Raw genomic sequence first — 57,671 nt, forward strand, 5'->3', positions numbered from 1 at the left:
CGCTGGCCCAGCTGGCCGAGACCGAGGCGCGCGAGCGCGACGAGGCCGAGCGCGGCAAGGCAGGCAACGACCCGGAGGCCGGCACCGAGCCGTCCTGATCTCCCCGCGCAACCGGGTCGGCGAAAAATCTTGTGATCCCGGTGGCGCGACACGGCTTCGCGCACTGAGCGCGTTGCGGCTCGCGGCGCCGACCAGCTGTAACACCGGTTGTTCACAGTCGCCGATTCCGGTTTCGACACGCCGGAAGCCTGTGGATAACCGGGCTTTCGGCGACCGGTCGGCGATCGGTGGCTGCCGATACTTGCGTCATGACCACCACGACGCCACTGCGCGGGCCGATGCTGCATCCCCGCGTCACCACGCTGGTTCGACCGTCGGGCACTGTGCAATTGGGCTGGGATCCCGAACGCGCGCTGTTGCTCGAGAGCAGTGAACTCGACACCGGGACGGTGCTCGCCTTCCTGCGACTACTCGACGGCATGCAGTCCCGGCCGCAGATCATCTGGCGGGCCGGGGAGTTCGGGATCACCCCCGCTCGCACGATCAGCATGCTCGCCGCCATCGACCGCGCCGGCCTGCTGCTCCAGCCCGAACGCAAACAGGCCAAGATCCGCGGTATCACCGTGCACGGTCTCGGGCCGCTCTCGGACGCGGTGTCGATCGGGTTGCGGCGCATGGGTTTCCGGCCGACCCGCTCGCGCGCCTATCGCTCGGACACGCCGGTCGGGGCGAGCGGCTGCGATCTTGTGGTGCTGACCGACGCGTTGATGGTCGACCCGCGATTGTCGGTGGATCTGGTGCTGCGCCGGGTCCCGCACCTGCAGGTGCGGGTGCGCGACGGCGTCGGCGTGGTCGGCCCGCTGGTGCTGCCCGGCGAGACCAGCTGCCTGCGCTGCGCGGATCTGACCCGCACCGGATTCGATGCCGACTGGCCGCATCTGGCCGCCCAGCTGCTGGGCCGGACCGGACACGCCTCGCCGGCGGGGATCGCCGCGACCACCGCGCTGACCATGGGTGAGCTCGAAGCGATCGTCGCGTGCTCACCGCAGCGCCGCCCCGGCACGCTCGACGCCACCCTGGAACTGGATCTGGACAGTCACCAGGTGCATCGGCGCCCGTGGCTGCCACATCCGGAGTGCGGCTGCCGGGCGCTGGCCACCGGGGAATCGGGGGCGTGAGCATGCGGTGTGAGCATTCCCATGGCACACAGGGCCCCGCTTCGGCCATGATGGGTAACGTGTCCGAGATCGTGCGCCGCAGTTCCAGCCGCAATGCCAAGTTGGCCAAGATTCCCCTCGGCATCGCCGGACGAGCCGCCGTCGGTTTCGGCAAGAAGCTCGTCGGTGGTGACAAGCAGGAGATCAACACGACGCTGAACCAGAAGGCCGCCGAGCAGTTGTTCACCGTGCTCGGTGAGCTCAAGGGCGGTGCGATGAAGTTCGGGCAGGCGCTGAGTGTGATGGAGGCCGCGGTCCCGGAGGAGTTCGGTGAGCACTACCGCGAGGCGCTGACCAAGCTGCAGGCCGCCGCGCCGCCGATGCCCGCCGCGACCGTGCATCGCGTGCTCGACCAGCAGCTGGGCACCAAATGGCGCGAGCGGTTCCAGTCCTTCGACGACACCCCCGCGGCCTCGGCCAGCATCGGCCAGGTGCACAAGGCGGTCTGGTCCGACGGCCGCCCGGTGGCGGTGAAGGTCCAGTACCCCGGCGCCGACGAGGCGCTGCGCGCCGATCTGAAGACGCTGTCGCGGATGACCGGGCTGCTGTCCTCGGTGATCCCGGGCGCCGATGTGAAGCCGCTGCTGGCCGAGATCACCGAGCGCACCGAGGAGGAGCTCGACTACCGCACCGAGGCCGCCAACCAGCGCCGCTTCGCCGCCGCCTTCGACGGGCATCCGCACATCGTGGTGCCCAAGGTGGTGGCAGGCTCGCCGAAGGTGATCGTCACCGAATGGCTCGACGGCACCCCGGTCTCGGCACTGATCAAGGCGGGCGCCGAGGATCCGGAGGGCACCAGGGCCCAGCGCAACCGGATCGCCGAGCTGATGGGCACCTTCCACTTCTCCTCCCCCGAGCTGGCCGGATTACTGCACAGCGATCCACACCCCGGCAACTTCCTCATCCTGGGCGACGGCCGGCTGGCGGTGCTCGATTTCGGCGCCTGCGCGCCGATGCCGGACGGGTTCCCGGAGATCCTCGGGCGCATGCTGGCGCTGGCCGTCGACGAGCAGCACGAGGCGCTCACCGAGCTGCTCTACGAGCACGGCTGGGTGATTCCGGGCCGGAGGGTCACCTACGAGGAGATCGAGGCGTATCTGCGCCCGTTCAGCGATCCGATCCGCACCGACACCTTCCATTTCACCCGCCGCTGGATGCAGCGGGTGGCGGGCAAGGCCTCGGAGTTCTCCAGCGCGGAGATGAAAACCGCACGGGCCCTGCAACTTCCGGCGCAGTACGTGATGATCTTCCGGGTACTGGGCGGCTCGGTCGGCATCCTCGCCCAGCTCGACGCCGAGCTCGGCTTCATGAACCTGGTCCGCACCTGGGTCCCGGGGTACCGGACCGAACGCGCCTCCTAGCCGCCGCATCGCCGAACGCGCCTCGCGCACAAAGCAAACGAACCGCCCACCAGAACTCGGTGAGCGGTTCGCTTGCGGTACAACCCTTTCCCCGGAATCATGCCGGGATCGCGACCTTGCGCGGGCGGCCACGCGGGCGCTTGCGGGCGATCACGACACCCTGGTCGAAGATCTCACCGCCCCACACGCCCCACGGCTCGGCACGGTCGATGGCCGCGGTCAGGCAGCCCTTGCGGATCGGGCAAGCAGCGCACAGCTGCTTGGCCTGCTCGAGATCGGTGGGGCTCTCGGCGAACCACAGATCGGGGTTTCCGGCGCGGCAGGGCAGGGACGCCACGTTTCGGCATGTCACGTCAGTAGTGGCGCTCGGCCAGTCCTGGGCGGTGAACACGTCGTTCTCCTTCAGCTCGTTTGCAGTCGTGGTGTTCGGTGTGCGAACCCGGAGCCTGCGGCTGAGGAGCCGAAAGAAAAAGGCCACGGGATTCGCTTCTCGCGATCCGTGGCCAGGAGGTCTGGGAGGAGTTTCCCTACCTAGTTCGGCATTTCTGCCGAGACCTGAGCACGGTCGCTGGGTGGACACGGAGGCGGATTGCGCCGGCGAACTCGGGTGCGTACCCGAATTCATCGGCCGGTGCTGCCGGCGCCGAAGCGGCGGTCGGCTGCCAACCCACGCTGGGCTTGTCCTGGAGACGAATCGGAGTGTGCTGATGCACCAGAGTCATCGGCACAGCTTTGGTATCGACGCCGGACAGACCGGTCCCCTGCAGAGCGAGGACCCCCCGGGAGGCGGACACCATGAATGCGTTGACCAGGACGCGATTGCCCATCGCGTACAACGTGGTGTTGCTGTTCATCTGACTGCCTCCCTCCTGAACTCGTGTGCTGATAATTACCGCGCACCGAGATCGCTCTCGGTGCGTGTTCTCCACCATAGGCAATGATCGAGAACCGAACAACCTATTTTCTACCTGCGGTTTTGTGTTGTTGCCCGCAGCCGGGACGCGACGATGGCCAACACGTCGGCGCCGTACTGCTCGATCTTCTTCGGTCCGATGCCCGCGATCGAGGCCAGCGCGGCGTCGTCGGCGGGCAGCTGTTCGGCGATCGCGGTGAGGGTGGTGTCGGTGAACACCACGAAGTCGCGCACCCGCAGGACCTCGGCCTTCTCGGCCCGCCATTCCTGGAGCGCGGCCAGCAGCTCGGCGTCGAGCTCGGCCGGGCAGCGGCGGCAGCGGCCCAGCATGGTGGCGTAGGTGCCGATCAGCGGTTTCGCGCAGACCCGGCACAGCGGGCGTTTGCCGTCGTCCTTGGCGCCGGTCGCGGTGGCCGCGATCCGGGAGGCGGGTGACTCGTCGGGGACCAGGCCGGTGAGGAAGCGTGAGCGCCTGCGCACCCGTCTGCCGCCCTCGGTGCGGGCCAGCGCCCAGGAGATCGTCAGATGCACCCGTGCCCGGGTGACGCCGACATAGAGCAGGCGGCGTTCCTCCTCGAGTGCCGACTGGTCCGAGGCCTTGCCGTCGTCACCGAGGACATGCTGGATGGGCAGTGTGCCGTCGCTGACGCCGACCAGGAACACCGCGTCCCACTCCAGGCCCTTGGCGGCGTGCAGCGAGGCCAGGGTGACGCCGTCGACGGTCGGTGGATGCTTTGCCTCGGCGCGGGTGGCCAGTTCGCGCAGCAGGCCGGTGAGGTCGATCTCGTCGTCGTGGCCGACCAGTTCCTCGGTGAGCTGCACCAGGGCCAGCAGCGAGGACCAGCGTTCCTTGGCCTGCGCGCCGGCGGGCTCCTCGGCGGTGAGCCCGACCGGGGCCAGCGCGGCACGGACCAGGGTGATCAGCTCGGCGCCGCTGCGGGCTTGGTCGGGCAGGTCGTCGCGCGCGTCGGCTTTGCGCAGCTCCAGCACTGCCTGCCGGATCTCCGGGCGCTGGAAGAACCCCTCGCCGCCGCGGACCTGGAAGGGGATGTCGCGCGCGCGCAGTGCCTGCTCGAACGGTTCGGACTGGGCGTTGATCCGGTAGAGCACCGCGATCTCGGCGGCCGGGGTGCCCGCGGCGATCAGCTTCTTGATCCTGGCCGCGATGTCGGCGGCCTCGGCGGGCACGTCCGGATACTCGGCGAACTCCGGTTCCGGGCCGTCGGCGCGCTGACCGATCAGCGCGAGCCGGGTCCCGGCGATCCGCCCGCGGGCCGCGCCGATCACCCGGTTGGCCAGCGACACCACCTGCGGGGTGGACCGGTAGTCGCGTTCGAGGCGGATCACCGTGGCGTCGGGGAAGCGGCGGGAGAAGTCGAGCAGGTGATTCGGGGTGGCGCCGGTGAAGGAGTAGATGGTCTGGTTGGCGTCGCCGACGACGGTGAGGTCGTCGCGTTCGCCCAGCCAGGCGTCGAGCACCCGCTGCTGCAGCGGGGTGACGTCCTGGTATTCGTCGACGACGAAGCTGCGATAGCGGCCACGGAACTCGTCGGCCACGGCCGGATAGTCCTCGAGCGCGGCGGCGGTGTGCAGCAGCAGGTCGTCGAAGTCGAGCAGCAGGCCCTCGGCGGAGGTCTTGGCCGATTCGTAGCCGGCGTAGACCTGGGCGACCCGGGTGACCTCGGCCGGGGCGTCGCGGTGATGGCGGGCCGCGGCGGCCGGATAGTCCTCGGGGGCGATCAGCGAGGCCTTGGCCCATTCGATCTCGCTGAGCAGGTCGCGGATCATGTCCGTCGCCGTGCCGAGTCCCGCCCGGTGCGCGGCCTGCGCGACCACCGGGAACTTGCTGTCGAGCAGTTGCCATGGCACGTCACCGACCACCTGCGGCCAGAAGTACCGCAGCTGCCGCAGCGCCGCGGCGTGGAAGGTCCTGGCCTGCACCTGCCCGGCCTCCCCGCCCAGGCCCATCGCCCGCAGCCGCCCGCGCATCTCCCCCGCGGCGCGCGCGGTGAACGTGACCGCCAGCACCTGATCGGGTTTCACGTGCCCGCCCGCGATCAGGTGCGCGATGCGATGGGTGATGGTCCTGGTCTTGCCGGTGCCCGCACCGGCGAGCACACACACCGGACCTCGTGGCGCCCGCACCGCGGCGGCCTGTTCCGGGTCGAGGGCGCTGAGATCGAGTGCTGGCACGCCCACCATCATGACAGCGCCCGCCGACAACCCGCCCCGTCACCCGGACGCGGCGCCCGGAACAGGACGGGCGCGTCGCGCGTTGCACATCCCGTGACTGAAGCAACCCCTGACCTGACGATGTACTCGACCACCTGGTGCGGCTACTGCCGGCGCCTGAAGACCCAGCTCGACGAGGCGGGCATCACCTACCAGGTGATCGACATCGAGGACGACCCCGCCTCAGCCGATTTCGTCGGCAGCGTCAACAACGGCAACCACGTGGTCCCCACCATCAAGTACCGCGACGGCTCCACCGCCACCAACCCGTCCTTGGCCGCCGTCAAACAGGCCCTAGCCGCCCAAGCCTGACCCCCCACTCTGCCGCCCGCAGGTGCCCCGGCAGCCCAGCCGCAGCGTGCCCGACCGGTGGACCCAGGCGGCCACAAAATACGCGACGCCAGCCGCCTGACCCGACCACGCACGACCCGACCTCGAGGAAGGTCCCGTTCGCGGTCTGCCGGTCAGATGCCGCGGCGTAGGCGACAAAGGAGCAAGCCGAGCGTGCCCGACAGGCGGCCCAAGCGCCCGCAAAATACGCGACGCCAGCCGCCTGACCCGACCACGCACGACCCGACCTCGAGGAGGGTCCCGTTCGCGGCCCGTCTCGTCGTTGCGGTGCCGCTGCGTAGGCGACGAAGGAGCAAGCAGCGGTGCCGCAACGACGAGACCGGCGGGGGCCGCGAACACGCGGCGCCCGCGCCGCCAGCTACCCAGCCCAGGATTCGATGATCGTTCGCGCGATCGAGATGGAGCCGGGGACCAGGAGGCGGGCTTCGGTGTCGCGGGCTGACCAGTCGCCCAGGCGCAGGGCGGCGCGGACTTCGTCGCGGGTGAACCAGTGGGCTTCGGCGATCTCGCCGTCGGAGAACACCAGTTCCTGTGCCGGGTCGCCGACGGCGGCGAATCCGAGCATGAGCGAGCGTGGGAACGGCCACGGCTGACTGCCGAGGTATTCGATGTCGTGCAGGTCGACGCCGACCTCCTCGCGGACCTCGCGTTCGACGCAGCGTTCGAGCGATTCGCCCACTTCGACGAAGCCGGCCAGCAGCGAGAACATCGTCGCGGGCCAGGTGTGCTGACGGGCCAGCAGGACGCGGTCGGCGCCGTCGTGGACCAGGCAGATCACGGCGGGGTCGATGCGCGGGAATTCCTCTTCGCCGGCTGCGGTGAGCCGGGACCAGCCGCCGCGCGAGGAACTCGTCGTGGTGCCGTCGCCGCCGTGGTAGACGGACCGGTCGTGCCAGTTCAGCAGCGCGTACGCGGTGGACAGCAGGTCGGCGGTGAAGTCGTCGACGTTGCCCAGCGCGCGCAGGTCTTTCAGGGTGCCGTCGAGTTCGGGTTCGCGCACCGCCCACAGGTGCGACTCCTCGGCGACACCCAGGAAGACGGCGCCCGCGCCCGGCGCCTCGGCGACCGTGAGGGCCGCGTCGAGCACCACCGAGCCCCCGTCGACCCGCACCTTGCCGCGCGCGTCGACACGCAGCACTTTCGCCTTACTCCAGCCTTCGCGCAGGGCATCGGGATCGAGCCGCACGTACTCGGCGCGATCGATGGTGGAACGTGACAGCAGCGGAACGTCTTTCAGCCGGAACGACACACTGCCGAGCCTAGCCGGTCCCCGCGGGCCGACTATTTGCCGGTGTGCCGGATGTAGAGCAGTTTGTCGCCGGACTCGAGCGCGTCGACCTCGGCGTCACCGACCCGGATCAGGTTCCCGCCGCGTACCACACCGAGCACGATGTCGCTCAGATGCCGGGGTGATCCGCCGACCTCAGCGGGTTCGACCTCGCGTTCGGCGACGGCGAAGCCCTGTTCGGGGGTGAGCAGGTCCTCCATCATCTCCACGACGGTCGGGGTGGTGGTGGAGATGCCGAGCAGCCGGCCCGCGGTCTCGGAGGAGACGACCACCGAGTCGGCGCCGGACTGGCGGACCAGGTGGGTGTTCTCGGCCTCGCGGACGGCGACGGAGATCTTGGCGGTCTTGTTCAGTTCGCGCGCGGTCAGGGTGACCAGGACGGCGGTGTCGTCGCGGTTGGTGGCCACGATCACCGCCGACGCGCGTTGCACGCCGGTCAGCCGCAGCACATCGGATTTGGTCGCCGACCCGTGCACAGTCACCAGGCCCGCCCCGGCCGCGGCTTCCAGCGCGACGGAATCGGTGTCGACGACCACGATGTCGGCGATCTGCACACCGTCGGCGACCATCGCGTCGATCGCGGTGCGTCCCTTGGTGCCGTAGCCGACGACGACGGTGTGATTGCGCACGGTGTGCCTCCATCGCTGAATCTTGAACGCCTGCCTGGACCGTTCGGTGAGCACGCTGAGCGTGGTGCCGACCAGCACGATCAGGAACAGGATGCGCAGGGGGGTGATGACGATCGTGTTCACCAGGCGCGCGGACGGGGTGACCGGGGCGATGTCGCCGTACCCGGTGGTCGACAGCGACACGGTGGCGTAGTACATGGCGTCGAGGAACGACAGTTCGTCGCCGCTGTTGTCGTGGTAGCCGGCGCGGCCGATGTAGACCACCGTCGCGGCCGTGAACAGCAGCGCGATGGCGAATACGACGCGGCGGGTCAGCGAGATCCAGGGGCTGGTCTGGGTCGCCGGGATCCGCAGCAGACCGACCAGCGCGTAGTCGGGACTACTACTCAGCCCGGCTTGGCTGCGCGTGTCACCGAACATCCAGCGCTCCTGTGTTTATCGGCGGCTGGCGCCGCGGGGTTCTCGGCCCCTTGGGCCTCGATTCTTCCCTCCTCCGCTCAGTCGCTTCGCTCCTTCGCTCCGTCAGTCCAGAATCGAGGCGGCCGAGAACCCGGAAAAGACCCGGGGGTGTTGGACCTCCGGCGTCGTCAGAGTAGCGGCTCAGGGCTCGGGGGGCCGATCGGCGTCGGAGTTTTCCGGCGCGGCGTCGTGGATGAGGCGGGCGAGTTCGTCGGGTCCGGGCAGGTCGGCGGGGGCGATGGTGCGGCCGGAGCGGACGTAATGGAATGCGGCGCCGACACGTTGGAGCAGCTGTTGTTCGGTGGCGCCGGTGCGGGCGGCCATCAGGCGGGCCCAGGCCAGGCGGTAGACGGCGAGCTGCACGGCGACGGCGGCTTCGTCGGTGGGGCCGGGTTCGGCGCCGGTCTTCCAGTCGACCACGATCCAGCGGCCACCGGGTTCGGCGAAGACAGCGTCCATCCGGCCGCGGATCACCGTGCCGGCGATGCTGGTCTCGAAGGGCACCTCGACATCGATCGGATTGCGGTGCGCCCACGGCGAGCGGCGGAACGACGCCTGCATGGCGGCCAGTTCCTGGTCGGCGCGGCCGGGTTCGGCGGCGCTGTCGGCGGCGCCGGGCAGTTCGTCGAGGCCCAGCAGCTGATCGGAGCCGAACCAGGACTGCACCCAGGCGTGAAAGGCGGTGCCGCGCCGGGCCATCGGGTTCGGCGGGTACGGCAGCGGCCTGCGCAGGCGGGCGGCCAGCCGGGTCGGGTCGGCGCGCAGTTCGACCAGGGCGGTGGCGGGGAGCTGGCCGGGCAGTTCGACGCGCTGGTCGGCGAGTTCGGCGGCGGTGAACTCGGCGAGCAGGGCGTCGACGTCGGTGGCCCAGCCGTCCGGGTCGTCGGCGTCGTCGTCGGGTGTGGGTGGGCGGCTGCGCAGCTGGTCGAGGGCGTCGCGGACCAGGGCGGCGCCCTGCTCGATGGGGTCGCGGCGGGCGCCGAGTGGGTCACGTGGCCACTGGGCGGTCGGCGGGTTGTCGGCGAAGGGGTTGACCGCGTCGGGGGCGGGCGGGTCGTCCCAGCGGGCCACGGTGGCGACGCCGTGGGCCTCGCTGTCCGGGTCGTCGACGGCCTGTTTGAGTTCGAGCAGGAATTCCGATGGGCCGCGGGTGGAGGTGCCGGTCTCGGGCCAGTGGTAGGCCGAAACCAGCAGTACCCGTTCGGTTCTGGTGAGCGCGACATAGAACAGGCGGCGTTCCTCGTCGTGCCTGCGGTGCTTGAGCGCGTTCTTGTGTGCGCCGAGGGCGCGTTCGAGCTCTGCGCGGTCGGCGACCTCACTGAGATCGAGGACCGGGACGCCTTCGGCCGCGTCGGGTTGCGCGCGGTCGCCGCGCAGCGTGGTCGGCAGTTCGGTGAGCGCGCCGAGCCAGGTGCTCAGGGCGGTGGTCGATGGGAAGACGGTCGCGCTCACGTGCGGTACCGCGACGACTTCCCATTCCAGTCCCTTGGCCGCGTGCACGGTGAGGATCTGCACGCGGTCGCGCGCGACCTCCACTTCCCCTGGCTCCAAACCGTTCTCGACCGACTCGGCCGCGGTGAAGAAGGCGAGCAGGCCGCTCAGCGAGGCCCGCGTGTCGGCCGCGTAGCCTGCCACCACATCGGCGAACGCGTCGAGATGTTCGCGCCCGGCGCCGCCACCGGCGATGGCGCGCCTGGCCTGGGTCTCGACACCGACGCCGATCGTGCGTTCGACATCGGCGACGAGTTCGACCAGGGGCTGTCCGCTGCGTTCGCGCAGCGCGGCGAGTTCTTCGCCCAGGGCGACGATCCGGGTGTAGCCGGCGTCCGAATAGTGTTCCGGCGCACCGGGATCGGCGATCGCGTCGGCGAGTCCGGCCTGCTCGGTGGGTTCGGGGGCGACTTCACGCAGGGCGGTGGCCAGTCCGGCGGCGTCGGTGATCGCCGCCGACGCGTCACCGGACAGGCTGCCGATCGAGAGCATCCGCGCCCGGCGCGCCAGCGCGGCCAGATCCGCGACCCCGATCCGCCAGCGTGCCCCGGTCAGGATCCGGACCGCCGCGCTGCCGGTCCCCGGTTCGGCGATGAGCCGCAGGGTCGCGACGATATCGGCGACTTCCGGCGTCGCCAGCAAGCCGCCGAGCCCGACGATCTCCACGGGTAATCCCTGCTCACGCAAGGCTTCCGCCAACGGGGCGGCGTCGGCGTTGCGCCGGATCAGCACCGCCGAGGTAGGCGGCTCGACCTCGGCTTCGCGGGCGTTCGCCCACTCCCGCGCGATCCGTTCCGCGATCCAGTCCCGTTCCTGCGCAATGGTTTCGGTGACGGCGAACTCCACCGTCCCCGCCTGCGCGTTCGGCTTCGCCCGCAACGCGTCCACCGTCGCGCCCCCGGCGGCCCTGGCCCGCACCCGCAGCGGATCGGCCACCAGATTCGCCAGCGCCAGCGCCTCGGGCGGATTCCGCCAGCTGGTCAGCAAGGGCAGTACCGGCGCGGGAACCCCTGGCGCAGTGGGGAAGTCGGTGGCGAACCGCGGCAGATTCGCCGCCGATGCGCCCCGCCAGCCGTAGATCGACTGCATCGGGTCCCCCACCGCGGTCACCGCGAGCGCCCGGGGCCCGCCTCCCGGACCCGCCCCGTCACCGCCCACCTCCGCACCGCGATCGTCGGATCGGTCTGCATTCGCGTCGTGCGCGCTGGCGTCACGGCCGCCGACACCGTGCTCATCCGCAGCACGCCCACCGGTGCCACGCCCGCCGGTCCCATCTTCATTCGCGTCGTACCGGCCTGGGCCATGCCCGCCGACACCGTGCTCGTCCGCGGCGCGCCGGCCGGTGCCACGCCCGCCAGGGCCATCTCCATTCGCGTCGTACCGACCTTCGTCGCGCCCGTCGACGCCCCCTTCCGCGCTGGACCGGCCTGCGTCACGCCCGTCGACGCCATGTGTATGCCCAGCAGGCGTTACCGTGTGGCCCTCTGCTGCACCAGAATTCGCTGGGCCTGTGCCGAACAGGTCAGTGCCGGGCTCGTCGTCCAGTGCCCACAGTGTGTCCGTGGTCGGGGCAGGCGTGGACTGTTGCTCGCGGCGGCGGGTCGGGGTCGTGGAGTGCTGGCGGACGGCGTCGGCGTTGCCGAACAGGGCCGCGAGCAGGACGCGCTGGGCGTGGCCGGTGTCCTGGTATTCGTCGAGCAGAACCAGTTTGAAGCGGGCGCGTTCGGCGGCGGCCACTTCGGGGTGGTCGACGGCGAGGCGGGCAGCGAGGGACATCTGGGAGCCGAAATCCAGTGCGCCGCGGCGGTTCAGGGCGTCGTCGAGTTGCTGGACCAGGGGCAGCAGGGCGACACGGTCGCGCTGTGCGGTGACCACAGCCTGGAGTTGTTTGCTCGGTCCGCCGCGTTGGCGTGGGCCGCCGGGCAGGGTGAAGACCAGTTTCTCCAGTTCCGCGTGCGCCTCGGCCAGTTCCTGTGGTTCCACCAGGTGTTCGGCGAGCTGACCGGCCAGGGCGAGCACCGCCTCGGTCACCGAGACCGGTGTGCGGTCGGTGTCGAGGTCGCCGTCCCAGGAGCGCACCACCTCGTGCGCGAGCTGCCAGAGCTGGGTCTGGGTGAGCAGGGCCGCCGACGGCTCCACCGGGAGCAGCAGGCCGTGCGCGGTGAGCAGGCGGCCCGCGTAAGAGTGATAGGTGCTGATCTCGGGTTCGGCGCCGGCGATCACCGTGCGCAGGACGCCGCTCGGGTCGATCTCGCGCAGCAGCGGCGCACCGGCCAACCGGGCCAGCCGGGTGCGGATGCGCGAGGTCAGCTGCTGGGCGGCCTTGCGGGTGAAGGTGAGACCGAGCACCTCGTCGGGGGCGACGAGCTGATTGGCCACCATCCACACCACCCGCGCGGCCATCGTCTCGGTCTTGCCCGCGCCCGCACCGGCCACCACCAGGGTCGGGCCGGGCGGTGCCGCGATGACGGCCGCCTGTTCGTCGGTGGGCGGTGGCAGGCCGAGCGCGTCGGCCAACCGTTGCGGGGTGACGCGCACGCCGCTCACTCGTCGGTCACCTGCCGCCCGGTGTCCTGCACCGGGCAGCTGCCCGCGACGGGACAGTGCCTGCACCCGTCGTTGCGCACCGCCAGATAGCCGGGCCCGCGGGTCGCGTCGGCCGCATCGTGAATCGTGGTGCGCCACTTGTCCAATCCCTCGCCGTCGAGGGCGTCCTGGGCGCGTTCGGTGGCGCCGGACTTGTTGTGCGGCTTGGCGACATACACCAAGCGTGCGCCACCGGGCTCGGCCGTGACGGTCTCGGTGTCCTCGTCGAGGGCGCCGTGCGCCGCGGCGACCTGGTAGGTGGCCAGCTGGGCATGTTCGGCGACGTCCTTCGCGCTGACCGGGGTCTTGCCGGTCTTCACGTCGACGATCACGAAGCGCCCCTGCGCATCTCGTTCGAGCCGGTCGATCCGGCCGCGAATGCGCACCGCGCGTCCCCCTTCGGCGCGCGCGGGCAGCACACAGTCCACCGGCACCTCGACCCCGGCCTGGGTGAGTTCACCGCGGGTGGTGCGCACCCAGTCGAGGAAGGTTTGCAGCATGGCTTCGGTGCGGCGCAGTTCCTGGCGCGAATGCCAGCCGGTGGCCGGATCGATCGCGGCCCAGGCCTGGTCGAGGGCGGCGCGCACCTGTGTTTCGGGGACGTCGCCGGCCAGCGCCTGGACCAGGGTGTGTACGAGGTTGCCCTTGAGCGCGTGCGGGTTGTCACCGTCGGTGCCGCCGTGGCGTTCCAGTGCCCAGCGCAGCGGGCAGGTGCGCAGCAGTTCCACTGTCGACGGGGACAGCCCGATCGGGGAGTCGTCGTCCCAGAGTTCGCGTTGGGAGCTGAGTTCGGCGGTGCCGTACCAGTCGCCGGGGTCGGTGCCGGGCACGCCGGCGTCGGCGAGGCGGGCCAGCTGATGGGCGGCGCGGTCGCGGCGGGCGGGGTCGGCGCCGGGATCGCAGACCACGCCGCGCAGTTCGGCGACCAGGGCGTGCATGACCAGAGCGCGTCCGGGATCGGCGACCGGCAGGGCGCCGGGTTCGCCGGTGTCGTCGTCGCCGAGCAGTTCGGTGAGGAAGCGGGATGGCACCAGATCCTGGTCTCCCGCAGCGGATTCCACGGCGGTCACCAGCAGGGAGTGCCTGGCCCGGCTGCACGCGACCAGCAGCAGCCTGCGTTCCTCGGCGAGAATCGGCGCGGCGCGGCTGGTAGTCACGCCCGGGTCGAGTCCGGCGATCAGGTCGACGAGGTCCTCGGTGTGCAGCAGGGTGCCGCGGGCGCGCGGGTTGGGCCAGATGCCTTCTTGCACAGCGGCCACCGCGACCACATCCCACTCCCGGCCCGCCGCGGCGTGCGCGCTGAGCAGCGACACGGCTTCGCCCTCGGCGACCGGCGACCTGCCCGATTGCGGAAGCTGCTGGTGCAGCAGGTATTCGACGAAACCCTCGATGCTCGCGCGCGGCAAGCGGTCGACGTAACCCGCTGCCACATCGAATAATTCGACGGCGGCGTCGAGCTCGCGATCGGCCTGCATGCCCGCCGCGCCGCCGCGCCGGGACTGCCGGAACCAGCGGCGCTCGAGCCGCGAGCTGGTCCACAGCGTCCACAGCACGTCTTCGAGACCCTGTCCCCTCGACCGGGTTTCGGCGGCCTTGCGCACCGCGCGCAGCACCCGCTGTAGTGGCGCGGCCTCCACCTCGGTGAGCCGGTCGAGCAGGCGTTCCTCGCCGATGCCGACGATCAGGTCGCGCAGCACCTCCGCCGAGGACTGGTCGATCAGCGGCACCGCGGCAGGTTCCGGCTCGGGGCGGGGCGGCCCGGCGACCAGTGGTGTGGCGGCGGGTGGAGTTTCGGTGTCGAGGACGTCGATGTCGTCGGGCAGGCGTTCGGCGATGTCCCAGTCCGGTTCGGGTTCCGGGCGCAGTGGGTCGTCGAGCTCGGGGGGTACCCAGTCGTCGTCGAGGGGGTCCGGGTCGGGCAGTTCCGGTGGCGGTGGCGGCTCCTCGCCCCACAGCAGGAATTGGTCGGACCCGTCCGCGGACGGATCGGTGGCCGCCCCGCTGCGTTCCAGGTCGAGGACCCCGCGCCGCACCCCGCGGCGCAACCGGCGCAGCGCGATCTGATCCGCCCCGCCGAGCGGCCCAGCCAGCAGATCCATCGCGTCGTCGGGCGAGAACATCGCCTCGATCGCCCGCTGCGACCCCGGCCGCGCCGGATCACCGGCCAGCAACACCCGCAACGCCAGCACCATCCACGCCGCACCCCGCCTGCGCGGCAACGGTTCGGCCACCGCGGGCCTGCGCACCGGCACCCCGGCCGCCAGCAGTGCCCGCCGCAACGGCGCCAGCGACAACGGCACCGACCGCACGATCACCGCCATCTCCGACCACGGCACCCCATCGGTCAGATGCGCCCGCCGCAGATGATCCGCGATCAGCGCCGCCTCCTTGGCCGCGGTCGACAACACCCGCACCCGCACACTCGCCTCGACCAGCTCCCCACCGTCCACCCTCGACTCCGGCCCAGCCACCTCGTCCGCGTCCGCACCGACAATGAGCGCGGGAGTGTCGTCCGAGTCGGCAGTCGCGAACAGACCCGGATTCGTCTCGGTGACACCAGGTTCGGTGGTTTCTGCCCCGCCAGGGAGTACCCGATGACGTGCACTGCCCGGCAGGCGCGCGGCGATGCGCGCGGTGGCGAGGCGGATGGGGGCGCCGCTGCGGTGGTTGTGGCGCAGGGTGATTCGTCGTTGCGGGGTGGTGTGGAGGTCGGTGAGGAAGGCTGAGTCCGCGCCGCGGAAGGTGAAGACACTCTGGTCGGGGTCGCCGGTGACGACGGTGCTCGCGGTGCCGCTGCCGATGGCGCGCACCAGCATCGCGGCCTGCGGGTCCAGGTGCTGGGCGTCGTCGACGAGCAGCCAGCGCAGGCGGTCGCGTTCGGCGGCGAGCAGGTTGCGGTCACCGGCCAGCGCGTCGAGGGCGGCGCCGACCAGTTCGGCGGCGTCGAGGGCGGGGGCGGTGGCTTCGGGCGCGGCGACGCCGACCGACCAGCGCAGCATGGAGGCCTGTTCGTAGCGCTGGAAGAACCGGCCTGCCGCCACCCAGGCGTCGTTGTCGTGGTCGCGGCCCAGTGCCATCAGGTCCTCGGGTCCGAGTCCGCGCTCGGTGGTGCGCAGCATGAGGTCGCGCAGTTGTTCGGCGAAACCGCCCAGGGCGAGGGCGGGTTGCAGGCGTGGCGGCCAGAGCCCGTGCGCGCCCGCCTCGATGTCGGTCTGGTCGCCGCGCAGCATCTCGCGCAGGACCGCGTCCTGTTCGGCGCCGGTGAGCAGCCGTGGCGGCGGATTGCCGTGCAGGTCGGCGTGCCTGCGCAGCACCGAGAAGGCGTAGGAGTGCAGTGTGCGTACCATCGGCTCCCGGCTGGCGCCGGTGATCTCCCCGGCCCGCGGACCGAGCTGGGTGGTGATCGCGTCGCGCAGCGCGGTGGCCGCGTGCTTGGTGTGGGTGAGGACCAGGACCGATTCCGGGTCGGCGCCGTCGCGGATCCGCGCGGTCACCAGGTCGACGAGCAGCGAGGTCTTGCCGGTACCCGGACCGCCGAGCACCTGCCAGGGCAGCCAGCCCGGACGCGGCGGCGCCGGCTGGGCCTGTTCGTCGAACAGCGCGCGCACAGCGGCGCCCCAGGCCCGCGGCCGGGGCGCCCGCGTCGTTCGGCGCACAAGTCGCACCGAGCTATCCGATCGCACCACATCGGCTATTGCAACAGACCGGTCCGACACGCCGCCCTCCCCCCGCACGGGGGACACGCTGCGCCGCCGCGCGCGACCGGCCAGAATGGCAGTCGTGTCGTCGCTTCATGTGCACCGTTTCGGCCCCGCCGACGGTCCCGTCGTCCTCGCCCTGCACGGTCTGACCGGCCACGGCAACCGCTGGGAAACCCTCGCCACCGAGCATCTCCCGCAGGCTCGCGTGATCGCCCCCGACCTGCGCGGACACGGCCGTTCCAGCTCGCTGCCGCCCTGGGACTTCGAGACGATCGTCGACGACCTCGCCGACCTCGTGCGCGCCGAGACCGACGGCCCGGTGGTGGTGGCCGGCCATTCCTTCGGCGGCGCGGCGGGCATCCGGCTGGCGCGGGCGCACCCGGATCTCGTGCGCGCGCTGGTCCTGCTCGATCCGGCACAGGGCATCGACGCGAAGCTGATCGAGCAGATCGCCCAGGCCAACCTCGCCTCCCCCGACTACACCGATCTCGCCGAGGCCAGGTCCGACAAACAGGTCAGCGCGTGGGGTCCCGACGAGGTGGACCCGGCGCTGCTGGAACGCGAACTCGCCGAGCACCTGGTGCCCACCCGCGGCGGCCGGGTCGGCTGGCGCATGTTCCAGCCCGCGATCACCTCCTATTGGGGCCAGCTCGCCCGCCCGGCCGTCCTGCCGCCCGCCGGCCTACGCACGGTGCTCGTGCGCGCCGCGAAGGTCACCCCGCCGTATGTGAGCGCGGAGTTCCGGACCGCGCTCGCCGCGCAGCTGGGCGAGCACCTCACGGCCTACGACTGGGACTGCGACCACATGGTCGCCCAGGCCCGCCCGGCCGAGACCGCCGCGCTCATCGCCGCGGTGCTCTGACCTGTGGCGGCGACGACGGAACAGCAAGTTGAGCAGGTGCGCGCGTTCGTCGCCGCCATCCCGCCCGGCCGGGTCGCCACCTACGGCGACATCGCCGCGGCGGCGGGCCTGTCCTCGGCCCGCACGGTCGGCTGGATCATGCGCACCGATTCCGCCGATCTCCCCTGGCACCGCGTGATCGGCGCCTCCGGCCGCCCCGCCGCCCATTTGGCCGCTCGCCAACTACGCCTCCTCGCCGAAGAGGGCGTCCCCATCACCGACGGCCGCGTCGACCTCCGCACCGCACGCCTGTGACCTCACCCGACATCGCCGAGGACACGGTACTGGCGGTGGTCGGCTTCCCGGGCACTGATGACACATTCCTGGACACGCGATCACTAGGCTTCTACGTAGATCGCTACTCGGCCGATGTCTCCCTGAAGGCCTGGTGATCAATCGTCCAGGTCGAGTCGAGTGGGCGGGGGTCCGGGGATTGGTGGGGTGCGGCACTAGCATGGGATTCGTGGTGAAACTTCGATGCGGAATCCGCGCGTGAGCAGCGCCGATGCGATCGTGCTCGCCGGGGGGCGGGCCAGCCGGATGGGCGGTGTGGACAAGCCGGCGATCGTGGTCGGCGGGCGGTCGATGCTCGAGGTCGCCCTCGACGCGGTGCACGGGTGCGGGGAAATCGTCGTGGTCGGGCCGCATCGGCCGGAACTGGACGCGCGGATCGGGCAGGTCAGGGAGGTGCCGCCGGGGTCGGGGCCGGTCGCCGCGATCGGCAGCGGGCTGACGGCGCTCACCCATGGGAACGCGCCGTGGGTGGTCGTGCTCGCGGCCGACATGCCCTTCCTCACCGCCGTGACGGTCGACGAACTACTGCGCCGCGCGGCCGGGTCCACCGCCGACGCGGTCTTCGCCATCGACGAGTCCGGTCGTCCCCAATACCTCGTCGGCGCCTGGCGGCGCACCGCGCTGACCCTCGCGCTGGCCCGCCTGGAGTCGGCGGTGAATCAGCCGATGAAGGCGATCGTGCCCGCCGACCCGGTGCTGGTCGACCTGCCCGGCACCGGCGACTGTGACACCGCCGACGAGGTGGCCAGGGCCAGGGCGCGAATCGCCGCCGAGCACGCGCCGACCCGCCTCGATCTCACGCAGGCCAGAGCCGTGCTGGCCACCGCCGCCACCCCGCTGGTCGCCTACGAGGCCGCACTCGCCGAGGTCCCCGGCGCCGCGCTGGCCGCACCGCTGGTGGCCGTGGGTGCGCTGCCACGCTTCGACGTGTCGGCGATGGACGGGTACGCGGTGGCCGGCGACGGTCCGTGGGTGCTGCGCCGCGATATCGGCTTCGCCGGTGGCGCCCGACCGGCCGGTCTGCTGCCCGGCGAGGCGGTGCGTATCGCCACGGGTGCGCACGTCCCCGACGGCACCACCTCCGTACTGCGCGACGAGTTCGCGATGATCACCGGCGACCGGCTCGCACGCAGGCCCGACGCCCCGGTGCGCGGTGACGTCCGCCGGCGCGGCGAGGACCAACTGCCGGGCGACCTCGTCGCCCATGCCGGTACCCGGGTGTCGGCGGCGCTGCGGTCGGCGGCGGCCTCGGTCGAGGTCACCAGCGCGCTGGTCCGTGGTCCGGTGCGGGCACGCGTGGTGATGACCGGTGACGAGATCCGTGCCACCGGACCATTGCAGACCGGACAGACCCGGGACTCGATCGGCCCGGTCCTGCCCGATCTGCTCGGCGGTCTCGGCGTCCAGGTGGTCGACCGGGTGCATCTGCGCGACACCGCGCACAGTTTCGACGAGATGCTCACCGTCACTGAAGGTTTCGATCTGCTCGTGGTCGTAGGGGCGACGGGTGGCGGCGCGGCGGATCAGTTGCGCACCGCGCTCGCCCGGGTGGATGCCCGCGTTCTGGTCCCCAGACTCGCGCTGCGCCCTGGTGGTTCGACGATTGTCGCCGAACTGCCCACCGGCCCAACAGTTCTCGGACTGCCGGGGAATCCGTTCGCCGCCGTGGCGGTGTTGTTGTCGCTGACGCCCGCCGTCGTCGCCGGCCGCATCGGGGCGCCGCTACCGCGCACCATCGTCGGGCCGCTGCACAATGCCGCGGCGATCGCGGGCCCTGTTCAGCGGATCACCCCCGCGCGTTATGCGCCCGAAGGCGGCTGGCTGGGCGAGGCCAAGGTCCGCACCGCGCATCTGGCCGGGCTGATCGACTACGACGGACTGGTCCTCGTCCCGCCGGACGCCGCCGACGGCGCGCAGGTCGAATTCCTGCCGCTCCCCTGCTGATTCCGGACCTCCCGGACCGTGGACACGCCGCATTCGCGCAGGTCGGAATGCTATTTTCCGGCCAACTGTTCCGCTGCACCATATCGATGCCTATCGTGGATCGGGTCAGGCGTAGACCGCCCTGCACCACGAAGACGGAATGCGTCGGACGTGCATTAGGCGAAATACTCATCCCTCGGAAAGGACCGTGTGGAGAATGGCTGACAAGTCGAAGAAAACGCCTAAGAAGATGCCCAAGCAGATGCCGCGCCAGCAGCAGCAACAGCGGCAGGAGCAGGGCGAGGACTCGCAGGGTATGACGCGAGCAGGTCAGGACGATCGGCGTGCACAGCGCCGCCCCGGCCATCTCTGATCCACGTGTGTCGACGAGCCGCCGGCGCTGCGTCCGGCGGCTCGTCCACGTCAGGCCCCTGGCTCGTTCACCGCGGATCCGGCCGCCCCACGCCGAGCCCTCGCCGGACCGGGGACGGGCACCGCATCGAGCCGGCGGCGGATGCACCCCCGAGCCGGTGCGGCGAACCCGGCGCACACCCCGCCGATCCCGCCCCGCCGCAGCACCACAACCAGGCCGACGACCCGATGGTCAACCGCCGGATCGCGGCTGACGAACAGCTCTCGCCGCGACTGCCATGCCGGCGGATCCCCGTGCAACAGCATGGTTCCCGAGGCCGCCGCGACCAGTCCCAGCGCCGTGCGTATCGCCCTGTCGCTGCACGAGGCGGCCAGACGCACCCCACCTGAGCTTCGGAGATGCCGGCAGCTTGGCCGTCAACCCGTGAGTCCGCGTCGGCAGTCAAACCGACGTACGCGCCGACCCGGCTCCGCCGTCGCCGAGGGAGGGCTCGCTTATCCGGCCCCGATCCGGCTGCTGCCCGGCACTCGCCGCTGGCGCGCTACCACTCCCGGCGCCTCATCGCCTTCCACGATTCCACCGACCCGACCGGCCGACGCACCGCACTGCCCCGTTCGAGTCCCCACCCACCACCATCGAACGCGACGTCGCACACGTCGCCGAACAGACCCAGCCGAGCTGGACAAGCGATCACCAGGCTTTGGTGGCGGCATCGGCCGAGTGGCGATCTACGCCATGGCCTGGTGATCACCTGTCCAGGTTATGGGCCCGGCTGGAGGGTGGGGTGGGTCGGATACCGTTTACCAGGCATGACGATGGGATCGAGGTTAGGACGGGGATGGACGACAGTTCGCTCACCTGGGACGACGGGGCATTGCTGACCATCGACCAACGTGGGTTGCCGCACGAGGTGCGCGAGCTGCGGATGGAGACCGTCGACCAGGTCATCGAGGCGATCAGCACACTCGCGATCAGAGGTGCCCCGGCCATCGGTATCGCCGGCGCGTTCGGCGTGGTCATCGCTACCAGAGCACACACCACCACCCCGGGCGATGCGACGGCAGTTTCCGGTGGCTCGGCGGAGGTGACCGCAGCCCCCGCCGAGATGGGCGCGGTAGGCACCCCCTCCAGCGGGACAACCGACAGCGACCCAAGCACCCCCTCCCGCGGCACAGGCGACAGCGACCCAAGCACCCCCTCCCGCGGCACAACCGACAGCGACCCGAGCACCCCCTCCCGCGGCACAGGCGACAGCGAGTCAAGCGTCCCCTCCGGCGGCGCAACCGGCGGCGGAGGGGACGCCTGCTGCGGTGGTGTGGTCGATGTGGCGGCGGTGCGGGCCGAGGCTGATCGGATTGTCGCGGCCCGGCCGACCGCGGTGAATCTGGCCTGGGCGGTTGAGCGGGTGTGTGCTCGGGTTGCCGAGGGTGCTGATGCGGTGCTGGCCGAGACCCTCGAGTTGCTCGCCGAGGACGGGCGGGTCAATCTGGCCGCCGCCACCCACGCCGCCGATCTGGTGCAGCGGTTGTGTGGTGACCGGCCGCTGCGGCTGCTCACGCATTGCAATACCGGCCGCTTGGCCACCAGCGCGGTCGGTACCGCCATCGGCGCGCTGCGGGTGCTGCACGAGCGCGGCGCGGTCGCCGATGTGCTCGTCGACGAGACCCGGCCGCTGTTGCAGGGCGCCCGGCTGACCGCGTGGGAGCTGGCCGAGGCGGGTATCCCGCACCGGCTGACCATCGATTCCGCCGCCGCCTGGGCCATGGCGACCGGCCAGGTCGACGCGGTGCTGGTCGGCGCCGACCGGATCACCGCCAACGGCGATGTCGCCAACAAGATCGGCACCTTCACCCTGGCGCTGGCCGCCCGTCACCACGGCATCCCGTTCATCGTGGTCGCCCCCGAGTCGACCCGCGACACCGCGATGGCCACGGGTGCGCAGATCGTGGTCGAGCAGCGCGCGCCCAGCGAGGTCACCGGATTCGGCGGCGTCGAAACCGCCCCCACCGGAACAGCGGTCTTCAACCCCGCCTTCGACGTGACCCCCACCGACCTGGTGACCGCCGTCGTCACGGAAAACGGTGTGGTCTACCGGAATTCGCACCGATTCGTTGACAACGAGCGATCAGACCACACCACCGCATCGCCCCTTGCATCGAACTCGAACACCCCACAGGCAGCGGTAACCGCCACCGCCCCCACAACCGGCGCAGCCCCGCACACCGAACAGGCTCGGGCGATCGCCGGCATCGCGCGACAGCTGTACGAGCGTGGATGGATGCCGGGGACCGCGGGCAATATCTCGGTCCGGATCGGGGGTGACGCACTGGTCACTGCCAGCGGATTGTCCAAAGGTGAACTGACCGAACGCGATGCAGTTCTGGTCGCGATCGCCGATACGACCGCGCGGCCGGGACAGGACCGGAGACCTTCCGCGGAGACCAGCATTCACACCGCCGTCTACCGCACCACGGCGGCGGGCGCTGTCGTGCACGTGCACTCCCCGTTCGCGACGGCCTTCGCGACCACGGCCGTGCCGTCGATCGATGCGGTGCGTACCGTGCCGGTCAGCGGTTTCGAACTGCTCAAGGGTTTCGGCGTGGCCGACCCGTCGGCCATCGATATCCCGGTGTTCCCGAATTGGCCCGATGTCGCGCGCATCGGCGCCGAGATCGAGGTCTACCTGCGCGAGAACCCGACCGCCCCACCGATTCTGGGTATCACCGGGCACGGGATCACCGCCTGGGGTGAGACTCTTTCCCAGGCGCGTGATCGCGCCGAATGCCTGGAAGCCCTGTGCGAGTTGATCGCCCGTACTGGACGCTCCACCGCCGCCGTGCCGCTCGAGATCGGATAGGACAGATGACCCTGCTGCAAGTGATGGCCGCCGACAATGCCGCCGAGGTGCGTGTGCGCACCACCGACGCTGCCGAGATCGCCACCGAACTGGCGAAACACGGTATCGCGTACTCCCATTGGGACGTCCTCGACAACGCCGCCGCCACCGACTCCGACACGCTGCTGGCCCACTACGCCCCGCGGATCGCCGAGCTCAACGCCTCGGGCCGCTACCGGCACATCGATATCGCCCGCATCCACCCCGACGCCGACAACCCGGACTGGCCGGCGACGGCCGCTGGCGCGCGCGCGAAGTTCCTCGACGAGCACCGCCACGCCGAGGACGAGGTGCGCTTCTTCGCCGCCGGTCGCGGCTGCTTCTACCTGCATCTCGGCGACGCCGTGCTGGCGACGGTCTGCGAGGCCGGTGACCTGCTCTCGGTGCCCGCGGGCACCCTGCACTGGTTCGACATGGGCGCCACCCCCGATTTCATCGCGATCCGTTTCTTCGAGGAGGCGGACGGCTGGGTCGGCGATTTCACCGGCGACAAGATCAGTGCCGGTTTCCCGACGCTCGACGCCCTGCTCGCCGCCTCGTGATCCGCGCGATCGTCCTCGATATCGAGGGCACCACCAGCCCGACCGACTCGGTCCGCACCGACCTGTACGGCTACACCGCCGCCCGGCTGCCCGCCTGGCTGGCCGAGAACACCGGCGGCGCAGCTGATTCCGTGCTCGCGGCGACCAGGAAGCTGGCCGGGGAACCGGATGCCGGGACCGAGCGGGTCGCCGAAATCCTGTGTGGCTGGCTGGAATCCGATGTCAAGGCCGAACCGCTCAAGGCGGCCCAGGGCGCGATCTGCGCGCAGGGTTTCCGGGCAGGCGCGCTGCACGGGCGCTTCTTCGCCGACGTGGCGCCGGCGCTGAGGACCTGGTACGACGCGGGGATCGCGTTGTATGTGTACTCCTCGGGTTCGGCACGCAATCAACGAGATTGGTTCACCTTCGCCGAAGCCGGTGACCTGTCCGGGCTGATCTCCGGGCACTACGACCTGGTGAGCGCGGGCCCCAAGCGCGAGGCGTCGTCCTACGACCTCATCGCCGAGGCCATCGTCGTGCCCGCCGCGCAGATCCTGTTCCTGTCCGATCATGCCGACGAGCTCGACGCGGCGGTCACCGCGGGCTGGCAGGTCGTCGGCGTGCACCGGCCCGGTGAGCCGAATCCCGCACGGCCACCCCATCATTGGGTGAGCTCGTTCGCCGAGGTCGACATGGCCGGACGCCGCCGATGACCCAGCCAGATCCGCACCTGTGGGATGCGCCATCGCACTATCCGGCGCCCGTGCAGGCGGCCGACGATCCGTTCCTGTGCCCCGCACCCGCCCTGCCGCTGCCGCCGCGGCCGGACGCCGTCTTCACCGCTTCGCCCGGCACCGCCGCGCGACTCGCGCACCGCGGTGCGCTGCGGGTGGTGCTGCGGCCCGCCTCGGTGATCACCTCGGCCGCCGCGCTGCTGCTGATGCTGCCGCTGACCGCGCTGCTCGGCCTGTGGCTACCGGCGGTGGTCCTGCTCGTCGTCGGTATCGGTGGCCCGGTCTCGAGCTACCTCGCCACCCGGCGACGGCTGCGCCGGACCTTCGATCTGATCTGCGCGCCGGGAGCGGCCATGGCGGTGCAGCTCGGTCCCGACGCGCTCGACATCGCCGACACCCACTCGTACGTGCGGATCGCCTACGAGCGCATCACCGCGATCCGGACCTCGGGCGCGATGGTGGTGCTCCATGTCGACGGCCTGCGGCTGAACTTCCCGCGCGAACTGTTCCCCGCGCCGATGGCCGAGCACCTGCGCCATCTGATCTGGAACCGTGCCCAGCCGCTACCCGGCAGTCCAGCGCCGCTGCCCGCGCTGCCGACCCTGCTGCAACCGCAGGCCACGCTGGTCGCCGACGACGCGACCGCCCCCGCGCTGTACGCCGCGGAGATCCGGGAACCGCTGCTGCGCCGCTCGGTCCAGATCCGGTTCGTGGTGACCGCTGTCGTGGCGACCGGTCTGCTCGGCTGGCTGCTCGGGCCGGGCTGGATGCTGCTGCCGATCCTGATGTGCGCGATCATGACGTACGCGACCGTGCGCGCCGTGCGCAAGCCGGGGCCCGATGCGGTGCGCCGGGTCCGTCACGCGGTTCCCGGGGCCGTTCTGGCCACGCAGTTCGGATCCGATGCCGTCGTCTACCAGACGGTGGTCCATCTGCTGCGCACTCCCTACAGCGACATCACGAAGATCGTCCTGCGCCCCGATGTCGCAGTGGTGCACGGCGGCTACGGACTCACCGTGATTCCCCGTGCGTTGTTCCCGGAACAGGTCGTGTCCGAGCTCCGGCGGCGCGGTGTGACGATCAGCACCGGGTGACGACGCGGCGGCCGAATGTCGAACTGCGCGAACCACATCGACCGCGCGCGGATTCCGCGAGCTCACGCACCGCGATACTCGAACCCGTAGCACGGCTACCGACCCGATAATCTGCGTCCATGAACGACCAGGGGCAAAGCCTCGAATCCGCCCCGCACCAGACTGTCCCGCCGCACCAGCGACCCGTCCCGGCGATGCCCGCAGAGCTCGCGCAGGAGGACACCGACCCGTCCACCCGGCTCGCCCCCGAGATCCCTGGCCTGGACAACCCGGATGTCACCGTCACGCTGACACCCGGCACAGCGGCACAGCTCGCCCGGCACAATGCGCTGCGGGCGGCGCCCCGACACATCGGGATCGTCCTCGCGGTCGCAGTGCCGTCGATCACGATCGCGCTACTCTGGCTGGGACTCCCCTGGGAATGGATGGTCATGTTCCAGGGTGCGTTCGCCGCGTATGCGGCGGTCGTCGTGTACATCTCGCTCCTACGCCAATACCGGAGCTTGACTCGGTCCGATATCACAGCAGGCAGTTGCGCCATCGCGCTCGGCTCCGACGCGCTCGACCTGGCCGAGGGTACGGCGCGCACCCGGATCGGCTACGACCGTATTCGCTCCGTCACAGCCACCCGGGGACTCGTCACCCTGAGTTTCGACAATCGGCATCTCGCACTACCCTCTGCGCTGTTTCCCGACGTGCTGCTGGCCGAGTTGCGCCGGCTCATCGATGGGGAGCCCTCGACCCGCGCGCCGCTGCCACCGCTACCCCGGCTCCCACACCCCCAGGCGCACACGGTGATCGCGGCGGATACCGCACGCCGGCTCACCCTCGCGCGACGCTTCGAGCCGTTCCGGCGGGCCTCCGGTCGGCTCACCCTCGCATTCCTGCTGGCCGAGGCCTGCGCGCTCGGCGGACTCACACGCGGAGCCGGCGGCGCGCTGGTGGCGCTGGTCGCCTCCACGCTGGCAGCCCTGGCGGTCCGGTTCTGGATGCGCCGACCGTCGGAGAACGCGTTGCGTCAGTACCAGGGCATGCTGCCCGCCGCGAGCGGCCTCGCCGTGCAGTTCGGCACCGACGCGCTCATACTGGCCGGCTCCACTTTCCTGCTGCGCGCACCGTTTTCGATCGCCACCCGCCTCACCGTCCGCACGGACTGCGCGGTGCTGAAGTACGGCGCCGCAGCGCTGGTCCTCCCGCAAGCACTGTTTCCCCAGGAGGTACTCCCGCGGCTGCGGGAACTCGGCGTCACCGTCGTCGAACGCTGATTCCCGGCTCAGCAGACCCGCGCGCGGACCGCGCCCAGCTTCCCTCGCTGTGCCTGGCCGAACACCCGGCGGGCGTGGACCGCGACCGGACTCGTCGACCACGGGGCGAGCGTGGTGGTGAACATGAGCTCGCACCAGGACAGGGCCGGGATCTCGCCGGCGGCGAGGGTGGCGATGAGCGAGAGCTCGGTGTCGTGCCCGAGCCAGGCCGCCACCAGCCAGGAGGCGTCGAGGCGGCCGAGGAATTCCTCGGCGTCCTCGGGCGGACCGTGCGGGGTGTCGACCGCGAGGTGGACGACGGCGGCCACGGCGTGACGCAGCTTCGCGTCCATGCCGATCGCGTCGTGCAGCAGCAGGCTCTCCAGCGCCGAGCGTAGTTCCATCGAGGGATCGTGAGCGGGTTCGGGCATGAGCGGCCTTTCCTGTGGTTCGGTCTGCTGGTCCAGTCCACCGGTGATCGACCGGAGTTCCGGGGTGGCCGATGGTTCGACGGGGTCCACCAGGTCGGTCAACGGACCTGCGGTCCAGTCGAGCCGGCCGAAGGCATGGCACCAGTCCAGGGCCGGGTTGTCTTCGGTGACAACGATTTCCAGCGCCAGCCCGGCCATCGAGGCGGTGCAGGCCAGGGTGATCACATCCAGTTCCGGCTCGCTCACCACCAGGTGCAGCGTGGCGCCGGTCAGCGCGAGATCTTCGCGGGCCCGCCCGGCCAGCCAGATGGCCCGGCCCGCGGCGCCCATGGTCGCGGTGAGCTGGTCGCCGCGCGGATGGTCGGTGTCGGCCTCGACGTACGGGCCGTACCAGAGTGCTGTCCCCTCGGCGTCGCAGACCGCGAAGGTGTCCGAAACACCGTCGCCGGCCGCCGCCAGACTTATGTGAGCGTCCTGCCCCTGCTCGGTCACCCTCATCACTTTCCCCGTTTTCGATCGAGCCGAATATCGGTGCGCTTCTTATCCAAACGACGGTGAACATCGCTGTCCACCCAGGACTCGTGAATCGTTATCTCCCGGTGAGGTACCACCACTGGCCGGTGAAAACACCCCGGCGGCGTACCGGAACCTAGGCGTCCGGGCCGCGGACACCCAGGTAGTACTGGATGCGGCCGGGATAGGACACCGAGTCGAGGCGGAAGAGCTGGACGTCGACGGTGTAGTACTCGCCGGTGTGCAGATCACACAGCCGCATCGCGGCGTGCTCGCGGCCGTACACGGTGTCGCCGTCGTCCCAGATGCGGCGGAAATCGCGGTACTCGGCCAGCTCGTCGAGCAGCTCGGTGGCCCATTCGCCGCCGCCCTGCTGACCGATCAGCCCGCGCAGCCAGTGCACGGTGAGGGAGGATTCCTGCTCCCATTCCACCATCACCTTACGCGAGAGCGGATTTCCGAAGAACCAGCGCAGAATGTTCACGTCTTCGAGCAGCCCGGGGAAGGCGCGATCGTAGGATTCGTTGGCCGCCAGCATGTTCCACCGGGTGTCGACGTAGGCCGCCAGATCGGGTTCCTGCAACGCCAGCGTGCGGCGCATCTCGGCGGTGATCTCGGCGCGTAGCTCGTCGACGCTGGGATTGTCCACCGGGGTCAGCCCGGCCAGGTCGAACAGGTGCCTGCGCTCGATATCGCTGACCGGAGTGATCCGGTCGAGATAGCGCACCAGCGCGTCGACCACCGCCCGGGTCGGCCGGTCGCGGTCACCGCTTTCCAGATGCGTGATGTAACTCGAACTCACCCCTGCCGCGAAGGCTAATTTCTCTCGCGACAGCCGCCGGTCGTCGCGGAGTCGCCGCAGCAACCCCCCGAGTGTCGGCGGCCTCGGTGGACCCGCCGGGCCGTCGGATGTCGACTTCGGTAGCACCCCAACCCTCCCTGTCTGCACGGGCCAATCCTGGATGACGGTTCAACCATGATCCATCCGCCGTACGGAAAAGATGCCGTTTCTTTATATTGACACGACGTCATTTGGATAGTTAACGTCGGGCAACCATGTGAAAGATCGCGAAATGCGGTGTGCGGAACCGAATTAAAAGGATTCGAATTCGTTCCGTTCAGTAGTGCTATAGACTTCGCGCCCGTTACCGGTCGAGTGGTTTCCTGTTACCCGCGGACGCACCCATTCGACCGGCCGCGCGCCCCTCGCGCCGATGTGCGGCCCGTCACATCCGGCCTGTTCAGCGGGCATGCCAGGCGTGTAAACAAATGTAAACCGCCGGAGAAGCAAGCGTTTCCGAAGCATCACCGCACCGCCGCCGACATGCTTCGCGACGCTCACGACCGACCTGCCCGATGACCATTCCCCCAGGTAGGCCCCTGATCGCCGGCGCGGGGCCAGGAACGGCCCGTGACCACCAGATTGCGCCGCCCTCACACCTCACAACCCCTCGAACGAGGATGTGAAAAGTTGGTTTTGCGGGATCGTCCAGCCTCCTTAGAGTTGCCGACAACAGCCCGATTTGCACAGCTCGAAGGGGGCGTCGTGGTTAATTCGCGCACTCATGGTCCGTCGCCCGCCGATATCGGCGACACATTGCTGAACCTCGGAAAGTACTTCCAGCGGGGCGAGGTCTCCGCCGATCAGCGCTCGGTCCACAAGGTCGGTGGACGCGACGCCGACGCGTTCTACCGCGACCGCTGGTCGCACGACAAGGTGGTGCGCTCCACCCACGGCGTGAACTGCACCGGCTCGTGCTCCTGGAAGATCTACGTCAAGGACGGCGTGATCACCTGGGAGTCCCAGCAGACCGACTACCCCTCGGTGGGCTCGGACAAGCCCGAGTACGAACCGCGCGGCTGCCCCCGTGGCGCCTCGTTCTCCTGGTACACCTACTCACCCACCCGGGTGCGCTACCCGTACGTGCGCGGCACGCTGCTCGACCTGTACCGCAAGGCCAAGGCCGAGCTCAAGGACCCGGTACTGGCCTGGGAGTCCATCGTCGAGGACCCGGTCAAGGCCAAGGCCTACAAGGCCGCGCGCGGCAAGGGCGGCTTCGTGCGCGCCGAGTGGTGGGAGGCCGCCGAGATCGCCGCGGCCGCGCACGTCTACACGATCAAGCAGTACGGTCCCGACCGCGTGGCCGGCTTCTCGCCGATCCCGGCGATGTCGATGGTCAGCCATGCCACCGGCGCGCGCTTCGTGTCGCTGCTCGGCGGCTACATGCTCTCGTTCTACGACTGGTACGCCGACCTGCCGGTGGCTTCGCCGCAGGTCTTCGGCGATCAGACCGACGTGCCGGAGTCGGCCGACTGGTTCGACGCGGGCTATCTGATCATGTGGGGCTCCAACGTCCCGGTGACCCGCACCCCCGACGCGCACTACATGACCGAGGCGCGCTATCGCGGCCAGAAGGTCGTCGTGGTCTCCCCCGACTACGCCGACAACACCAAGTTCGCCGACGAGTGGGTGGCCGCGCGGCCCGGCACCGACGCCGCGCTGGCGATGGCCATGGGCCACGTGGTGCTCAAGGAGTTCTTCCTCGACAAGCAGACTCCGATGTTCACCGACTACATCAAGACCTACACCGACCTGCCGTACCTTATCTGCCTCGACGACACCGCCGAGCAGAGCGGTTCGCTGCCGGGCAAGTTCCTCACCGCCGCCGATCTGGGCCACACCGGCGAGGGCGTCGAACACAAGCCGGTGCTGCTGGACCAGGCCGGAAACCCGGTGGTGCCCAACGGTTCTCTCGGTCACCGCTTCGGCGCGAGTGACGCGGGCAAGTGGAATCTCGACCTCGAGGGTGTCGACCCGCTGCTGACCCTGTTCGGCCATTCCGACGACGCGCCCGCCACCATCGCCCTGCCGCGCTTCGACACCGACACCGCCGAGACGATCCTGCGTGGCGTGCCCACCAAAATCGTTGCGGGCAAACGGGTCACGACGGTCTTCGACCTGCTGCTCGCGCAGTACGGCCTCGGCCGCGACGGCCTGCCCGGCGAATGGGCCAAGGGCTACGACGACGCCGATTCGCCCTACACCCCGGCCTGGCAGGAACGCATCACCGGCGTGCCCGCCGTGCAGGCCGCGCGCATCGGCCGCGAATTCGCCGACAACGCCGAACGTTCCGGCGGTCGCTCGATGATCCTGATGGGCGCGGGCACCAACCATTGGTTCCACTCCGATCAGATCTACCGCGCCTTCTTCACCCTCACGCTGCTCACCGGCAGCCAGGGCAAGAACGGCGGCGGCTGGGCCCACTACGTCGGCCAGGAGAAGTGCCGTCCGGTCACCGGTTGGGCGACACTGGCTTCCGCGGCGGACTGGCAGCGCCCGCCGCGCCAGATGCAGGGCACCGTGTTCTGGTACCTGACCAACGACCAGTGGCGCTACGACCCGTTCACCTCCGACTCCTTCGCCTCGCCGCTGGGCAAGGGCAAGTTCGCCGGCCGCACCGCCGCCGACAATATCGCCCTGGCCAGCCGGCTCGGCTGGATGCCGAGCTACCCGACGTTCAACCGCAACCCCCTGGATCTGGCCGACGAGGCCGCCGCTGCGGGGAAGACGCCCGGCGAGCATGTCGTCGACGGGCTGAAGTCCGGTGACCTGCGCTTCGCCTGCGAGGACCCCGACGCACCGGAGAACTTCCCGCGCGTGCTGACCGTCTGGCGGGCCAACCTGCTCGGCTCCTCCGGCAAGGGCAACGAGTACTTCCAGAAGCATCTGCTCGGCTGCGGCTCCAACCTGCAGACCACCGATGCCACCGGCGTGCGCCCGCAGGAACTGGAATGGCGCGAGGAAGGTGCCGAAGGCAAGCTGGATCTGCTGCTGGCCCTGGACTTCCGCATGACCAGCACCACCCTGTTCGCCGACATCGTGCTGCCCGCCGCCACCTGGTATGAGAAGCATGACCTGTCCTCCACCGACATGCACCCCTTCGTGCACGCCTTCTCCCCGGCCATCTCCCCACCGTGGGAGGCCAAGACCGACTTCGAGGCGTTCCACCGGATCGCGCGTGGGTTCTCCTGGCTGGCCGAGAAGCATCTCGGCACCCGCAAGGACATCGTCGCGGTGCCGTTGCAGCACGACTCCCCGGACGCGCTGGCCCAGGCCGGTGGCACCGTGCTCGACTGGAAAGCCGGTGAGTGCGAACCGATTCCGGGCAAGACCATGCCCAAGATCGTCGAGATCGAACGCGATTACACCAAGATCGCCGAGAAGCTCGCCGCGCTGGGCCCACTGGTCGACACCCTCGGCGTGACCACCAAGGGCATCACCACCTACCCGGACAAAGAGGTGGCCTACCTCGCGGGCAAGAACGGCACCGTGGTCTCCGGTGTCGCGGCCGGGCGGCCCTCACTGGCCAAGGACACCTTCGCCGCCGAGACCATCCTGGCGCTGTCGGGCACCACCAACGGCCGCCTCGCGGTCGAGGGCTTCCACGAGCTCGAGCGGCGCACCGGCACCGAACTGGCCGACCTCGCGAAAGAGGCCGAGGGCAAACAGATCACCTTCGCCGACACCCAGGCCCGTCCGGTGCCGGTGATCACGTCGCCGGAATGGTCGGGTTCGGAATCGGGCGGTCGCCGGTACTCGCCGTTCACCATCAATGTCGAGCGGCTCAAGCCCTGGCACACCCTCACCGGCCGCCAGCACTTCTACCTCGACCACGACTGGATGATCGAACTCGGCGAGCAGCTGCCGATCTTCCGGCCACCACTGGACATGACGGCGCTGTTCAGCGAGCCCTCGATCGGCAATGTCGCCGGCGGCGGTGTCACCGTGCGGTACCTGACGCCGCACTCCAAGTGGTCGATCCACTCCGCCTACCAGGACAACCTGCACATGCTGACGCTCTCGCGCGGCGGTCAGACGATCTGGATGTCGGATCGCGACGCCGCCAAAATCGGTGTGGCCGACAATGATTGGATCGAAGCCACCAACCGCAACGGCATCGTGGTCGCCCGCGCGATCGTCTCGCACCGGATGCCGGAGGGCACGGTCTTCATGTACCACGCCCAGGACCGCGCCGTGGACGTGCCGCGCATCGAGGGCACCGAGACGACCACCAAGGAAGCCAAGGGCAAGCGCGGCGGTATCCACAACGCGCTCACCCGGGTGCTGATCAAGCCATCGCACCTGATCGGCGGCTACGCCCAGCAGTCCTTCGCCCTGAACTACCACGGGCCCACCGGAAACCAGCGTGACGAAGTGACCACGATCCGTCGCCGTAACCAGAACGTGGAGTACTGACATGCGCGTAATGGCTCAGCTAGCCATGGTGATGAACCTGGACAAGTGCATCGGCTGCCACACCTGCTCGGTGACCTGCAAGCAGGCCTGGACCAATCGTGGTGGCACCGAGTACGTCTGGTTCAACAATGTGGAAACCCGTCCCGGCCAGGGTTATCCGCGCCAGTACCAGGATCAGGAGAAGTGGAAGGGTGGCTGGACGCTCAACAAGCGCGGCAAGCTCACCCTGAAATCGGGCTCGCGTTTCAAGCGCCTGATGAACATCTTCGCCAACCCGGACCTGCCCACGGTCGAGGACTACTACGAGCCGTGGAGCTACGACTACGACAACCTGCTGGCCTCCCCGCCCACCGACACCACGCCGGTGGCGCGACCCAAATCGCTGATCACCGGCCAGGACACCCAGGTCACCTGGGGTGCCAACTGGGACGACGACCTGGGTTCGGGTCCCGAAGCGGTCGGCAAGGACCCCTTGCTCGGCAAGCTCGAGGACAAGGTGAAACTGGAGTTCGAAGAGACCTTCATGTTCTACCTGCCGCGCATCTGCGAGCACTGCCTCAACCCCTCGTGCGCCGCCTCGTGCCCCTCGGGCGCGATCTACAAGCGCGAGGAAGACGGCATCGTGCTCGTCGACCAGGACAAGTGCCGTGGCTGGCGCCAGTGCATCACCGGCTGCCCGTACAAGAAGATCTACTTCAACCACAAGACGGGCAAGGCGGAGAAGTGCACCTTCTGCTACCCGCGCGTGGAGGTCGGCATCCCGACCGTGTGCTCGGAGACCTGTGTCGGGCGGCTGCGCTACATCGGCGTGATGCTCTACGACGCCGACGCAGTACTCGAGGCGGCCCAGGTGACCGACCCGAAGGACCTGTACCCCTCCCAGCTCGGGGTGTTCCTCAACCCGCACGACCCGCGCGTGATCGCCGAGGCCGAGAAGGCCGGTATCTCGCCGGAATGGATTGCCGCCGCGCAGGATTCGCCGGTCTACAAGCTGATCGTCGACTACCAGCTCGCGTTGCCGCTGCATCCGGAATACCGCACCATGCCGATGGTCTGGTACGTGCCGCCGCTGTCGCCGGTGGTGGACGTGCTCAGCGAGACCGGGCACGACGGTGAGGACGCGGGCAACCTGTTCGGCGCCATCGACGCGCTGCGCATCCCGATCGAATACCTGGCCGAACTGTTCACCGCCGGGGAGATCGGGCCGGTGCGGGCCTCGTTGCAGCGGCTGGCCGGGATGCGGGCGTTCATGCGGTCGGTGAACCTCGGCGAGGAGCCCGAGGAGGGCATCGCGCCCTCGATCGGGCTAGAGCCCGAAGAGATCGAGGCCATGTACCGGCTGCTGGCCATCGCCAAATACGAGCACCGCTACGTGATCCCGACCGGCGCGACCTCGCGTGCGCACGAACTGGATTCGCTCGCGACCGGGTGCAGTCTCGACACCGACGGCGGGCCGGGCATGACCGCGTTCGACCAGGTGGTGGAGAAGTTCTCCCTGGCAGACACCAATCAGGCCGCGCCCGAGGACAAGTCGGGGCGGATCAACCTGCTCAACTGGGACGGGCGATCCACCAGCGGACTCCTCCCCACGGCCAACGGCAACGGCAACGGCAACGGCAACGGCAACGGGCATAGCGGCAACGGCGCCGGGTCCGGTGGTGGCGGCAACGGCGCCGCGGCCACCGATGCCGCGGTGAGTGGAGCGGCGAAATGAGCCGGGGCACACGCGCGGGTGAGGGACGCCGATGAGCCTTCTCTCGATTCGCCGGCGACCCCAGCCGGTCACCGTCATGGCCGAACGCGACCGCCGGGTCGTGTGGCGCCTCGCCGCGCTGCTGCTCGACTACCCCGGCGAGAAGACCCTCGACCTGCTCGACCAGATTGCCTCCGCCGCAGCCGAATTGCCCGCCGAGGTGAGCGCGCACTTCGAGGCGGTACTGACCTACCTGCGCGACACACCCTCGATCGAGGTGGCGCAGAGCTATGTCGAGACCTTCGACCTGCGCCGCCGGGCCAGCCTGCACCTGACCTTCTACGCCTACGGCGACACCCGCAAACGCGGGATGGCGCTGCTGCGGTTCAAGCACGCCTATCGTCAGGCGGGCGTGGAACTCGGCGACGAGGAACTGCCCGACCACCTGCCGGTGCTGCTCGAATTCGCCGCCACGGTGGATCCGATCGGTGGTGAGCGCCTGCTCGGCGAACACGTACCGGTCATCGAGCTGCTGCGATTGTCGCTGGGCGACAACAACTCTCCCTACAGCGGGGTACTGGCCGCGGTGCTCGCCACGCTGCCCCCGGTGACCACCGCCGACCGGCGCCGGATCACCGAACTCGCCGCGCAGGGTCCGCCCGAGGAAGAGGTCGGGCTCGAACCCTTCGCCATGGACCCCTCGTTGTTCGACGCCACGGAAGGCCGCCGATGAACGCCACCATCCCCGTCCCCGAAGGCCTGTGGCTGATCCTGCCCTATATCGCCGCGACTTCCTTTGTGCTGGGCCATGTCTGGCGCTACCGCTTCGACCAGTTCGGCTGGACCACCCGGTCCTCGCAGATCTACGAGTCGCGACTGCTGCAACTGGGCAGCCCGCTGTTCCACTTCGGCATGCTCGGGGTGTTCGGCGGACACGTGATGGGTCTGCTGATCCCCGAGTCCTGGACGCACGCGCTCGGCATCTCCGAGCACGCCTATCACATCCTCGCGGTGGGCGCGGGTTCCGTCGCGGGCCTGATGGTGGTGGCCGGGGTCGCCATTCTCTGCTACCGCCGCATGGTCATCCCGTCCGTGCGCACCAACACCAGCCGCAACGACATCATCATGTACACGCTGCTCACCCTCGCGCTGGTCACCGGCCTGCTCAACACCTGGGGCTCCAACCTGCTGTGGGGCACCTACAACTACCGCTCCACGGTCTCCCCCTGGTTCCGCAGCCTGTTCTCGATCACCCCCGAACCCGGCCTGATGGTCGGCGTCCCCTGGACCTTCCAGCTCCACGGCCTGGTAGTCCTGGCCCTGGTCTTCGCCTGGCCCTACACCCGCCTGGTCCACATGTTCAGCGCCCCCATCGGCTACCTGACCCGCCCCTACATCGTCTACCGCCGCAAGGAAGTAGACACCAAGGACAAAACTCGCTTCGCCAAGGCCTGGGACGCCCCGGTCACGCCGGACCGCTGGTAGCCGACCGCGACCACCACGCCCGCGGCCGCAGCGCGGCGTCGACCGCCTCCCGCAGTCCGGTCAACGCCGCGGCGGTCCGCGCGAACGGCCCGTCCGGGCTCACCGCACTCGCCGCGAGGTAGTCGATCTCGGTCCGCTGGATGTTCTCGGCGGTACACAATCTGACCTCGGTGATCTCGAGGCGGCGGTTCAGCTCGAAGGCCATGTTCTGCACGTCCAGCGCGCGCTGAAGGATGTCCTGATCGCGATGCTTGTGCAAGGCGTTCATGAAGACCGCCGCGTCGAGGGCCGCCAACCGCAGTCGCGGATAGATCTGGCCCGGCTTCGGCCGAGCGGCGAGGTCCCGAGCCTCCCCCAGCAGAATGCTGCTGCGGGCGAGGTCGTGGGCCATCGCCCGCAGTGCCTGTCGGCGTCCCTCCGCCGCGGCGGTGACCCGATCGGCCGGGATCCCGCAGATCGCCGCGGCGATGAGCAACAGCGCGTTGATCGGTTGCATGACCGGACGTTGCGCGTCGAAGCACCACACCACGCTGTGCACCAGCACCGCCACCAGCAGACCCGCGGTCAGCGAGCGCAGGACGAGCAGCCTCATCGCGGATCACCGGCACCGAAACGCGGTGAGATGTTCCCGTTGTCCGCCCAGAGCCGTTGCAGCGGGCTGCGCACGGCGTTGTCGATCTCGTTGTACCGCAGCAATATCAGCAGGTTGGAGAAACCGCGACGGTCCACGGCGATCCGCTGATCGATGGGGTGCAACCCGGCTTCCTCGCCGGCATCACCCAGATGCGCTTCGTCGAGCAGCCGGGCCAGGCGCTGCACGGTGTACCGGCGCCCGACCAGCACCTCGATCCGCTCGCCCACCCGGAACGGCACGAACTCGCGGTTGGGCAGCATGAGCTGGATGTCGCGGTTTCCCCGGTTGACATAGACACCCTCGACCCGAATCGCGTCGTGCACGACGGTCGCGGAGAAATCGAGCCAGTTGGTGTCGATGGTGAGATTCGTGTACACGGCCAGCGCCGCGGTGACAAATTCGTTGTAGCTGCGATTCCCGCCGCGTTCGCGCTCGACGGTGCGCACCGCGACCTCGTCGAGGCGGGCCGTGGTGGCGACCTCGAGCACCAGCCGGTCCTGGGGGCGCAGGATCGCGGCGAGGTTGCGCAGGAAGAGCGCGTCGTCGTCGACATTGCCGAGGCTGCCGCCCAGCAGGCTGTACAGGATCGGCTCGTCGCCGGCGAACTCCGCGACGAAGGCGCGCAGGGCCTCCAGGTTGTCCTCGTCCTCGAAGTCCATCTCCATCAGCAACACCCGGCCGGGCATCCGCTCCCGGGTCTCCTGGGTGCCGAGGTTGAGCATCGAGGTGCTGATGTCGACGGCCATGTAGTACGTGGTGCCGCCACTGCCTGCGTGCAGCCGATCGAGGATATGGCGGTCCTTGTCGCCGGTTCCCACCCCCAGGCTGACGTAGTGGTAGGGCTGTTCGCTCAGGACCGGATGCAGTTCGTCCCAGTTGCGGCCGAAGGTCGCGATGCTCTCGTAGGTCAGGGGATGCGAGGGGTCCTTGGAGGTCTGCATCCAGGCGATGGTCGGCACGAGGCCGATATAGCGATGCTTGTTCTGGACCCGTTTGCCCGTGTGATCGCGGGCCGGATCGCCCCGGAGCGACCGGACCATCTCCTGGAGGAACGACCGGGGATCCTCGCGATCGATCGTGTGCATCCAACGATCCCAGCGGCCGCCCAGGGCTCGTTCCATCCGTCGATACAGTCCGTCGTCCATGCGGCCCCCTGCTCAGAGCCCGGCCGCTCGGACTTCGATCGGCGGCCGAGAGACTCCATGATGCCGAGCGTTCGTCGACCTGTCACGAAATCGCTGTGGGGGTCTGAGCAGTGGTCATCCGCTGAGCGGGATTGGGGCGATCAGGAGGCGGTGCCGGGGCTGTGCGGGCTCAGGCGGGGCCGAGCGCCTTGCGGACGGTGTCGAACCAGGCCTGGGTCTCGACCAGGCCCTTCTCGTTGTCCTTGCGGCCGCCGGCGAAGCCGAACAGGTCGGCGGCGAAGCGGCTCAGGACTGTGGCGTCGTTCTCCTCGAGGTCGGTGAGGATCTCGGTGTCGCCGAGCAGGTAGGCGACCACGGCGGTCTGGCCGGTGGGCCAGGTCGTGCGATGGGGTGCCCAGCCGTCGGCGCGTACCGCGCGGGCCTTGGTCAGCAGGTCGTCGCGCAGGGCGGCGCGATCGGCGTCGGTGGGGCGGCGGGGCTTGCCCCAGGTGATCCGTTTCGCGTCCGACATCTCGAATCCTTTCGCTGACGTGCGGGCATCCTGACACTCAGGTGAGGGTCGCAGATGGTGGCCGGACGGTCCGCATCGCCCCGCCGTCAGCGGTGTCGCAGGTCAGCCCGCGCGCAGGAATCGGCCGGTCTGCTCGGTGCCGAGGACCGGGTCCTTGGCACCGTCGCCGAAGACGTAGCGGCCGCCGACGAATACCGCGGTGACGGTGTCGTCGTTGCGGTTGACCATGCGCGAGAGATTGTCGTACTCCGGGACCGGGTGTTCGGCGTAGGCGTCGAGGCTCTCGTCGAGGTGGGCCGGGTCGATGACGACCACGTCGGCGCGGTCTCCCACGCGCAGGTGGCCTGCGTCGATGCCGTACCAGTCGGCGAGTTCGCCGGTGAGCCGGTGCACCGCGTGCTCGATGGTCATGAACGGGGTGCCCGCGCGTTCGGCGTCGGCGACCCGGCGCAGCAGGCGCAGGCCGAAGTTGTAGAAGGCCATATTGCGCAGGTGCGCACCGGCATCGGAGAAGCCGAGCTGGACGCCGGGGTCGGCGGCGAGAACGTTGAGCACCTTCTCCCGGTGGTTGGAGATGGTGGTCCGCCAGCGCAGTTTCGACCCGTGTTCGAGTACCAGGTCGAGGAACGCGTCGACCGGGTGCAGGCCGCCACGGTCCAGGCCGACCTGGCCGAAGGTCTTGCCGAGCACGGTGGGGTCGGGGCAGTCGACGATGTCGGCGTCGAAGAAGTCGCGATGCCAGACGCGCGGGCCGAACTTGTTGTCGTAGTCCTTGCGGAACCGGCGCCGGTACTGCTCGTCGGCGAGCATGTGGCGCTGCTCGTCGATGTCGTTCGACAGGTGCAGTGCCGCCGCGCCGGACCCGAACTCCTCGAAGATCACCAGTTCGATGCCGTCGGCGTAGACCTCGAAGGGCACCGGCAGATGCTGCCAGCGGAAGTCGCCCTTCAGCGCGTTGATGATCCTGGCCAGGAACGGAAACACCTTGGCCACACCGGGAATCGCCTTGATGTCGGCGGCGGAGAGCAGGCTCACCTTGAGCGGCCCGCGCCACAGCCCGATGCTGCTCGCCGCCATCGAGATCAGGGTATCGACGCGGTTGACATCGGGACCGCCCTGCAATGCTCGGCCACGCCTGCGCAGGATGGTGTTGAGCGCGCGGCGTTCGGCCCTGGTCGAGTACGTCGACGGAAGGGTGCGCGACCGGCACATCTGCCCGTCGAGTTTGTCGAACAGCAGCCGCTGCGAGGACATACCGACGAAGCCCGCGTCGAGCGCCTCGGTGAGCATGGCCGACATGGTGGCGAGTTCGGCCTCGGTGGGTTTCACGTCTTTGCGCGTCGCCCGGTCCAACCCCATGACCGCCGACCGCATGTCGGAGTGGCCGATGAAGCTCGCCACATTGGGGCCCAGCGGCAGGGCGTCGAGCGCCTCGGCGTATTCGGCGGCCGAACCCCAGCTCTTGGTCTGCTCGATCGCGCGCACCACGTGGGCGCGCGGAATCGCCTCGACCCGGCCGAACAGGTCGCCGGCAAGTTCGCCGTCGCCGTGGACGGTCGACAGGGAGCAGGAGCCGAGCAGCACAGTGGTGATGCCGTGACGCACCGACTCCGACAGCGACGGGTCGAGGAGCACCTCCACGTCGTAGTGGGTGTGGATGTCCACCATGCCGGGCAGGACCCACTTGCCGGTGGCGTCGACGACCCGGGCGCACCCGGTTTCGTCCAGCGGTGTCGCCGAGATCTCGGCGACCTTTCCGTCTTTGATACCGACGTGCCGGATCGCCGAGGGCGCCCCGGTGCCGTCGAACCAGCGGCCTGCTTTGATGATGCTGTCGAACATGTCGGCCCCTCTCACAGCGCCAGATCGCGGCGCGTGACTTTACCTGTCGCATTGCGCGGCAAGGCTTCTCCGGTGAATCGCCAGCGGGCGGGCACCTTGAAGTAGGCGAGCCGTTCGGCGACGAAGGCGCGCAGTTCCTCCTGCTCGACGGCACCCGGTTCGGCGACGATCACCGCCGCCACCTCCTGCCCGAGATCGGGATGGGCGACCCCGAAGACCGCGCAGTCGGCGACCGCCGGGTGCTCGCACAGCACGTTCTCGATCTCGGTGGGATACACATTCTCGCCACCGCGCAGGATCAGGTCGGTACGCCGGCCGGACACGGTGAGCCTGCCGTCGGTGAGAGTGCCGAAATCACCGGAGTGCAACCAGCGTTCGGCGTCGACAGCTTTCGCGGTCGCCGCCTCGTCCTGCCAGTAGCCCAGCATGACGTACGGGCTGCGGATGCAGATCTCGCCCTCTTCGCCTTCGGGCAGCACGGTGCCGTCGCTATCGCGGATCTGCACCGCGACGCCGATGATCGGCCTGCCGACCGAGGCGTCGTCGGCGACCAGGTCCAGCGGGGTCGCCACGGTCGCCGCGGTGCCGCTCTCGGTGAGGCCGTAGCTGGTGGTCAGCGCGAACTGCAACGACGGGATCTTCGCGCGCAGGCTGGCCAGCAGCGCGGGTGAGGACGGCGCGGAGTTGAGCGAGAGCGCCGCCAGCGAGGACAGATCATGTTGGGCCACATCGTGATCCAGCAGTCGCGAGGCCATGGTGGGCACGGCGGCCCAGTTGGTCACCCGCTCGCGTTCGACAAGGCTCAATACCCGGCCGACCTCGAAGGCGCCGTGCGGGAACACTGCCGCCGCGCCGGTCACCAGGCGCGGGATGACCAGGTTGTGCAGGCTGGCGATGTGGAACAGCGGCGCGGTGACCAGGTAGCGACGTTCGCTCGGGGCGTCACTGGGCGGCTGACCGGCGAAGGCGGCGAGCATGGCGTCGGTGTAGCGGTGATAGTCGCTGATGGCGACCATGTTCCGCTGCGAATGCACCACGCCCTTGGGCCTGCCGCTGGTGCCGCTGGTGTAGAGGATCACCGCCGGGTCGTCCTCGTCGACCGGCGTGCTGGGGATCTCGCCGCCGCTGTGTTCGGCGATGAGCGCGGGCAGATCGGCCTCCATCGTGAGCACCGGGACCGTCGTATCAGGCAGCAGCGCAGCCCTTTTCGCGTCGGCGATCACCACCTTCGGCGCGGTGTGCTCGAGTCCGTAGGCGATCTCGCGCGGCGCCCACCAGGCGTTGTACCCGACCGGGATGGCGCCGAGACACTGCGCTGCCCAGAAGGTGATCACCCAGTCCGGGCCGTTGGCCGCCAGAATGCCGACCCGGTCGCCCTTGCCCACGCCGTAGCGGGCGGCCAGCGCGGTGGCCAGCACACCGGCCGCGGCGGCGTGTTCGACGAAGCTGAGCCGGCGGTCCTCGGTGATCAGGTAGTCGCGATCACCCCAGCGCAGCGAGTGCTCGAGCAGTTCGCGCAGGCTGCGGCGACGATTGGCGAGCACCGGGATCGGTACGCCGAGTACGGGTTCGACGGTCATCTCGAACGGCGCGCCGGGCGCGGTGAGGCTCGCGGCGACCTTGGCCACGAACTCCTGGGGGTCAACGACATCGGTCATGGTGGGCTCCATCAGGGGATGAGGACGGCGCGTCCACGGATCGCGCCGGAGTCGAGTCGGTCGAAGGCGGTGCGGGCGTCGGCGAGGTCGAAGCGTTCGATCTCGGTGCGCACCGTGCCGGCGGCGGCCAGGGCGACCACGTCCACGAGGTCGGTTCTGGTGCCGCCGTAGGACTTACGCACGGTGGCACCCCACGGCAGGCCGGGTCCACCGGCCGGGCCGGAGTCGATGCCGGGCACGCCACCGGCCAGTCCGACCATCCGGTAGGCGCCGTTGGGGGCGACGGTCTCGACGGCGAGCTTCGCCGTGGCGTCGTTGCCGACGAAGTCGAACACCGCCTCGGCGCCACGGCCATCGGTGAGTTCGAGGACGGCGGCGGCGGTGTCGGCATCGGCCCGCAGGGTGATGTCGGCGCCGCAGGTGGTGGCCAGGGCGAGTTTGTCCGGGTCGACGTCGACCGCGATCACCCTGGTCTCGGTGAGCGCCTTCAGCAGCTGCACCGCGACATGGCCGAGTCCGCCGATGCCGATCGCCAGCGCGGTGGCGCCGGGCCGGAGCTGGTCCATGGCGCCACGGATAGCGTGCATCGGGGTGAGCGCCGCGTCGGCCAGCGGGGCGGCGTGGGCGAAATCGAGGTCGTCGCCGATCGGCACGAACGCGCGCGCCGGAATCCGGACGTATTCGGCCATGCCGCCGTCGGGACCGAGGCCGGGGCACGGCGGCATGGCCGTGCGACCCGCAGCCAGGCAGACATTCTCGTTGCCGCGCAAGCACTCCCGGCACTCGCCGCACGACCAGCACAGATAGACGATCCCGCGCTCACCGACCCGGCGATCACCCACCTGCGCGCCGAGAACCTCGATGGTGCCCGCGATCTCGTGCCCGAGGGTGAGCGGCCGCTCGCTCATCGGGAACGGCAGGCCCAGCACGAACGAATCCGAGTGGCAGATCCCGGCCGCCCCGACCCGCAGCAGCAGTTCGCCCGGCCCGGGTTCGGGGACCGGCACCGTGCGCAGCTCCAGGGTGCCCGGGGCGGTCAGCTGCATCGCGCGCATGCTCATCGGGCCGCCCCGACCGCGTCGAAGGTGGCCTTCAGGTACCGGTCGCAGCGATCGGAGCCGATCAGGCCGGTCGCCATCCGGTTCATGGTGTAGGCGAAGGTGACCCGGCGATCCAGGTCGTTGACGACCATCGACCCGCCGTACCCCGCCCACCAGCAGACCCGGCCGTCGGGGATGTGCGGGAAGGTCTGCGGCCGGGGCAGGCCGTAGCCGATGCCGAAACGCAGCGGGGTCAGCAGGGCCAGGTCGATGCCGTCGGCCTGCTCACGGAAGATCAGGTCGACGGTGGCAGGCGCGAGGAACCGCCTGCCGCCCAGCTCGCCGCCGCCTGCGATCAGCGACTGCACGCGCGCCACCGAACGCGCGTTGCCGTGCCCGTTCACGCCGCCGAGTTCGGCCGCCCGCCACGCCGGGGTGGCGGTTTCGGTGATCTCGAGCCAGGGGCTGGTGAGCGTCTTGATCAGCACGCTGTCCTGGTCCAGTGTCGACAGGTCGAATTCGGGCAGCTCGGGCGGGATCAGGGTGGCGATCCGGTCGGCGTGTTCGGCACCGGTGCCGATGTGGAAATCGGCGCCGAGCGGGCCGGCGAACTCCTCGGCGAAGAACCGGCCGAGGGAGCGGCCGGTGCGGCGGCGCACCAGTTCACCGATGAGATGGCCGTAGTTGATGGCGTGGTAGCCCGAGGCGGTGCCGGGCTCCCACCAGGGCGCCTGGGTCGCCAGCCGGGCGGCGGCGGCCTCGGTGTCGTAGATGTCGGGCAGGGTGATCGGCTTGTCCCAGCCGGAGACGCCCGAGGTGTGCGAGAGCAGGTGACGCAGCCGGATGTCGTGTTTGCCGTTGGCGGCGAACTCGGGCCAGTAGGCGGCGACCCGTTCGTCGAGGTCGAGTTCGCCGCGGTCGATGAGCAGCAGCGCGCACAGGGCGGTCATCGTCTTGGTCACCGAGAAGACATTGACCAGGGTGTCAGCACCCCAGGCGGTGGTCTGGTCCGGGTCGGCGTAGCCGCCCCAGAGGTCGAGGACCGGCTCGCCGTCCACCGTGACGCACAGGGCCGCGCCGAGTTCGGCACCGGTGGCGAGCTGTTCATCGAAAGCCGCACGGACACCAGCGAATTCGTCGCGACAGAAACCAGCGGAGGCGCTCATCGCGACACCCCCACTGCGGCGCGCGCGGGCACCGGCAGCGTATTACCCACGGCGGCCGCACGTTTCGCGCCGCGTTCCATCTCCTTGGTCATCGCGCGCACATACGGCTCGAACTCGATCTGGATGGTGTGGCGTGGCGAGTCGTAGTAGCGGCCCGCCCGCCGGGCCTCCTGCTCGCGCAGCACGGTGTCGATCTGCGCGCGCGGCGGCAGGTGATAGCGCCCGGTCAGGTAGGCGGCGACAAGCTTGCTCTGCTGCTCGGCGAAGTTCACCAGCGTCGGCATCGGCTGGGCCAGACCGAGATAGAACAGGTTGTCCACACCGGGCTTGTGCATCATCTGGAACAGCGAGAAGCGATTGGCCTGGTCGGGCACGAGCTCGGCGTCGGTGAAGAACGGGAAGCTGATGTGATAGCCGGTGGCGCACACGATCACGTCGACCTCGGCGCTGGTTCCGTCGGCGAAATGCACAGTGCTGCCGTCCAATCGGGTGATCGCGGGCTTGCACTCCACATCACCACAGCCGGCCCGGTGCAGGAATTCCTCGCTGGCCGAGGGATGGGCCTCGAACGGCTCGTGATCGGGCGTGGGCAGACCGTAGGTGCTCATCTCGCCGCGATTCTTGCGGACGAAGCGCTGCTTGAGCTTGAGCGCGACCTTGCTCGGCATCCAGGATGGCATCGAACGCCGGTCCCCCACTTGACCGTTCACATACTTCGGCAGCACCCAGACACCGCGGCGGGCCGAGACGTAGAGCTTGGCGGCGAGGAACCGCTGCGACAGTTCCGAGGCGATGTCGAGCCCGGAGTTACCCATGCCGACCACCACGACGCGCTTGCCGCGCATGTCGACCGGGTCGAAGGGGTCGTTGTAGGCGTGGCTGTGCATCAAAATGCCGTCGAATTCGCCCGGGTAGTCCGGGAATCGGGGATTCCAGTGGTGCCCGTTGCAGACGATCAGCGCGTCGTAGACCTCGGTCTCGCCGGCCTGGGTACTGACCCGCCACAGCCCGGCGTCGTCGCGTTCGGCGGCGGTGACCAGGGAGTTGAACCGGATGCGCTCGCGCAGGCCGAAATGGTCGACGTAATCCTTGAAGTACTGGAGTAGCTGGGAGTGGTGCGGGAAGTGCGGCCATTCCTCGGGCGCGGGGAAGTCCTCGAATTGCAGGCGGTACTTCGAGGTGTCGATGTGCAGGCTCTGATAGCACGCCGACATACCGTTGGGGTTCTTGTAGTACCAATTGCCGCCGACTTCGTCGGAGGCCTCGTAGACATCGAACGGGATCCCGTTCTCGGCCAATCGCTTGGCGACGGTGATACCCGAAGGTCCGGCGCCGATGACGCACACCCTGGGCAACTCGCGTGTATCCATGCACAACTCCTGTACGGCCGCGATCGACTCCTGAGCCGGCCGAGTGACGTGAACCACAGCGTAACTTCTCGCTGGACATCGTGTCCAGTGAATGAGCGGATCGTCTAGGATGCAGTCATGGGGACCGGACCGACAGCGCATCGCGGCTCACTGCGCGAGGAACAGAAGCGCCTGACCAAGGCCAAGATCGTGGACACCGCGCGCTCGCTGTTCGAGACCCAGGGCTACTCCGATGTCCGCGTCGAGGACATCGTCGCCGCCGTCGGCTGTAGCCGCGCGACGTTCTACCTGCACTTCACCAGCAAGAGCGAGGTCCTGCGCGCGGTCGCCAACGCGGGCACGCTCAACAGCGTCCGGGAGTTCTACGCCGATCTGGACCGGGTGCTCACCACCGGTTCGCGCGCGGCCTTCGAGGAGTGGGTCACCCGCGCGATCTACTGGTTCCTCACCAACAAGGACATGCTCCCGGCCTGGGACGAGGCCACTGCGCTCGAACCGGAATTCCGCGCGGTGGCGCGCGAGGGCATCATGACCCTGGCCGACAGCATGCCCGCCTTCCTCGCCCGCTGGCCGGCCGACCGCCGCGACGAGGCCCGGTTGCGCATCGAACTGCTGGTCGCCCAGCTGGAACGCTTCTTCACCCGGTGGGCCCTGCAAGGGACTATCGACGTCACTGCCGACAAGGCCGCCACCGTGCTCACCGATGTCTGGTTCCCCGCGCTCCAGGTGCCGGCCGAATAGCGCTGCGCCTCAGAGCAATCCGAGTCCCCTGGCCTGGGCGATGGCCTCGGCGCGGGCGTTCACGCCCAGCTTCTGGTATATGCCGCGCAGGTGCGTTTTGACGGTGTTGACCGAGACGCCGAGATCGCTCGCGATGCTGATCGCGGTCATCCCCGACGGAAGCTGGCGCAGCACAACGAGTTCGGTCTCGGTGAGCTGCGGTGCACCGTCGGCGACGCGGCGGTGCGCGCGCACCCGCTCGACGAAGGCGTCGAAGCGCCCGAATCGCCCGCCCAGCCGATCGAGGATCTCCATCGCGCCCGGCACATCCAGGAACGGGCGGACCAGCTGCTCGGCGCACGCGTGCGCGAGGGCCTGCTCGAAGGCCTCGTCGGCCTTGCGCGGCCGGTCGAGGCGATCGGCGGCGACGGCCACCAGCAGCCAGGTGACCACCCGGGAACCGGCGGGCATCGACCCGGTAGCAGCCCCGAGCAGCCGCTCGACCAGGGGCAACGCGGCGGCGGGGCGATGGTGGTAGACGGCGAGTCCGGCCTCGGCGAGAGTCATCTCGGGCGTTGTGCCCAGGACCCGGGTGGCGTGGTCGACCAACTGCCGGGCATCGGATCTGGCCTGCACGCGCAGCAGTAGCCACAGCGTGTCGAGCACCGTGCGGCCGTTGCCCAGCAGGGTGGGGTACTCGTCTAGCAGGCGGTGCATTTTCGTACACAGCGCGGTGGCGGCGGCCGCGCGGTCGGGCGCGTCCTCGAACAGCAGCAGCCCGGTGACGATCCCCGCCTGCCGCAGTGGGGCCGGCAGGCAGGGGTCGGTCGCCGCACCAGCGGGCAGCGGCCGTTCGAAATCCAGCCCCTGCTGGTAGGCGCCGTAGGCGGCGACCACACGCGCGAGCCCGGCGTCGGCGGCCAGTTCGTAGCGGGCGGCGCAGTCGATCGCCTGCGCGGCCAGTTCGCGCGATTCGCCGACCCGGCCCGCGATCGCGGCCGCCAGCGCCAGCCCGGTCCTGGCCCGCACCGCCGCCCGGCCAAGGCCGGTCTCCTCGGCGTGCACGAGCGCGTGCCGCAATGCCGCGGCGCCGCTGTCGATTTCGCGGCCACCGAGCTCGGCGCTGCCGCAGTGCAGGGCGGCGTAGCAGTCCAGGTCCGGCTGGCCGGTCACCGCGGGCAGCGGCCATCGCGTCGAGGACGAATCACCCACCAGCACAGCGACTCCCGCGCTGACAGCGTGGTCGAGCGCGTCGGTCCACGACGCGGGCACCACCTGCGACGGCGGGCCCACGCCGACATGGGCCGCCTCCAGATACACCTCGGCGGCGGCGATATCGCCGGCCTCCACCGCGACCGCGGCGCGCAACAGGCGCACATAGCTGTCCTCGACCAGCTCCGGCTGATGCTCGACCGCGGCGAGCAGCAGGTGCCCCGTGCCGTCGAGCACCATGCGCAGCCCCCACTCCCGCAGGAAGGCGACCAGGCCGGGCGCACCCGGTTCGGCCAGCACGTGATCGAGCGCCGGCGCCGGCAGCGCGGCGGCGGCGTACCAGTCGGCCACCCGGCGATGCAGGGCGGGCAGACGCTCGGGCCTGGTGTGCGTGCCCTCGGCGAGCAGGTAGGCGCGCAGCAGCGGGTGGTAGGTGTGCCAGAGCTCGCCGTCGTGGGCGACGGTGTGCAGCGGGAAGTTCGCGCGCAGCAGTTCGTCGATGATCCTGGCGGCCTCGGGACCGGCCAGTTCCTCGGCCAGCGGCAGGCAGAACTGGGTGGGGACCGCGGTGTCGAGCAGGAATTCGAGGGTCGGCGCGGGCAGCGAGTCGATGAGTTCGGCGACCAGGAAGTCGGCGACCGCGTGCGAGGGGCGGGCCAACGCGGTGAGCGCGGTATCGCGGTCCTCGGCATTGGCGGAGAGATAGATCGCGGCGATCCGCACCAGCGCCGCCCAGCCCCGGGTGAGGGTGTGCACCACGGCGAGTTCGGTATCGTCTAGGCGGCAGCCGTGCTGCGCCAGCAACTGGGCGACCCGGTCGGGCGAGAGCGCGAGTTCGGCGCCGCCGATCCGGGTGAGCCGGCCTGTCAGGTCGAGGACATGCCAGCGCAGCGGTGGATCGAAGCGGCCCGCGAGCAGCGCGGTGACCTGGGCGGGCAGGTGGGTGAGCAGGTGTTCCAGGCCGGCCAGCTCCAGGGGGTCGGTGAGCAGATGGGCGTCGTCGATGACCAGCACCGTCGGCTCGGCCACGGCCAGCGCCGCGACCAGGTCGGTGGCGCGGTCGGCCGGAGTGCGCAGGGTGCCGTCGGGGACGAGCGCGATCCCGAGGGCGCCGGTCAGGGCCGATAGCACGTCGCTGGAGTGGTCGGTGACGGTCAGCCAGGCCACGGTCCGCGCGTGTTTGCGGTGCAGCCGGGCGATCCAATCGACCAGCGCGACGGTCTTGCCGCTGCCCGCGGGTCCACTCAGCAGGACGGTGTGTCCCGCGGTGCTCAGCGCGCGGTCGAACCGGGTCGCGGCCGCGCCGCAGCGCACCGGCGCGAAGGACAGTTCCGGGATGATCGCGCCGCTCACAGCTACCGATCGGCTGTCGCCGTGGATGTCCAGCGAACCCGACGACATCGTCATACGAACCCTCCTGAACTCGCCGTTCACCGCCCGGCGCCGACTGCTCGCCGAGCTCGACCGTAAGCGAAATGGCGGCTGAGCGTTTGCCCGTCCGGTCCTCACCGGAGGCTCGTTATCAGATCGACGCCCGCGATCGGGTGTGCGTGACTCAGTCGGGCAGTTGCGACATTCCGAGCAGCGTCAGGCCGAGGGTGTCGAGCCGGGCGAGGACGCCACGCATGGCGGTGGCGTCGGGGACGACGCCGTAGAGAGTGGTGGTTCCGGTAGCCGAATGCGCACTGCGGCGCAGCTCCGGAAAGGCCGCGAGGACGCGCTCGGTGAGTTCGCCCTCGACGACGAACTGGTAGCGGAGAGGTCCGGACGTCGGCATGTCCCCAGTGTCACCGGCCGTCCGCGCGTTCGCCTCATCCCCTCCGGGTGAAATCGGGCCCCACCTGCGACTCCGCTCCGTCGCGACACCACAGCGGCAACCAGCCACCCCGGCGGCGGCACCGGCTCGGCGAACCGACCGCCACAACCCGTTCGCGCGGCCGCCACGGACCACCGATCCGTGGCGGCCGCCGGTTCGGGTCAGGCCCGGTCGTAGGCCTGCTGGAGTTCGGCGATGTCGAGCTTGGACATCGCGCGCAAGGTGGTGCCGACCGCGATGACACGATCGGGCTCGCCGCTCATGAGCTTCGGCAGGACGGCGGGGACGACCTGCCAGGAGACGCCGAAGCGGTCGGTCAGCCAGCCGCACGGGCCGGGGGCGCCACCGGCCTCGGTGAGGGCGTCCCAGATCCGGTCGATCTCGGCCTGGGTGTCCACCACGACCTGCAGGGACGCGGCATCGCTGTGCGGATGGCCGGGGCCGCCGTTCATCAGGGTGACGGCATGGCCGTCGAGGTCGAGTTCGATGACGAAGGCCGAGCCGTCGCCCTGGCGGGTGATCTCGGTGATGCGCGAATTCGGCACCGTCGCGGTGTAGAGCTGGGCCGCCGCTTCGGCGTCGGTGTCGAACCAGAGGAAGGTGGTGACGGACATGACGTGCTCCTAGGTATGTGTTCCGGATGAACTCCTCACCCTCAGGTCGGAGCCGATCCCCCCCGTTCGACACTTCTCGGCGATTTCTTTTTCGGTTTCTTCGGCGGCAGCGTGCGGGCATAGCGCACACCGCGTTCGACCCAGGTCCGCAGGACGGCGTCGTCGTCGACCGTGGCCGCGCCGATCCGCACCCAGCCGCGCATCTCACGCCCCGCCATCACCATCGGCGTCACCGTGGCACCGTCGACCAGCGCGTCGCCCTCGGCCGGGTCGACCCGCACCATCAACCCGCCCTTGCCGCTGACGGCGACCGCCAGGTGCCCGCCGATCAGAAACGCGAGACCACCGAACATCCGCTTCTCGTCGAGGTCGGGCCGGGGGTACACGATCTCCCTGATTCGCTCGGCGAGTTCCTCGTCGTAGGCCATGGGTACCAGTGTGCGCTCAGGGACCGACAGGTGCGGGTCAGCGGCCGAGGGCGGTGGCGACCATCGGCCAGGCGCCCGCGGCGCGGAAACGGACGTCGGCGGGGATGCCGAGCTGGGCCAACCGGGCGAATTTCACCACGGCCCGTTAGCGCCCGGATACGGCTGGTATCCGGGTGGCGGGTGCGGCGCGAAGTAGGGGCCCGATCCGCCGGTCCAGAGCAGGATCACCACCGCGAGGCCGATGGCTACACCGACGCCGTTGAACAGGTGTGCGACGGTGAAACCGGTGCCGACCAGCGCGCTGAGGATGCCGAACAGGAACCACATCACATTGATCCCGAAGAACGTCGAACCGGTGATCCTGGCCCAGTTCTTGCCCGCCCGGCACGCGAACGCCATCCAGGTCCACAGGCCGGCGGAGATCAGTGTGCCCACCGCGCCCGCTCCGATACCGATCCACATCACCGCATCCAGATCGGAGCCACGCACCATCCCACTCGACGCGTCGAGGGTGTCACTGCGGATCTGATCGAGCGTGGTGAGCGTGTACGCGAACCCGAGCAGGGTGACCACGGCACCGGCCAGCATCACCATGAAGGCCAGCTGCACATTCTGCGGCACCACCCGCGGACCCGCCTGGGCCATCGGCACGTACTGGGCCCCGAGTGGCACTGCGCCCAGAACCGGTTGCGGCGGATAGGGAACAGCCTGCGGATACGGCGCCGGCGCACCGGGCGCTTCCGGGTAGGACGTCAATTCATCCTGGTGTTGCGGATGTTCGTGGTCTGCCGATGATTCCGGCACGGTGCCTGCCCCCTTCAGGTGAAGTCGGGCCAACTCTAGTCGCCGGGGCCGACACCACCGGAACGGCGACAGGGCACCGGCACCGCTGGGGACGGTCAGCGCACCCGGGCGCGGGTGAGGTCGCGGGCGGCGGCCCGGTAGCGGTCGGCGATGAGGCGGACCACCGCGGGGTGCACGCCGATCGGCTCGGCGACGCCGTCGGCGCCCGCATCGTGCAGACGCTGGTGGAACAGGCCGTGCGCCAGCAGGTACGAGGCGATGAAGACCCGGCGGGCCCCCGTCTCGCGCAGCGAGGCGACGACCTCGGGCACCCGGGGCGAGCCGGTGGCCACGTAGGCGATCCGGACCGGGGTGCCGAGGTGTTCGGCGAGCATGCCGGCCGCGCGCCGGACATCCTGGCGCGCACGCGAATCCGAGGAGCCCGCGGCGGCGAAGACCACCGCGTCGCCCGGCTGCCAGCCGGCCGCGCGCAAGCGCACGGCCATGATCCTGGCCAGGGCCGGATCGGGGCCCATCGCGGCGGTCACCGCGACCGCGCTGTGCCCGCTCTCGGCCACTTCGCGTGGCACGTCCTGGTAGACGTGGTAGCCCGAGGCGAGAAACGCGGGCACCACGACGGCGGGGCCGTCGAGGTCACGCAGCACCTCCGACGGTGACGGACCGAGCACGTCGACGAACGCGGTCCGCAGGGCCGGATTGGGCGCCACGCCTTCGGCTTCCGCGCCCAGCTCCACCGCCACCGCGTCGGCGAGCGCGGCGATCATCTCCACCCCGCGCGCACTGCGGGTGCCGTGCGCGACGAGCACCAGGGCCGGATCGCCCGGCCGCGCGGTACTCACCACACCCCGATCGGCTGCACCGCGCGCGGTGACCGGGCGGGGGTGCCGATGCCTGCGGCGTGCGGGGGCTGCACCGCCGGACGCACCGGCGGGTCGGCGCAGTCGGCGGCGTCCAGGGCGAGCCGGTAGCCGCGCTTGACCACGGTCTGGATCGCCTTCGGCGTGCCCAGACCGGCGCGCAGCCGCGCGATCGCGGTCTCCACCGCGTGGGTGTCGTCGCCGCCGCCGGGCAGCGCCGACAGCAGGTCCTCGCGCGAGACCACCCGGCCGGGCTGGCGGGCCAGCGAACGCATCAGGGCCATCGGCGCCGGCGCGAGCGAACGCACCTCACCGTCGACCACGACGCAGCCGCCGCGCACACTGATCAGATGTCCGGCCGCGTAGATCCGGTTGGCCCGGCGCGGCAGTTCCTCGGCGACATGGCGGGCCAGCGCACCGAGCCGGGCACGGCCCGGCATGGTGGTCGGCACACCGAGTTCTTCCAGCGGAGCGGCGGTGATCGGGCCGACGCAGGCGGCCAGCACCCGGCCGCGCAGCGCGTGCAGCACCGATTCCAGCAGCCCGGTCTCCTTGGCCCGCATGAGCAGCGAGGCCACCGCGGGCGCGCTGGTGAAGGTGACGCAGTCGAGGCTGCCTGCGATGATCGAGTCGATCATCGTGTCCATCGGGCCGCGATCGGCCGGCGGTTCCCAGCGGTACACCGGCACCGGCACCACATCGGCGCCCGCGCAGCGCAGCACCTCGCAGAAGTCCGGGACCGGCTCCCACTCGGTGGTCGCGCCGTGCAGCTGCACCGCGATCCGTACCCCGTCGACGCCCTCGGCGAGCAGGTGGTCGAGCACCTCGGCCGAGGACTCCGAGGCCGGTGACCATTCCTCGCGCAGTTCGGCGGCGCGGATGGCGCCCTTGGCCTTGGGGCCGCGGGCCAGCATCCGGGTCGAGGCGAGCGTGTCGCGCAGGACCTCGGCCAGGCCCCAGCCCTCGGCGGCCTCCATCCAGCCGCGGAAACCGATGCCGGTGGTGGCGACGGTGATCTGCGGCGGATCGGCGATCAGCTGCCCGGTGACCCGTTCGAGCTCGGTGTCGTCGGCCAGCGGGATGATGCGGATGGCGGGCGCGGACACCACGGTCGCGCCCTTGCGGGTGAGCAGGGTGCCGAATTCCTCGGCGCGCCGCGCCGCGGTGACACCGATGGTGAAGCCGGCCAGTCCGGGGCCGTTGTCGGTCGCAGACGTCATGAAGTCACCGGTTCGTTCGATACCGCGACGACGCCGCCGTCGATCCGCACGCCGTAGACCGGCAGCGACTGGGTCTCGTCGTCGAGGCACCGGCCGTCGATCAGCGAGAACGCCTGCTTGAGCAGCGGCGAGGCGACGACGGGCTCGCCGCCGCGATCCCCGACGATGCCGCGCGACATCACCGCGGCGCGCCCGAACGGGTCGATATTGCCGACAGCGGCGAGCGTGCCGTCGGGGAGCAGGAACAGAGCAGCCTGGACGCCGCCCTTCAGCAGGACAGCAACGCCGCGGCCCGGGATCAGGAAGTCGAGCCGGCAGGCATGGGTCCAGCCTGTGGTCGTCTCCGAAGTGATGGTGGGTGTGTCGATAACGGTCATCGGGTTCCTCCTCCGAACGCCTTACCTATTGGTACAGGCGCACTGTTTCCGCAGGGTTAAGCGCTTATTTCCCGGCTGCTGCTGTGTCCGAAGCAACACCGACAGGCATGCCGGGGAGTCCGAGAAGCACCGGAACCTTGCGCTCGCCGCTGTCGTCGAACGAGATGGTCGGGTCGGTCTCGTCAGGGGCATTGACGAAGGAGACGAAGCGCGAGAGCTTGTTCTCGTCCTCGAGCACGGCCGCCCACTCGTCCTTGTAGCCCTCGACGTGCTTGGCCATCGCGGCCTCGAGATCCTCGGCGATGCCCAGGCTGTCCTCGCACACGACGGCCTTGAGGTAGTCCATGCCGCCTTCCAGGGCTTCCTGCCAGGGCGCGGTGCGCTGCAGGCGGTCGGCGGTGCGGATGTAGAACATCAGGTAGCGGTCGATGTAGCGGATCAGCGTCTCGTCGTCGAGCTCGCCGGCCAGCAGCACCGCGTGCTTGGGGGTCAGGCCGCCGTTGCCGCCGACGTAGAGGTTCCAGCCGTGCTCGGTGGCGATCACGCCGACGTCCTTGCCGCGGGCCTCGGCGCACTCACGCGCGCAGCCCGACACGGCCAGCTTCAGCTTGTGCGGCGAACGCAGACCGCGGTAGCGCTTCTCCAGCAGCACGGCCATGCCGACCGAGTCCTGCTGGCCGTAGCGGCACCAGGTGGAACCGACGCAGCTCTTGACCGTGCGCAGCGACTTGCCGTACGCGTGACCGGACTCCATGCCCGCGTCGACCAGGCGCTGCCAGATCAGCGGCAGCTGCTCGACGGTGGCGCCGAACAGGTCGATGCGCTGACCACCGGTGACCTTGACGTAGAGATCGAACTCCTTGGCGACCTCACCGATGACGATCAGCTGCTCGGCGGTGACCTCACCACCGGGCATCCGCGGCACCACCGAGTAGGTGCCGTTCTTCTGCATATTGGCCAGGAAGTGGTCGTTGGTGTCCTGCAGCGCGGCCTGCTCGCCGTCGAGGATGTGGTCGCTCGAGGTCGAGGCCAGGATGGAGGCGACGGTCGGCTTGCAGATATCGCAGCCGGTGCCCTTGCCGTGCTTGGTGATCAGCTCGGAGAAGGTGCGGATGCCGGTGACCTGCACGACCTGGAACAGCTCGGCGCGCGACTGCTCGAAGTGCTCACACAGCGCCTTCGACATCGCCACGCCGGACTGCTCGAGCAGCTTCTTGATCATCGGCACACAGCCACCGCAGGAGGTGCCCGCGTTGGTGCAGCTCTTGATACCGGGGATATCGCAGGCGCCCTCGGCGATGGCGCCGCAGATCGCGCCCTTGCTGACGTTGTTGCAGGAGCAGATCTGCGCGTCGTCGGGCAGCGCGTCGGCACCCAGTTCGGCGCCGGCGGGCGAGATCAGCGCGGCGGCATCGGCGGGCAGCGGACGGCCGACCAGCGGGCGCAGGGCCGCGTACTGGCTGGCGTCACCGACCAGGATGCCGCCGAGCAGGGTCTGCGCGTCGTCGGAGACGACCAGCTTGGCGTAGGTGCCCTTGGCCGCGTCGTGCAGCACGACCTCGAGCGCGCCCTCGGTGGTGGCGTGCGCGTCACCGAAGGAGGCCACGTCGACGCCCATCAGCTTCAGCTTGGTGGACATGTCGGCGCCGGGAAACTCGCCCGCGCCGCCCAGCAGACGGTCGGCGACGATCTCGGCGGTGGTGTAGCCGGGGGCGACCAGGCCGTAGCAGACGCCCTCGATCGCGGCGCACTCACCGATGGCGTAGACGTTCGGGTCCGAGGTCCGCAGCGCGGTGTCGGTGAGGATGCCGCCGCGGGCGCCGATCTCCAGGCCCGAGGCCTTGGCCAGCGCGTCCTGCGGGCGGACACCGGCGGAGAAGACCACCAGTGAGGCGGTGATCTCGGACTCGTCGGACAGGTGCAGGGTGACGTTGTCCGGGCCGTCCTCCTCGATCGAGACGATCTTGGCGGTGCCGACCCCGGTGTGCACGTTGAGGCCGATGTCGGAGACGAGCTTCTCCAGGATGGCGCCACCGCCTGCGTCGACCTGGGCCGGCATCAGGCGGTCGTTGTATTCGATGACGTGCGGGGTCATCCCCAGCAGGCGCAGCGCGTTGGCCGCCTCCAGACCGAGCAGACCACCGCCGATGACCACACCGTGCGCGCCGGGACCGGCCGCTTCGGCGGCGGCGCGGATACCGTCGAGGTCGTCGATGGTGCGGTAGACGAAGCACTCGGGCAGATCGTGGCCGGGCACCGGCGGCACGAACGGGTAGGAGCCGGTGGCCATGACCAGCGCGTCGTAGGCGATGACATCGCCGCTGGTGCTGGTGACGGTCTTGGCGTCGAGGTCGATGGCCTCACCGCGCTGGCCCAGCCGCAGCTCGACCAGGGGGTCGCCGTCGTACATGTTGCCCGGCAGCGCCAGGTCCTCGGGCTTCCAGTTGCCCACGTAGTAGGACAGGCCGACCCGGTCGTAGGCGGGCAGCTTCTCCTCCGAGAGCACGATGACCTGCCACTGTCCGGCCTCGTCACGGGCCCGCAGGGCTTCGACGAAACGGTGACCGACCATGCCGTGTCCGACCACGACCACAGTTTTGCGCTGAGTGTTCATGAGGTTGACCTCCTTGATAGTGGTCGGGCGTCAGCCGCGAGCCGACGTGTTGGCGGATTCGGCCTCGAGGACCAGGTGTTCGGCCTCGACCACGACAGCGGAGTCGGTAACCGGCGAGAAAGTCGGGCGGCGCAGGAACACTGCCCAGGTGACGACCGCGCACAGCACGTAGAAGGCCAGGAAGACCAGGAACGCGGTGGTGGCGGAGTTGGTGGTGGCGTAGGAGGTGCGCAGCGCCAGGTTGATGCCGACGCCGCCGAGGGCGCCGATCGCGCCGACGAAGCCGATCAGCGCGCCCGCCGAGTTCTGCGACCAGGTGGCCTGCTCGGCCGGGGTGCCCGGCTGCGACTTGGACTTGGCGTCGAAGACCGACGGGATGATCTTGGTGACCGCGCCGTTGGCGAATCCGGAGACCAGGAACAGCACGATGAAGCCGGCGACCAGGGTGCCCATCGTCGCCCCGGAGGCGACGCCGTTGTTGCTGTCGGCGCGGCTGCTGGCGAAGACGACCAGCAGAGTCGCGGCCATCATGACGAAGAAGCTGACCATGGTGACCTTGCTGCCACCGATCCGGTCGGCCATCTTGCCGCCGTAGGGGCGGGCCAGCGAACCGAGCAGCGGGCCGATGAAGGCGATCGAGGCGGCGTACACGGCGGCCTGGGCGACGGTGTCGCCACCGGCCTTGAAGCTGATCTGCAGGATCTGGCCGAAGGCGAAGCTGTAGCCGATGAACGAGCCGAAGGTGCCGATGTAGAGGAAGGCGATCGCCCAGGACTGCGGCACCCGCAGGGCCTTGACCATGTAGGACAGGTCGGCCTTCTGGTTGGTCAGGTTGTTCATGAACAGCGCGGCGCCGACCGCGGTCACCCCGACGAGCACCAGGTAGATCGCGCAGATGACCGAGGCGTACTCACCGCCCAGGGTGGCCAGCACCAGCAGGCCGAGCAGCTGGATCACCGGCACACCGATATTGCCGCCACCGGCGTTCATGCCCAGCGCCCAGCCCTTGAGCCGCTGCGGGTAGAAGGCGTTGATATTGGTCATCGAGGAGGCGAAGTTGCCGCCACCGACGCCGGCGAACGCGGCCACGATCAGGAATGTCGTGTACGAGGTGCCCGGCTGGTTGACGAAGTACAGCGTCAGCAGCAGCGGGATGAGCAGCATGAACGCACTGAAGATGGTCCAGTTGCGGCCGCCGAAGCGGGCGGTGGCCACGGTGTAGGGAATACGCAGGAAGGCACCGGCCAGCGTCGGCATGGCGACCAGGAAGAACTTGCCGGCGGGGTCGATGCCGAACTTGTCGGTCGGCATGAACAGCACCATCACCGACCAGATCGACCACACCGAGAACCCGACGTGCTCGGCGACGACCGACCAGATCAGGTTGCGCTTGGCGATGTCCTTGCCGCCGGCCTCCCAGGCCGCGACATCTTCGGCATCCCATCCTTCGATGTCGTGGTTACGCTTCAGCGTGGTCAAGTTGGGCCTCCCAAAAGTGCGATGGCCCAACGGTAGGAAATCGGTATTGCCGGAATGCTGCGGGAAATGTCGCCCGAATCAACGGTTTCTCACCATTCGCGGTATTTCGGGGTGAGATCGGGCTGTTTGTTTCCGGCGTGTGACACAACGATTTCCGCAGGTAAGGAAGCGGCGGAATTCCCCGTCGGCCACACGTGAGGGTGTGACCTACGTTGCATTGCCTGCTGCGGCTACCAGGTATCTTCCAGCATGCGCGGCTTGCACGCCTGCCAAGCGCCGAGCAGCAGGATCAGCAAGGCGACGCCGAGCATGACGAACGGGATCAGCCAGCCGCCGGTCCAGGTGTGCAGCATGCCGAACAGCAGCGGGCCGACGCTGGCCAGCGCGTACCCGACGCCCTGGGTGAAGCCCGACAGCGCGGCCGAGCCCTGCGGGGTGCGGGTGCGCAGGTTGATCAGGGTCAGTGCCATCGGGAAGGTGCTCGGGCCGAGACCGAGCAGGATCACCCAGAACACCGGTGCGCCCATCGGCGCGATCAGCAGTCCGGCGAAGGCCGCGACGAACAGCGCCATGCAGC

The 57,671-nt window shown here is 69.8% G+C and carries 45 protein-coding genes (2 of these 45 only partly in view); 18 read left to right on the forward strand and 27 right to left on the reverse strand.

Annotated features, from left to right (window positions below; all coding sequences use genetic code 11):
* The 3 genes from ACFXK0_RS01910 to ACFXK0_RS01920 all read left to right on the forward strand — a co-directional run.
* A protein-coding gene (locus tag ACFXK0_RS01910; RefSeq protein WP_379407763.1) for a zinc-dependent metalloprotease crosses the window boundary here: on the forward strand, nucleotides 1-98 show its end. It extends 1,312 nt beyond the left edge of the window; 98 of the gene's 1,410 nt are visible here — the last part of the coding sequence; its start codon lies beyond the left edge, outside the window; it ends in the stop codon at nucleotides 96-98.
* Between the two features lie 210 nt (nucleotides 99-308).
* Nucleotides 309-1,178: a TOMM precursor leader peptide-binding protein gene (locus ACFXK0_RS01915; protein WP_379407764.1), complete on the forward strand. Its 870-nt coding sequence runs from the start codon at nucleotides 309-311 to the stop codon at nucleotides 1,176-1,178.
* A gap of 50 nt (nucleotides 1,179-1,228) precedes the next feature.
* Nucleotides 1,229-2,578: an ABC1 kinase family protein gene (locus tag ACFXK0_RS01920; protein WP_379408058.1), complete on the forward strand. Its 1,350-nt coding sequence runs from the start codon at nucleotides 1,229-1,231 to the stop codon at nucleotides 2,576-2,578.
* A 97-nt stretch (nucleotides 2,579-2,675) separates the two neighbouring features.
* On the opposite strand, the gene ACFXK0_RS01925 is transcribed toward ACFXK0_RS01920, so the two are convergent.
* Nucleotides 2,676-2,930 carry a WhiB family transcriptional regulator gene (locus tag ACFXK0_RS01925; protein ID WP_379408059.1) on the reverse strand — a complete coding sequence of 85 codons (255 nt, stop codon included), beginning with the start codon at nucleotides 2,928-2,930 and terminating at the stop codon, nucleotides 2,676-2,678.
* Nucleotides 2,931-3,542: 612 nt separating this feature from the next.
* Nucleotides 3,543-5,696 carry an ATP-dependent DNA helicase UvrD2 gene (locus ACFXK0_RS01930; RefSeq protein WP_379407765.1) on the reverse strand — a complete coding sequence of 718 codons (2,154 nt, stop codon included), beginning with the start codon at nucleotides 5,694-5,696 and terminating at the stop codon, nucleotides 3,543-3,545.
* Nucleotides 5,697-5,804: 108 nt separating this feature from the next.
* Here ACFXK0_RS01930 and ACFXK0_RS01935 point away from each other — a divergent pair, with 108 nt between their 5' ends.
* The gene (locus ACFXK0_RS01935; RefSeq protein WP_379408060.1) at nucleotides 5,805-6,035 is read left to right on the forward strand and encodes a mycoredoxin; all 231 of its coding nucleotides are present in this window, start codon (nucleotides 5,805-5,807) and stop codon (nucleotides 6,033-6,035) included.
* 397 nt (nucleotides 6,036-6,432) lie between these two features.
* Here ACFXK0_RS01935 and nudC read toward each other — a convergent pair whose 3' ends face one another.
* The 4 genes from nudC to ACFXK0_RS01955 form a co-directional block, all read right to left on the reverse strand.
* Nucleotides 6,433-7,323, reverse strand: a complete 891-nt coding sequence (gene nudC, locus ACFXK0_RS01940) for an NAD(+) diphosphatase (protein WP_379407767.1) — start codon at nucleotides 7,321-7,323, stop codon at nucleotides 6,433-6,435.
* A gap of 32 nt (nucleotides 7,324-7,355) precedes the next feature.
* Complete coding sequence (locus tag ACFXK0_RS01945; protein ID WP_379407768.1) at nucleotides 7,356-8,411, reverse strand: potassium channel family protein; 1,056 nt, start codon at nucleotides 8,409-8,411, stop codon at nucleotides 7,356-7,358.
* Nucleotides 8,412-8,591: 180 nt separating this feature from the next.
* Complete coding sequence (locus ACFXK0_RS01950) at nucleotides 8,592-12,488, reverse strand: ATP-dependent helicase (protein ID WP_379407769.1); 3,897 nt, start codon at nucleotides 12,486-12,488, stop codon at nucleotides 8,592-8,594.
* Complete coding sequence (locus ACFXK0_RS01955) at nucleotides 12,485-16,183, reverse strand: ATP-dependent helicase (RefSeq protein WP_379407771.1); 3,699 nt, start codon at nucleotides 16,181-16,183, stop codon at nucleotides 12,485-12,487. The genes ACFXK0_RS01950 and ACFXK0_RS01955 overlap by 4 nt, the downstream gene beginning before the upstream one ends.
* A gap of 115 nt (nucleotides 16,184-16,298) precedes the next feature.
* Here ACFXK0_RS01955 and ACFXK0_RS01960 point away from each other — a divergent pair, with 115 nt between their 5' ends.
* From ACFXK0_RS01960 to ACFXK0_RS02000, 9 genes are all read left to right on the forward strand, one after another.
* On the forward strand, nucleotides 16,299-17,090 hold the full coding sequence (locus ACFXK0_RS01960; RefSeq protein WP_379407772.1) for an alpha/beta fold hydrolase: 792 nt from the start codon (nucleotides 16,299-16,301) through the stop codon (nucleotides 17,088-17,090).
* 3 nt (nucleotides 17,091-17,093) lie between these two features.
* The gene (locus tag ACFXK0_RS01965; protein WP_379407773.1) at nucleotides 17,094-17,384 is read left to right on the forward strand and encodes an MGMT family protein; all 291 of its coding nucleotides are present in this window, start codon (nucleotides 17,094-17,096) and stop codon (nucleotides 17,382-17,384) included.
* Nucleotides 17,385-17,621: 237 nt separating this feature from the next.
* Nucleotides 17,622-19,367: an NTP transferase domain-containing protein gene (locus ACFXK0_RS01970; protein WP_379407775.1), complete on the forward strand. Its 1,746-nt coding sequence runs from the start codon at nucleotides 17,622-17,624 to the stop codon at nucleotides 19,365-19,367.
* 196 nt (nucleotides 19,368-19,563) lie between these two features.
* Nucleotides 19,564-19,719 carry a hypothetical protein gene (locus tag ACFXK0_RS01975; protein ID WP_379407776.1) on the forward strand — a complete coding sequence of 52 codons (156 nt, stop codon included), beginning with the start codon at nucleotides 19,564-19,566 and terminating at the stop codon, nucleotides 19,717-19,719.
* 838 nt (nucleotides 19,720-20,557) lie between these two features.
* The gene (mtnA, locus tag ACFXK0_RS01980) at nucleotides 20,558-22,576 is read left to right on the forward strand and encodes an S-methyl-5-thioribose-1-phosphate isomerase (RefSeq protein WP_379407777.1); all 2,019 of its coding nucleotides are present in this window, start codon (nucleotides 20,558-20,560) and stop codon (nucleotides 22,574-22,576) included.
* 5 nt (nucleotides 22,577-22,581) lie between these two features.
* Nucleotides 22,582-23,157, forward strand: coding sequence for an acireductone dioxygenase (locus ACFXK0_RS01985; RefSeq protein WP_379407778.1), 576 nt, complete (start codon nucleotides 22,582-22,584; stop codon nucleotides 23,155-23,157).
* Nucleotides 23,154-23,849: an acireductone synthase gene (gene mtnC / locus ACFXK0_RS01990; protein ID WP_379407779.1), complete on the forward strand. Its 696-nt coding sequence runs from the start codon at nucleotides 23,154-23,156 to the stop codon at nucleotides 23,847-23,849. Before ACFXK0_RS01985 ends, mtnC begins: the two co-directional genes overlap by 4 nt.
* Nucleotides 23,846-24,964, forward strand: coding sequence for a hypothetical protein (locus ACFXK0_RS01995; protein ID WP_379407780.1), 1,119 nt, complete (start codon nucleotides 23,846-23,848; stop codon nucleotides 24,962-24,964). Before mtnC ends, ACFXK0_RS01995 begins: the two co-directional genes overlap by 4 nt.
* A gap of 119 nt (nucleotides 24,965-25,083) precedes the next feature.
* Nucleotides 25,084-26,229: a hypothetical protein gene (locus tag ACFXK0_RS02000; protein WP_379407782.1), complete on the forward strand. Its 1,146-nt coding sequence runs from the start codon at nucleotides 25,084-25,086 to the stop codon at nucleotides 26,227-26,229.
* A gap of 8 nt (nucleotides 26,230-26,237) precedes the next feature.
* On the opposite strand, the gene ACFXK0_RS02005 is transcribed toward ACFXK0_RS02000, so the two are convergent.
* A complete protein-coding gene (locus tag ACFXK0_RS02005) occupies nucleotides 26,238-27,137 on the reverse strand; it encodes a hypothetical protein (RefSeq protein ID WP_379407783.1) in 900 nt (299 codons plus the stop codon).
* A gap of 151 nt (nucleotides 27,138-27,288) precedes the next feature.
* Nucleotides 27,289-28,101 carry a helix-turn-helix transcriptional regulator gene (locus ACFXK0_RS02010; protein ID WP_379407784.1) on the reverse strand — a complete coding sequence of 271 codons (813 nt, stop codon included), beginning with the start codon at nucleotides 28,099-28,101 and terminating at the stop codon, nucleotides 27,289-27,291.
* A 597-nt stretch (nucleotides 28,102-28,698) separates the two neighbouring features.
* On the opposite strand from ACFXK0_RS02010, the gene ACFXK0_RS02015 reads away from it, so the two are divergent.
* From ACFXK0_RS02015 to narI, 4 genes are read left to right on the forward strand one after another with little or no spacing between them, the layout of a single operon-like run.
* Complete coding sequence (locus ACFXK0_RS02015; protein WP_379407786.1) at nucleotides 28,699-32,409, forward strand: nitrate reductase subunit alpha; 3,711 nt, start codon at nucleotides 28,699-28,701, stop codon at nucleotides 32,407-32,409.
* 10 nt (nucleotides 32,410-32,419) lie between these two features.
* Entirely contained in the window at nucleotides 32,420-34,123 is a 1,704-nt protein-coding gene (gene narH, locus ACFXK0_RS02020) for a nitrate reductase subunit beta (protein WP_379407787.1), read from the forward strand.
* A gap of 31 nt (nucleotides 34,124-34,154) precedes the next feature.
* Complete coding sequence (gene narJ / locus ACFXK0_RS02025) at nucleotides 34,155-34,835, forward strand: nitrate reductase molybdenum cofactor assembly chaperone (RefSeq protein ID WP_379407788.1); 681 nt, start codon at nucleotides 34,155-34,157, stop codon at nucleotides 34,833-34,835.
* Nucleotides 34,832-35,587 carry a respiratory nitrate reductase subunit gamma gene (gene narI / locus ACFXK0_RS02030; RefSeq protein WP_379407790.1) on the forward strand — a complete coding sequence of 252 codons (756 nt, stop codon included), beginning with the start codon at nucleotides 34,832-34,834 and terminating at the stop codon, nucleotides 35,585-35,587. The genes narJ and narI overlap by 4 nt, the downstream gene beginning before the upstream one ends.
* Here the strand turns inward: narI and ACFXK0_RS02035 are convergent.
* From ACFXK0_RS02035 to ACFXK0_RS02070, 8 genes are all read right to left on the reverse strand, one after another.
* Nucleotides 35,568-36,179 carry a hypothetical protein gene (locus ACFXK0_RS02035; protein WP_379407791.1) on the reverse strand — a complete coding sequence of 204 codons (612 nt, stop codon included), beginning with the start codon at nucleotides 36,177-36,179 and terminating at the stop codon, nucleotides 35,568-35,570. The two genes, narI and ACFXK0_RS02035, sit on opposite strands and share 20 nt — an antisense overlap.
* Nucleotides 36,176-37,366, reverse strand: coding sequence for an L-histidine N(alpha)-methyltransferase (locus ACFXK0_RS02040; RefSeq protein WP_379407792.1), 1,191 nt, complete (start codon nucleotides 37,364-37,366; stop codon nucleotides 36,176-36,178). The genes ACFXK0_RS02035 and ACFXK0_RS02040 overlap by 4 nt, the downstream gene beginning before the upstream one ends.
* Nucleotides 37,367-37,535: 169 nt before the next feature.
* Complete coding sequence (locus ACFXK0_RS02045) at nucleotides 37,536-37,877, reverse strand: hypothetical protein (RefSeq protein WP_379407794.1); 342 nt, start codon at nucleotides 37,875-37,877, stop codon at nucleotides 37,536-37,538.
* 102 nt (nucleotides 37,878-37,979) lie between these two features.
* The gene (locus ACFXK0_RS02050) at nucleotides 37,980-39,719 is read right to left on the reverse strand and encodes an amidohydrolase family protein (RefSeq protein ID WP_379407795.1); all 1,740 of its coding nucleotides are present in this window, start codon (nucleotides 39,717-39,719) and stop codon (nucleotides 37,980-37,982) included.
* Nucleotides 39,720-39,730: 11 nt separating this feature from the next.
* A complete protein-coding gene (locus ACFXK0_RS02055) occupies nucleotides 39,731-41,377 on the reverse strand; it encodes a class I adenylate-forming enzyme family protein (RefSeq protein ID WP_379407797.1) in 1,647 nt (548 codons plus the stop codon).
* A gap of 11 nt (nucleotides 41,378-41,388) precedes the next feature.
* Nucleotides 41,389-42,432, reverse strand: coding sequence for an NAD(P)-dependent alcohol dehydrogenase (locus tag ACFXK0_RS02060; RefSeq protein ID WP_379408061.1), 1,044 nt, complete (start codon nucleotides 42,430-42,432; stop codon nucleotides 41,389-41,391).
* A gap of 2 nt (nucleotides 42,433-42,434) precedes the next feature.
* Nucleotides 42,435-43,583, reverse strand: a complete 1,149-nt coding sequence (locus ACFXK0_RS02065; RefSeq protein ID WP_379407798.1) for a serine hydrolase domain-containing protein — start codon at nucleotides 43,581-43,583, stop codon at nucleotides 42,435-42,437.
* On the reverse strand, nucleotides 43,580-44,953 hold the full coding sequence (locus tag ACFXK0_RS02070) for a flavin-containing monooxygenase (protein ID WP_379407799.1): 1,374 nt from the start codon (nucleotides 44,951-44,953) through the stop codon (nucleotides 43,580-43,582). Before ACFXK0_RS02070 ends, ACFXK0_RS02065 begins: the two co-directional genes overlap by 4 nt.
* Nucleotides 44,954-45,070: 117 nt before the next feature.
* Here ACFXK0_RS02070 and ACFXK0_RS02075 point away from each other — a divergent pair, with 117 nt between their 5' ends.
* Nucleotides 45,071-45,694, forward strand: a complete 624-nt coding sequence (locus ACFXK0_RS02075) for a TetR/AcrR family transcriptional regulator (RefSeq protein ID WP_379407801.1) — start codon at nucleotides 45,071-45,073, stop codon at nucleotides 45,692-45,694.
* 9 nt (nucleotides 45,695-45,703) lie between these two features.
* Here ACFXK0_RS02075 and ACFXK0_RS02080 read toward each other — a convergent pair whose 3' ends face one another.
* From ACFXK0_RS02080 to ACFXK0_RS02130, 11 genes are all read right to left on the reverse strand, one after another.
* Nucleotides 45,704-48,292 (reverse strand): LuxR C-terminal-related transcriptional regulator, encoded by a 2,589-nt coding sequence (locus ACFXK0_RS02080; protein ID WP_379407802.1) that lies wholly within the window; start codon nucleotides 48,290-48,292, stop codon nucleotides 45,704-45,706.
* Between the two features lie 148 nt (nucleotides 48,293-48,440).
* Nucleotides 48,441-48,662 (reverse strand): hypothetical protein, encoded by a 222-nt coding sequence (locus ACFXK0_RS02085; RefSeq protein WP_379407803.1) that lies wholly within the window; start codon nucleotides 48,660-48,662, stop codon nucleotides 48,441-48,443.
* A 200-nt stretch (nucleotides 48,663-48,862) separates the two neighbouring features.
* Nucleotides 48,863-49,315, reverse strand: coding sequence for a VOC family protein (locus ACFXK0_RS02090; protein WP_379407804.1), 453 nt, complete (start codon nucleotides 49,313-49,315; stop codon nucleotides 48,863-48,865).
* A 41-nt stretch (nucleotides 49,316-49,356) separates the two neighbouring features.
* Nucleotides 49,357-49,743, reverse strand: a complete 387-nt coding sequence (locus tag ACFXK0_RS02095; protein ID WP_379407805.1) for a TfoX/Sxy family protein — start codon at nucleotides 49,741-49,743, stop codon at nucleotides 49,357-49,359.
* A 132-nt stretch (nucleotides 49,744-49,875) separates the two neighbouring features.
* Nucleotides 49,876-50,499: a hypothetical protein gene (locus ACFXK0_RS02100; RefSeq protein ID WP_379407806.1), complete on the reverse strand. Its 624-nt coding sequence runs from the start codon at nucleotides 50,497-50,499 to the stop codon at nucleotides 49,876-49,878.
* A 143-nt stretch (nucleotides 50,500-50,642) separates the two neighbouring features.
* The gene (locus tag ACFXK0_RS02105; RefSeq protein WP_379407807.1) at nucleotides 50,643-51,389 is read right to left on the reverse strand and encodes a sirohydrochlorin chelatase; all 747 of its coding nucleotides are present in this window, start codon (nucleotides 51,387-51,389) and stop codon (nucleotides 50,643-50,645) included.
* Complete coding sequence (locus tag ACFXK0_RS02110; protein WP_379407808.1) at nucleotides 51,383-52,624, reverse strand: uroporphyrinogen-III synthase; 1,242 nt, start codon at nucleotides 52,622-52,624, stop codon at nucleotides 51,383-51,385. The genes ACFXK0_RS02105 and ACFXK0_RS02110 overlap by 7 nt, the downstream gene beginning before the upstream one ends.
* Nucleotides 52,621-53,001 carry a nitrite reductase small subunit NirD gene (gene nirD / locus ACFXK0_RS02115; protein WP_379407810.1) on the reverse strand — a complete coding sequence of 127 codons (381 nt, stop codon included), beginning with the start codon at nucleotides 52,999-53,001 and terminating at the stop codon, nucleotides 52,621-52,623. The genes ACFXK0_RS02110 and nirD overlap by 4 nt, the downstream gene beginning before the upstream one ends.
* 64 nt (nucleotides 53,002-53,065) lie before the next feature.
* Complete coding sequence (gene nirB / locus ACFXK0_RS02120) at nucleotides 53,066-55,615, reverse strand: nitrite reductase large subunit NirB (RefSeq protein WP_379407811.1); 2,550 nt, start codon at nucleotides 55,613-55,615, stop codon at nucleotides 53,066-53,068.
* A 30-nt stretch (nucleotides 55,616-55,645) separates the two neighbouring features.
* Entirely contained in the window at nucleotides 55,646-57,094 is a 1,449-nt protein-coding gene (locus tag ACFXK0_RS02125; protein WP_379407812.1) for a nitrate/nitrite transporter, read from the reverse strand.
* A 230-nt stretch (nucleotides 57,095-57,324) separates the two neighbouring features.
* A protein-coding gene (locus ACFXK0_RS02130) for an MFS transporter (protein WP_379408062.1) crosses the window boundary here: on the reverse strand, nucleotides 57,325-57,671 show its 3' end. It continues 802 nt past the right edge of the window; only the last 347 of its 1,149 coding nucleotides appear in the window; its start codon lies beyond the right edge, outside the window; its stop codon occupies nucleotides 57,325-57,327.

Origin of the sequence: Nocardia sp. NPDC059177, assembly GCF_042755165.1 — a bacterium.
Taxonomy (GTDB): domain Bacteria; phylum Actinomycetota; class Actinomycetes; order Mycobacteriales; family Mycobacteriaceae; genus Nocardia.

Excerpts from the sequence above, each read along its gene's own strand:
- ACFXK0_RS02090 (WP_379407804.1), bottom strand. The coding sequence starts at position 49,315 with ATGTCCGTCACCACCTTCCTCTGGTTCGACACCGACGCCGAAGCGGCG.
- ACFXK0_RS02080 (WP_379407802.1), bottom strand. The coding sequence starts at position 48,292 with ATGACGATGTCGTCGGGTTCGCTGGACATCCACGGCGACAGCCGATCG.
- nirB (WP_379407811.1), bottom strand. The coding sequence starts at position 55,615 with ATGAACACTCAGCGCAAAACTGTGGTCGTGGTCGGACACGGCATGGTC.
- ACFXK0_RS02075 (WP_379407801.1), top strand. The coding sequence starts at position 45,071 with ATGGGGACCGGACCGACAGCGCATCGCGGCTCACTGCGCGAGGAACAG.
- mtnA (WP_379407777.1), top strand. The coding sequence starts at position 20,558 with ATGGACGACAGTTCGCTCACCTGGGACGACGGGGCATTGCTGACCATC.
- ACFXK0_RS02110 (WP_379407808.1), bottom strand. The coding sequence starts at position 52,624 with ATGACGTCTGCGACCGACAACGGCCCCGGACTGGCCGGCTTCACCATC.
- ACFXK0_RS01985 (WP_379407778.1), top strand. The coding sequence starts at position 22,582 with ATGACCCTGCTGCAAGTGATGGCCGCCGACAATGCCGCCGAGGTGCGT.
- ACFXK0_RS01960 (WP_379407772.1), top strand. The coding sequence starts at position 16,299 with ATGGCAGTCGTGTCGTCGCTTCATGTGCACCGTTTCGGCCCCGCCGAC.
- ACFXK0_RS01935 (WP_379408060.1), top strand. The coding sequence starts at position 5,805 with ATGTACTCGACCACCTGGTGCGGCTACTGCCGGCGCCTGAAGACCCAG.
- ACFXK0_RS01975 (WP_379407776.1), top strand. The coding sequence starts at position 19,564 with ATGGCTGACAAGTCGAAGAAAACGCCTAAGAAGATGCCCAAGCAGATG.
- ACFXK0_RS01945 (WP_379407768.1), bottom strand. The coding sequence starts at position 8,411 with ATGTTCGGTGACACGCGCAGCCAAGCCGGGCTGAGTAGTAGTCCCGAC.
- narI (WP_379407790.1), top strand. The coding sequence starts at position 34,832 with ATGAACGCCACCATCCCCGTCCCCGAAGGCCTGTGGCTGATCCTGCCC.
- ACFXK0_RS02055 (WP_379407797.1), bottom strand. The coding sequence starts at position 41,377 with ATGACCGATGTCGTTGACCCCCAGGAGTTCGTGGCCAAGGTCGCCGCG.
- ACFXK0_RS02045 (WP_379407794.1), bottom strand. The coding sequence starts at position 37,877 with ATGTCGGACGCGAAACGGATCACCTGGGGCAAGCCCCGCCGCCCCACC.
- ACFXK0_RS01920 (WP_379408058.1), top strand. The coding sequence starts at position 1,229 with ATGGGTAACGTGTCCGAGATCGTGCGCCGCAGTTCCAGCCGCAATGCC.
- ACFXK0_RS01915 (WP_379407764.1), top strand. The coding sequence starts at position 309 with ATGACCACCACGACGCCACTGCGCGGGCCGATGCTGCATCCCCGCGTC.
- ACFXK0_RS02005 (WP_379407783.1), bottom strand. The coding sequence starts at position 27,137 with ATGAGGGTGACCGAGCAGGGGCAGGACGCTCACATAAGTCTGGCGGCG.
- nirD (WP_379407810.1), bottom strand. The coding sequence starts at position 53,001 with ATGACCGTTATCGACACACCCACCATCACTTCGGAGACGACCACAGGC.
- ACFXK0_RS02095 (WP_379407805.1), bottom strand. The coding sequence starts at position 49,743 with ATGGCCTACGACGAGGAACTCGCCGAGCGAATCAGGGAGATCGTGTAC.
- ACFXK0_RS02060 (WP_379408061.1), bottom strand. The coding sequence starts at position 42,432 with ATGCGCGCGATGCAGCTGACCGCCCCGGGCACCCTGGAGCTGCGCACG.
- ACFXK0_RS02065 (WP_379407798.1), bottom strand. The coding sequence starts at position 43,583 with ATGAGCGCCTCCGCTGGTTTCTGTCGCGACGAATTCGCTGGTGTCCGT.
- ACFXK0_RS02070 (WP_379407799.1), bottom strand. The coding sequence starts at position 44,953 with ATGGATACACGCGAGTTGCCCAGGGTGTGCGTCATCGGCGCCGGACCT.
- ACFXK0_RS02040 (WP_379407792.1), bottom strand. The coding sequence starts at position 37,366 with ATGGACGACGGACTGTATCGACGGATGGAACGAGCCCTGGGCGGCCGC.
- narH (WP_379407787.1), top strand. The coding sequence starts at position 32,420 with ATGGCTCAGCTAGCCATGGTGATGAACCTGGACAAGTGCATCGGCTGC.
- ACFXK0_RS01995 (WP_379407780.1), top strand. The coding sequence starts at position 23,846 with ATGACCCAGCCAGATCCGCACCTGTGGGATGCGCCATCGCACTATCCG.
- ACFXK0_RS02085 (WP_379407803.1), bottom strand. The coding sequence starts at position 48,662 with ATGCCGACGTCCGGACCTCTCCGCTACCAGTTCGTCGTCGAGGGCGAA.
- narJ (WP_379407788.1), top strand. The coding sequence starts at position 34,155 with ATGAGCCTTCTCTCGATTCGCCGGCGACCCCAGCCGGTCACCGTCATG.
- ACFXK0_RS01930 (WP_379407765.1), bottom strand. The coding sequence starts at position 5,696 with ATGATGGTGGGCGTGCCAGCACTCGATCTCAGCGCCCTCGACCCGGAA.
- ACFXK0_RS02035 (WP_379407791.1), bottom strand. The coding sequence starts at position 36,179 with ATGAGGCTGCTCGTCCTGCGCTCGCTGACCGCGGGTCTGCTGGTGGCG.
- ACFXK0_RS02000 (WP_379407782.1), top strand. The coding sequence starts at position 25,084 with ATGAACGACCAGGGGCAAAGCCTCGAATCCGCCCCGCACCAGACTGTC.
- ACFXK0_RS02050 (WP_379407795.1), bottom strand. The coding sequence starts at position 39,719 with ATGTTCGACAGCATCATCAAAGCAGGCCGCTGGTTCGACGGCACCGGG.